At 41.2% G+C, this 57,671-nt stretch carries 53 protein-coding genes and 4 pseudogenes; 12 read left to right on the top strand and 45 right to left on the bottom strand.

Annotation, left to right across the window (positions count from 1 at the left end; translation table 11 throughout):
* Nucleotides 1–40: 40 nt before the first annotated feature.
* The 3 genes from ACQSGY_RS06940 to ACQSGY_RS06930 form a co-directional block, all read right to left on the bottom strand.
* The gene (locus ACQSGY_RS06940; RefSeq protein ID WP_427051261.1) at nt 41–583 is read right to left on the bottom strand and encodes a hypothetical protein; all 543 of its coding nucleotides are present in this window, start codon (nt 581–583) and stop codon (nt 41–43) included.
* Nucleotides 584–829: 246 nt separating this feature from the next.
* Nucleotides 830–991 carry a beta-L-arabinofuranosidase domain-containing protein gene (locus ACQSGY_RS06935; RefSeq protein WP_427051260.1) on the bottom strand — a complete coding sequence of 54 codons (162 nt, stop codon included), beginning with the start codon at nt 989–991 and terminating at the stop codon, nt 830–832.
* Nucleotides 992–1,988: 997 nt separating this feature from the next.
* Nucleotides 1,989–2,114 (bottom strand): YjcZ family sporulation protein, encoded by a 126-nt coding sequence (locus tag ACQSGY_RS06930; RefSeq protein WP_427051258.1) that lies wholly within the window; start codon nt 2,112–2,114, stop codon nt 1,989–1,991.
* Nucleotides 2,115–2,837: 723 nt separating this feature from the next.
* Between ACQSGY_RS06930 and ACQSGY_RS06925 the strand changes: the two are divergent.
* A pseudogene (locus ACQSGY_RS06925) lies at nt 2,838–3,139 on the top strand (transposase); the annotation flags it as partial.
* Between the two features lie 159 nt (nt 3,140–3,298).
* Here ACQSGY_RS06925 and ACQSGY_RS06920 read toward each other — a convergent pair.
* Nucleotides 3,299–3,892 carry a TetR/AcrR family transcriptional regulator gene (locus tag ACQSGY_RS06920; RefSeq protein ID WP_427051257.1) on the bottom strand — a complete coding sequence of 198 codons (594 nt, stop codon included), beginning with the start codon at nt 3,890–3,892 and terminating at the stop codon, nt 3,299–3,301.
* Between the two features lie 120 nt (nt 3,893–4,012).
* On the opposite strand from ACQSGY_RS06920, the gene ACQSGY_RS06915 reads away from it, so the two are divergent.
* Nucleotides 4,013–4,687: an SDR family NAD(P)-dependent oxidoreductase gene (locus ACQSGY_RS06915; protein ID WP_427051256.1), complete on the top strand. Its 675-nt coding sequence runs from the start codon at nt 4,013–4,015 to the stop codon at nt 4,685–4,687.
* 1,290 nt (nt 4,688–5,977) lie between these two features.
* On the opposite strand, the pseudogene ACQSGY_RS06910 reads toward ACQSGY_RS06915, so the two are convergent.
* Nucleotides 5,978–6,604, bottom strand: a pseudogene (locus ACQSGY_RS06910) (pirin family protein); the annotation flags it as partial.
* Between the two features lie 527 nt (nt 6,605–7,131).
* On the opposite strand from ACQSGY_RS06910, the gene ACQSGY_RS06905 reads away from it, so the two are divergent.
* Together ACQSGY_RS06905 and ACQSGY_RS06900 are read left to right on the top strand one after the other, a co-directional pair.
* On the top strand, nt 7,132–7,572 hold the full coding sequence (locus tag ACQSGY_RS06905) for a GNAT family N-acetyltransferase (protein ID WP_427051255.1): 441 nt from the start codon (nt 7,132–7,134) through the stop codon (nt 7,570–7,572).
* Nucleotides 7,569–8,204, top strand: a complete 636-nt coding sequence (locus ACQSGY_RS06900) for a YczE/YyaS/YitT family protein (protein ID WP_427051254.1) — start codon at nt 7,569–7,571, stop codon at nt 8,202–8,204. Before ACQSGY_RS06905 ends, ACQSGY_RS06900 begins: the two co-directional genes overlap by 4 nt.
* A gap of 557 nt (nt 8,205–8,761) precedes the next feature.
* On the opposite strand, the gene ACQSGY_RS06895 is transcribed toward ACQSGY_RS06900, so the two are convergent.
* The 11 genes from ACQSGY_RS06895 to ACQSGY_RS06845 form a co-directional block, all read right to left on the bottom strand.
* Nucleotides 8,762–8,998, bottom strand: coding sequence for a hypothetical protein (locus ACQSGY_RS06895; protein WP_427051253.1), 237 nt, complete (start codon nt 8,996–8,998; stop codon nt 8,762–8,764).
* A gap of 260 nt (nt 8,999–9,258) precedes the next feature.
* The gene (locus ACQSGY_RS06890; protein WP_427051252.1) at nt 9,259–10,071 is read right to left on the bottom strand and encodes an Rpn family recombination-promoting nuclease/putative transposase; all 813 of its coding nucleotides are present in this window, start codon (nt 10,069–10,071) and stop codon (nt 9,259–9,261) included.
* Nucleotides 10,072–10,240: 169 nt separating this feature from the next.
* Nucleotides 10,241–10,351, bottom strand: coding sequence for a PD-(D/E)XK nuclease family transposase (locus ACQSGY_RS06885; protein ID WP_427051251.1), 111 nt, complete (start codon nt 10,349–10,351; stop codon nt 10,241–10,243).
* A gap of 122 nt (nt 10,352–10,473) precedes the next feature.
* Nucleotides 10,474–10,599: a hypothetical protein gene (locus ACQSGY_RS06880; protein WP_427051250.1), complete on the bottom strand. Its 126-nt coding sequence runs from the start codon at nt 10,597–10,599 to the stop codon at nt 10,474–10,476.
* Between the two features lie 1,166 nt (nt 10,600–11,765).
* Nucleotides 11,766–12,068, bottom strand: coding sequence for an immunity 53 family protein (locus tag ACQSGY_RS06875; RefSeq protein ID WP_427051249.1), 303 nt, complete (start codon nt 12,066–12,068; stop codon nt 11,766–11,768).
* A 327-nt stretch (nt 12,069–12,395) separates the two neighbouring features.
* Nucleotides 12,396–13,127, bottom strand: a complete 732-nt coding sequence (locus tag ACQSGY_RS06870) for a hypothetical protein (protein ID WP_427051248.1) — start codon at nt 13,125–13,127, stop codon at nt 12,396–12,398.
* A gap of 17 nt (nt 13,128–13,144) precedes the next feature.
* Nucleotides 13,145–18,076 carry a DNRLRE domain-containing protein gene (locus ACQSGY_RS06865; protein WP_427051247.1) on the bottom strand — a complete coding sequence of 1,644 codons (4,932 nt, stop codon included), beginning with the start codon at nt 18,074–18,076 and terminating at the stop codon, nt 13,145–13,147.
* A gap of 907 nt (nt 18,077–18,983) precedes the next feature.
* The gene (locus ACQSGY_RS06860; protein WP_427051246.1) at nt 18,984–19,208 is read right to left on the bottom strand and encodes a hypothetical protein; all 225 of its coding nucleotides are present in this window, start codon (nt 19,206–19,208) and stop codon (nt 18,984–18,986) included.
* Between the two features lie 28 nt (nt 19,209–19,236).
* Nucleotides 19,237–20,040, bottom strand: a complete 804-nt coding sequence (locus ACQSGY_RS06855; protein ID WP_427051497.1) for a carbohydrate ABC transporter permease — start codon at nt 20,038–20,040, stop codon at nt 19,237–19,239.
* A gap of 46 nt (nt 20,041–20,086) precedes the next feature.
* Complete coding sequence (locus ACQSGY_RS06850) at nt 20,087–20,983, bottom strand: carbohydrate ABC transporter permease (protein ID WP_427051245.1); 897 nt, start codon at nt 20,981–20,983, stop codon at nt 20,087–20,089.
* A gap of 84 nt (nt 20,984–21,067) precedes the next feature.
* Nucleotides 21,068–22,405: an ABC transporter substrate-binding protein gene (locus tag ACQSGY_RS06845; protein WP_427051244.1), complete on the bottom strand. Its 1,338-nt coding sequence runs from the start codon at nt 22,403–22,405 to the stop codon at nt 21,068–21,070.
* 243 nt (nt 22,406–22,648) lie between these two features.
* On the opposite strand from ACQSGY_RS06845, the gene ACQSGY_RS06840 reads away from it, so the two are divergent.
* Nucleotides 22,649–22,816: a GntR family transcriptional regulator gene (locus tag ACQSGY_RS06840; protein ID WP_427051243.1), complete on the top strand. Its 168-nt coding sequence runs from the start codon at nt 22,649–22,651 to the stop codon at nt 22,814–22,816.
* A 156-nt stretch (nt 22,817–22,972) separates the two neighbouring features.
* Entirely contained in the window at nt 22,973–23,128 is a 156-nt protein-coding gene (locus ACQSGY_RS06835; protein WP_427051241.1) for a hypothetical protein, read from the top strand.
* Nucleotides 23,129–23,178: 50 nt separating this feature from the next.
* Here the strand turns inward: ACQSGY_RS06835 and ACQSGY_RS06830 are convergent, their stop codons facing one another.
* The 15 genes and pseudogenes from ACQSGY_RS06830 to ACQSGY_RS06760 all read right to left on the bottom strand — a co-directional run.
* Nucleotides 23,179–23,322 carry a hypothetical protein gene (locus tag ACQSGY_RS06830; protein WP_427051240.1) on the bottom strand — a complete coding sequence of 48 codons (144 nt, stop codon included), beginning with the start codon at nt 23,320–23,322 and terminating at the stop codon, nt 23,179–23,181.
* 175 nt (nt 23,323–23,497) lie between these two features.
* Complete coding sequence (locus ACQSGY_RS06825; protein ID WP_427051239.1) at nt 23,498–23,776, bottom strand: hypothetical protein; 279 nt, start codon at nt 23,774–23,776, stop codon at nt 23,498–23,500.
* Between the two features lie 52 nt (nt 23,777–23,828).
* Complete coding sequence (locus tag ACQSGY_RS06820; RefSeq protein ID WP_427051238.1) at nt 23,829–25,001, bottom strand: MFS transporter; 1,173 nt, start codon at nt 24,999–25,001, stop codon at nt 23,829–23,831.
* Nucleotides 24,994–25,818, bottom strand: coding sequence for an aldo/keto reductase (locus ACQSGY_RS06815; RefSeq protein ID WP_427051237.1), 825 nt, complete (start codon nt 25,816–25,818; stop codon nt 24,994–24,996). Before ACQSGY_RS06815 ends, ACQSGY_RS06820 begins: the two co-directional genes overlap by 8 nt.
* Nucleotides 25,819–25,843: 25 nt before the next feature.
* On the bottom strand, nt 25,844–26,782 hold the full coding sequence (locus tag ACQSGY_RS06810; RefSeq protein ID WP_427051236.1) for an aldo/keto reductase: 939 nt from the start codon (nt 26,780–26,782) through the stop codon (nt 25,844–25,846).
* Nucleotides 26,783–26,889: 107 nt separating this feature from the next.
* The gene (locus ACQSGY_RS06805) at nt 26,890–27,645 is read right to left on the bottom strand and encodes an IclR family transcriptional regulator (RefSeq protein ID WP_427051235.1); all 756 of its coding nucleotides are present in this window, start codon (nt 27,643–27,645) and stop codon (nt 26,890–26,892) included.
* Between the two features lie 333 nt (nt 27,646–27,978).
* Nucleotides 27,979–29,391 (bottom strand): 6-phospho-beta-glucosidase, encoded by a 1,413-nt coding sequence (gene ascB / locus ACQSGY_RS06800; protein ID WP_427051233.1) that lies wholly within the window; start codon nt 29,389–29,391, stop codon nt 27,979–27,981.
* A gap of 23 nt (nt 29,392–29,414) precedes the next feature.
* Nucleotides 29,415–31,310, bottom strand: a complete 1,896-nt coding sequence (locus ACQSGY_RS06795) for a beta-glucoside-specific PTS transporter subunit IIABC (RefSeq protein ID WP_427051232.1) — start codon at nt 31,308–31,310, stop codon at nt 29,415–29,417.
* 146 nt (nt 31,311–31,456) lie between these two features.
* A complete protein-coding gene (gene licT / locus ACQSGY_RS06790; protein ID WP_427051231.1) occupies nt 31,457–32,293 on the bottom strand; it encodes a BglG family transcription antiterminator LicT in 837 nt (278 codons plus the stop codon).
* A 389-nt stretch (nt 32,294–32,682) separates the two neighbouring features.
* Nucleotides 32,683–33,519 (bottom strand): class I SAM-dependent methyltransferase, encoded by an 837-nt coding sequence (locus tag ACQSGY_RS06785; RefSeq protein ID WP_427051230.1) that lies wholly within the window; start codon nt 33,517–33,519, stop codon nt 32,683–32,685.
* A gap of 86 nt (nt 33,520–33,605) precedes the next feature.
* Nucleotides 33,606–33,743: a paeninodin family lasso peptide gene (locus ACQSGY_RS06780; RefSeq protein WP_216514335.1), complete on the bottom strand. Its 138-nt coding sequence runs from the start codon at nt 33,741–33,743 to the stop codon at nt 33,606–33,608.
* A 334-nt stretch (nt 33,744–34,077) separates the two neighbouring features.
* Nucleotides 34,078–35,043 carry a quinone oxidoreductase family protein gene (locus ACQSGY_RS06775; RefSeq protein ID WP_427051229.1) on the bottom strand — a complete coding sequence of 322 codons (966 nt, stop codon included), beginning with the start codon at nt 35,041–35,043 and terminating at the stop codon, nt 34,078–34,080.
* A gap of 18 nt (nt 35,044–35,061) precedes the next feature.
* Nucleotides 35,062–35,483 (bottom strand): annotated as a pseudogene (gene pyrH, locus ACQSGY_RS06770) (UMP kinase); the annotation flags it as partial.
* A 122-nt stretch (nt 35,484–35,605) separates the two neighbouring features.
* Nucleotides 35,606–36,274: a Type 1 glutamine amidotransferase-like domain-containing protein gene (locus ACQSGY_RS06765; protein ID WP_427051228.1), complete on the bottom strand. Its 669-nt coding sequence runs from the start codon at nt 36,272–36,274 to the stop codon at nt 35,606–35,608.
* An 86-nt stretch (nt 36,275–36,360) separates the two neighbouring features.
* Nucleotides 36,361–36,498: pseudogene (locus tag ACQSGY_RS06760) on the bottom strand (EamA/RhaT family transporter); the annotation flags it as partial.
* A 456-nt stretch (nt 36,499–36,954) separates the two neighbouring features.
* Between ACQSGY_RS06760 and ACQSGY_RS06755 the strand changes: the two are divergent.
* Complete coding sequence (locus tag ACQSGY_RS06755; RefSeq protein ID WP_427051227.1) at nt 36,955–37,584, top strand: hypothetical protein; 630 nt, start codon at nt 36,955–36,957, stop codon at nt 37,582–37,584.
* A 345-nt stretch (nt 37,585–37,929) separates the two neighbouring features.
* Nucleotides 37,930–38,109, top strand: coding sequence for an H-type small acid-soluble spore protein (locus ACQSGY_RS06750; RefSeq protein WP_427051226.1), 180 nt, complete (start codon nt 37,930–37,932; stop codon nt 38,107–38,109).
* A 982-nt stretch (nt 38,110–39,091) separates the two neighbouring features.
* On the opposite strand, the gene ACQSGY_RS06745 is transcribed toward ACQSGY_RS06750, so the two are convergent.
* The 3 genes from ACQSGY_RS06745 to ACQSGY_RS06735 all read right to left on the bottom strand — a co-directional run bounded on the left by ACQSGY_RS06745 (nt 39,092) and on the right by ACQSGY_RS06735 (nt 42,641).
* Complete coding sequence (locus ACQSGY_RS06745) at nt 39,092–39,949, bottom strand: alpha/beta fold hydrolase (protein ID WP_427051225.1); 858 nt, start codon at nt 39,947–39,949, stop codon at nt 39,092–39,094.
* A 13-nt stretch (nt 39,950–39,962) separates the two neighbouring features.
* The gene (locus ACQSGY_RS06740) at nt 39,963–40,883 is read right to left on the bottom strand and encodes a DUF4180 domain-containing protein (RefSeq protein ID WP_427051224.1); all 921 of its coding nucleotides are present in this window, start codon (nt 40,881–40,883) and stop codon (nt 39,963–39,965) included.
* Nucleotides 40,884–41,789: 906 nt separating this feature from the next.
* Nucleotides 41,790–42,641 carry a helix-turn-helix domain-containing protein gene (locus ACQSGY_RS06735; RefSeq protein ID WP_427051223.1) on the bottom strand — a complete coding sequence of 284 codons (852 nt, stop codon included), beginning with the start codon at nt 42,639–42,641 and terminating at the stop codon, nt 41,790–41,792.
* A gap of 118 nt (nt 42,642–42,759) precedes the next feature.
* Between ACQSGY_RS06735 and ACQSGY_RS06730 the strand changes: the two genes are divergently transcribed.
* Complete coding sequence (locus ACQSGY_RS06730; RefSeq protein ID WP_427051222.1) at nt 42,760–43,929, top strand: epoxide hydrolase family protein; 1,170 nt, start codon at nt 42,760–42,762, stop codon at nt 43,927–43,929.
* 344 nt (nt 43,930–44,273) lie between these two features.
* Here the strand turns inward: ACQSGY_RS06730 and ACQSGY_RS06725 are convergent, their stop codons facing one another.
* Nucleotides 44,274–46,550, bottom strand: coding sequence for an ATP-binding cassette domain-containing protein (locus ACQSGY_RS06725; RefSeq protein ID WP_427051221.1), 2,277 nt, complete (start codon nt 46,548–46,550; stop codon nt 44,274–44,276).
* Complete coding sequence (locus tag ACQSGY_RS06720) at nt 46,537–47,106, bottom strand: dihydrofolate reductase family protein (RefSeq protein WP_427051219.1); 570 nt, start codon at nt 47,104–47,106, stop codon at nt 46,537–46,539. The genes ACQSGY_RS06725 and ACQSGY_RS06720 overlap by 14 nt, the downstream gene beginning before the upstream one ends.
* A gap of 772 nt (nt 47,107–47,878) precedes the next feature.
* Between ACQSGY_RS06720 and ACQSGY_RS06715 the strand changes: the two genes are divergently transcribed.
* The 3 genes from ACQSGY_RS06715 to ACQSGY_RS06705 all read left to right on the top strand — a co-directional run bounded on the left by ACQSGY_RS06715 (nt 47,879) and on the right by ACQSGY_RS06705 (nt 49,367).
* A complete protein-coding gene (locus ACQSGY_RS06715) occupies nt 47,879–48,127 on the top strand; it encodes a hypothetical protein (protein ID WP_427051218.1) in 249 nt (82 codons plus the stop codon).
* A complete protein-coding gene (locus ACQSGY_RS06710; protein WP_427051217.1) occupies nt 48,124–48,303 on the top strand; it encodes a hypothetical protein in 180 nt (59 codons plus the stop codon). The genes ACQSGY_RS06715 and ACQSGY_RS06710 overlap by 4 nt, the downstream gene beginning before the upstream one ends.
* Nucleotides 48,304–48,650: 347 nt before the next feature.
* The gene (locus ACQSGY_RS06705) at nt 48,651–49,367 is read left to right on the top strand and encodes a collagen-like protein (protein ID WP_427051216.1); all 717 of its coding nucleotides are present in this window, start codon (nt 48,651–48,653) and stop codon (nt 49,365–49,367) included.
* A gap of 424 nt (nt 49,368–49,791) precedes the next feature.
* On the opposite strand, the gene ACQSGY_RS06700 is transcribed toward ACQSGY_RS06705, so the two are convergent.
* The 9 genes from ACQSGY_RS06700 to ACQSGY_RS06660 all read right to left on the bottom strand — a co-directional run.
* On the bottom strand, nt 49,792–50,166 hold the full coding sequence (locus ACQSGY_RS06700) for a YkyA family protein (protein ID WP_427051215.1): 375 nt from the start codon (nt 50,164–50,166) through the stop codon (nt 49,792–49,794).
* 109 nt (nt 50,167–50,275) lie between these two features.
* Complete coding sequence (locus ACQSGY_RS06695; RefSeq protein WP_427051214.1) at nt 50,276–51,169, bottom strand: polysaccharide deacetylase family protein; 894 nt, start codon at nt 51,167–51,169, stop codon at nt 50,276–50,278.
* Nucleotides 51,170–51,550: 381 nt separating this feature from the next.
* Nucleotides 51,551–52,669, bottom strand: a complete 1,119-nt coding sequence (locus ACQSGY_RS06690) for a stalk domain-containing protein (RefSeq protein ID WP_427051213.1) — start codon at nt 52,667–52,669, stop codon at nt 51,551–51,553.
* Between the two features lie 109 nt (nt 52,670–52,778).
* Entirely contained in the window at nt 52,779–53,663 is an 885-nt protein-coding gene (locus ACQSGY_RS06685; RefSeq protein WP_427051211.1) for a DUF3298 domain-containing protein, read from the bottom strand.
* Entirely contained in the window at nt 53,663–54,175 is a 513-nt protein-coding gene (locus ACQSGY_RS06680; RefSeq protein ID WP_427051209.1) for an RNA polymerase sigma factor, read from the bottom strand. Before ACQSGY_RS06680 ends, ACQSGY_RS06685 begins: the two co-directional genes overlap by 1 nt.
* Nucleotides 54,176–54,622: 447 nt before the next feature.
* A complete protein-coding gene (locus ACQSGY_RS06675) occupies nt 54,623–54,961 on the bottom strand; it encodes a putative quinol monooxygenase (RefSeq protein ID WP_427051208.1) in 339 nt (112 codons plus the stop codon).
* Between the two features lie 141 nt (nt 54,962–55,102).
* Complete coding sequence (locus ACQSGY_RS06670) at nt 55,103–55,450, bottom strand: winged helix-turn-helix transcriptional regulator (protein WP_145402105.1); 348 nt, start codon at nt 55,448–55,450, stop codon at nt 55,103–55,105.
* Nucleotides 55,451–55,782: 332 nt separating this feature from the next.
* A complete protein-coding gene (locus tag ACQSGY_RS06665; RefSeq protein ID WP_427051207.1) occupies nt 55,783–56,784 on the bottom strand; it encodes a glycoside hydrolase family 43 protein in 1,002 nt (333 codons plus the stop codon).
* A gap of 545 nt (nt 56,785–57,329) precedes the next feature.
* Nucleotides 57,330–57,671: SufD family Fe-S cluster assembly protein (locus ACQSGY_RS06660; protein WP_427051206.1), on the bottom strand; the 342-nt coding region annotated here is incomplete at its 5' end.

Below are 57,671 nucleotides of genomic sequence, written 5' to 3'. Positions count from 1 at the left end.
TTCGCAGATTATCTCCCCACTTCAGGTAATACCCCATATTCTACCAGCTATGATTGCGCTCTCGATCCGGTTTCAGTGAGCTTTCCGGTTCCGCTGTTCTTTCCCGAAGAACGCAATCTTCGCTCACAAGTCCTGCCAATACGACAGGGCCATTCAGAAAAGCGTATGTTCCTGATTCCCCTGGAAGTTCCTCCATAGTCAACGATTTTGGAAGGATAACCGAAATGATGTCACCATCTGTCCATATTCGCTCGAGTTCTGCATAAGATGCCGCTGTCCAATCCCCTTCACAATTAACGCCGTTTATTGCAATCTCTGCCCGGCGTAATAACAGGCGAAACGCCGTATCTTGAGAAGACGAAATCTGAATTTCATAGACCACACTTTTCAGTCGGTGAGCGGGAAGCGGGGGAACGTGCACTTCTGTAACGGCTCTCATGCCTTTCACATTCCAGCCATGCAGGGGGTAGACGCCTTGTTGTCCATCCTGACGGATCGTCATACGAACCGTGCTGTCGTCAAGCGTGGTCGTCACGGATGCAGGTAACCACTGTAACACAGCGATGCCCTGATTATCTTTCATAAAAACCTCTTCGGTGTACGAGGTATTCGCTTGAACCAATGTCCCATGACAGCGCAGAAATGTTGCGTTGGCGCACCCCGATTTTTGGAAATTAAATCACTGATACCTATAAAATAGGAAATCATGCCAGTTGTATCGTGCTGGTGTGCCAGAACGCCATTGAATAATCTCCTCTCCCAATAATCAGCTTAAGCCACATCTCCTGTCCATCGAAGCAGCGTATGACTTAATCGCATCATATTGTAATTAACACACTGCTCCTGTGGCGACATAGCCTCGATCTGTAACGACGCATGTCCAGAACGCTTCGACAAGTTTACGATAACGTACCTCTCCTGTAACTTCCCACGCTCTGGCTGCACCGAGAATCTCCGGAATTTGGGTATTCGCATGTTTGTTTGTGAACACATCCTGACAAAGTTGTATAAAGAAAGAACTGAACTATTTCAAAATATTGTAAATTCATTACTGCCCGCAAGTTAATCTGCTATGTGATTTTGGAAGGATCGATCCAACTTTTACTTTCAGAGTCCTTTACTTACTTACAAACTCAATTCTCTATTGCCCTAGCTATCTGGATCTAACCGAATAGTAACTATACCAATTAATTGTTGTGCATTTATTATGAAGCACGGACGCTGTTTTATTCAAAATACTTTCAAGCACATCCTCTTTCCCACAACCATCGAGAAAATCCCATAGGATTTATCGAATACCTCTTAGCCAAGTTACAGTTTCAATGAAGAGATTCATCAAGATTGAAGGTAACTGTGATAAGCTTTACGTATTTCAATCCCATTAAGAATTGAACTATTACTCATAATCAAAAACCTCCATTGATACAAAAGTGATTTTTTTCGTCCTAATTTGATTATAACTGAAGCTAACCTGCCGTTAGTTTAATGGATTAACGAGCAGAACAATTAATTAGATATAACCTAATCGTAATTGAGAACATGTTCTTGTCTATTTCGGAAATCGGTTCAAGTTCTTGTCCTCAACAGTTAGTTTCGGTCCGATATTTCGCTTTACTAATAATTGCTTCCAGTGTCAGACCTATCACCGTTTCAGTTGTGCCGAAAAATTGAAAATTTTCTTGTTTTAAGGTACTTGATGGAGGGCAGCGAATATTCGTTTTATTGGTACAAGTTCTTATCCCGATGTCGAGGGACAAGAACTTGTACCAATAAAATAGAGAAGCCGCTAAAATAGCGACTTCAATGGGAATATGTTATTGTCTCTCGACACCTACCAAAAATAATTATTTTCCTCTCTCAATAACTTTCATGGAATTGAATTGTGCTCTGTTATCTTTACTTATAATTTTCTATTTTTTATCATCGTTCAACTAACATAAACAAACAAAAAACCGCCAGCAAAGCTGGCGGGCACAAGAAGTGAACTTTTAAACTAAGAGAGCCTTTGAGATAATGACCAATAAAATAAAGAGTACGAGCATTGCACCAATGGACGTAAAACCACCATATCCTCCACTCACTGCTCCTACATAACCATACCCAACTTCACTCATGCTTCATTCCTTCTCTTTGTAATATGAGATAGATTATTCAGGTACATCCATTTTGACAAGGCTATTACAAAAAACAGGCCACCAACTGGGGCCAGAAAGTTTAAATGCAACGATGTATTCAAATGACTAAGGTTCCTTGTAGCTGCCTACTTCACGGTTTGTTTTTTTCCTTTCTTAAGTGTTCATAGAGGTACAAGCTCACGTGCTAAAAAAGCTGGAACATATCGATTAATTTCACAGAGTATGTACAGTGCAAAAATCCTTTTCTAATACCCGTGACATTGATAGGACATCGTTTACAACATAAGGTAGCATTTTTCTATTAAGTGCCCCACTCACCGTCAATAAAGAAAAGCGCGGTTTGTGGATTGGGGCAAAATCTCTCAGCACTCATAGAGAAATATAAATCCAAAATGTTGGACGAAAGATTATATGAGCTATAGTTTCCCACTAGCTTAATGAATTGTCATACGGTTCACGATGCTGTCTCAAACAGAAGTTTTAAGGCCATCCTTTTGTGAGGGATAGCCTTTGTTCAATCTTTTATATTACGCCGTGTGCAGATAACCTTACAAACGGCATCTATAGTCACTCGACCACGGCACTCCAATTCTGAAACAGGCCCTGAAGCTTCCTAGCTAATAGGCCAACAGCCATCTGGAAATTGTTGTTTTGTAATAACTTCAAGATGATGGTCGATCTGACTTTGGGTAAACACAGCATTGCAAGAGATGCCCGTTATTAAACCAATGCACACGATCTTGCAACCAGCGAAAAGTGGTGACCCGTCATGTCTGGGAGGACAGCAAAGAATGGGTGCGAGGCAACCGGCTCAGTCGATCCTGGAAATATCTCTACCGAAAACGAAAAGAGACAATTGAGCGAAGCTGCGCAGATGCCAAAGAGCTTCATGGGTTCACTATTGCCGTTTGCGCGAGCTGCAAAACGTCAGAGAACATGTGCAGAACATGAAGAAGATCGCGAAGATGGCGATCCACTTGGGTCACCTGGAAAAAGGAAGGTGATCTCCCCTATTCCCGTTTTAAACGACACTTAAAATATGAGAAACCCCGTACTTTGAAAAAAGTACAGGGTTTCTCGACAATCCATGACTCTATAGAACCAAGCTTTCAAAAGATTATTACTCAAGTGCTAACAATGTATGAACGATAAATATCCTCTTCTTAATGTTCCTGTCCAATTAACGGAGTCTGTGAGTCCACAATGAATGGTCGACTAGATCCAATCAGGTGAACCATTTTATCAGCAATTTCCGCTTCGGATAAAGACGTTTGCTCGGTTAACCGTAGGTTGACTGCATCATAAATCATTGTGGAATACATTTGAGAATAAAATGTAAAATCATCGACACACATATGATGAAGACAAGAATTAAAATAACTTTGCAGGGCTTGTATCATTTGTTTCCGAAGTAACGGAGTAATGCTTTTATAGCTGCGGTGGCAATTTGTTTTTACCTGCTGGTGATATTTAAAAACAACATGCACCAATTTTCGTATCTTCTCCTCTGTAAATACACATATTCCACCGGTCTGTCCGTGTATTAATTCAATAGCAGAGTCCATTGTACTTTTTTCCAAGAATTCGTATTTATCCTGAAAATGAGAATAAAACGTAGCCCGATTAATTCTGGCTTGTACCGTCACATTTTGTATCGTAATCTTTTCAAAATCTTTCTCATTTACAAGCTCCACAAAAGCTTCGAATATCAAATCTTTTGTTCGGGTATTTCGCATATGTTTGACCTTAAGTCCCATTAGCAGACACTCCTTTGACCTAAGCCAACAAATCTCGCATATTGTTGGTTGTTTGTGAAATGTAAGAAAGATAAACTTTATCTAGTAAAGCAATTATATGAAATAAAGGTGGTAGAGTCCATGAAAACAATAGCAATTGTAGGCGCCGGCCCAGGTTTGGGTTTATCTCTGGCAAAAAAATTCGGTGCAAATCAGTTTGCAGTAGCTTTAATCTCACGCAATGCCTCTAAGTTAGACGCTATGGTCCAGGAACTGACAGAATTAAAGATTCAAGCGAGGTCTTACGTAGCTGATCTGAACGATCCGTCCCAACTTAAAAAGGCGTTGCGATCCATTAAAGAAAACTTTGGAAGTATTGATGTACTTGAGTTCAGTCCCTTCTCACCTTCTCAAACGTTCACTTCCGTTTTGGAGACAACTCCTGAAAGTGTAATGGCCCAAGTGAATGGATATTTGCTTCCTGCTATCCTGTCTGTCAATGAAGCTTTGCCACAAATGCAGCAAAATAGAGATGGGGCTATCCTTTTTACTACCGGTATTTCATCTATAACTCCTATTCCTTTTTTGGGGAATGTCGGAATAGTGATGTCAGGAACACGAAATTACGCTACTAATCTTCACACTGCATTAAAAGATCAAGGCATTTATATTGGTCATTTGTCCATAGGTGTACCAATTCAGACTGGAACTGAGAGTGACCCGGATTTAATTGCAGATGCATGGTATGAATTACTTCAACAAAAAGAATTTGAGTCAACTTTTCCAAAAGAACTTAAGGAACTCAAAGCATTCTAATCAAAAATTGCATAATATCTGTTTCGTTAACAGCTTTTTTGCCACCATTTATCTCATTTCACTTTAAATAAATGCATATAACATGCAGTTTTAAAAATACCTGCTCTATATCTTCTTCATTAGCTCCTTTTGACTTACTAGATATATATCCCTTAAAAAATGAAACTATTTTTAATATTATTGTTTTATATTCTATTAAAAATTTTTTTTGACAGTTAATAAGTGGGAATAATCTAAAATTGGAGAGAATTTTTTTGTAGTAGCCGCATTAACGTCGGTGTCGTCCGATTCAGCCTTTGCAGCTGAAGCTCCATCACGATTTGCAATTATCATAGACTCATCTCTTCTTGAAATCACACCATTTACCAAGTACTTACCTATAACTGACGTTAAACTCACTGGTTCAGGAAAATATTGGAATCAGAAGACTGGACTGGATACGATTATACCAGAGTGTATATTACTAATACACAATCCCAAACTCTATATGTCTATATCCCATACAATTTAAATGGGAATAAGCAAAATATATGGATCGGAACAGTTAATGCGAATGACTATAAGGCTATTCTTAATACTCACGCAAGTGGAGGCATTGAGGTACGTGTGTCTGACGTGATTGAAAAATATAGTCATCCTGCATACCGAGCTGCTGGAATTCTTCATAGTTGGTTGATATGCTGCGTAGCTAACAAATGGTTTGTCTGAATTCAAATTCTGTATGCTCCTCCAGATATTGAATAGCTGACTGGGTCTGATTCAATTTTCTATCCTGGATATCTAGTCATGATTACTCTGGAACATTTTTTGATATGGTGTTTAATTAAAGCGGATTTGTGCCTGTAATTGCCAGAGTTTCTTCGTCAGAAGATGGAGTTTCGTTCAGCTCAGTTAGTCCGAGCGCTACAAAGATTGTCAAAATTAATTTTCTCAAATGCCATGTTCTTAAACTTTTCATTATTGGTACTAAGTTCTTGCCTTAGGTTCGAAAAACCTATTCTTGATACAAAAAATCGTTATTTAAGCGAAGTCTTAATGTTCATATGCTACCATCATGATACTATTTAGATAATTACCTAATCCGAAATGACACAATGTTCTTGTCCTTTTCGGCAAATGAACCAAGTTCTTGTCCTCAGCTTGGGACAAGAACTTGGTTCATTAAAACAAAAAAAGCGCTATAATAGCGACTTAGAATGGAACAATGTTCTTGTCCCTTGACAAATAATGATTGATATCACGTTAACCTCTCCTATCAATTATTTTACAGCGGGTGGTCCAAATCTACCTATTGTGCCCGAACTCCATTTCTCCTGCCAACATGTACAAGAACGAATTATGATTCTCAGGTAAAAGATGAGTATATTCAGCACCTTCACTCAGTGAAATCTCTGACATTGTAATGGGAACCAAACTATCGATCGGGCCTTCTACTCCGGCGATATCTCCAGAATACACCCGAACTGAACCACCTTCGAATTTCACAATAGGAGCATCTTCAACTCGAACGTTCTGGTAGGATGTTTCAGTGTGCTTTAAACTTCTCGGAAGATTCAACCATACTTGTAAAGTATGAATAAGATCATCATCAAAAGCTTGTTCGGCATGTCTGGCTGCCCAACCGGCATTCATGTATTGGACATCACCAGCATCCATAATACTGTAACCGCCTGCGTTATCAATATGTTCCAGCCTTCCATCAACCACATATGTTACCGTTTGAAAACCGCGGTGAGGATGATCAGCAAAAACCCCACGCTTATACCAGTCTTCGGCCATTAAAATAAATGGGTCAAACTCTTTGTTTCGTTCAGGATTAAGAATGATACCTTGTTGCAAATGGGGATATCCATTTTTATTGTATTTTGGATACCAATAATCTTTAATCTCTCTTTGAAAGGGTTTATGTGCTGCCACTTGGATCACTCCTTCTATTATAATGTTAATTTAATTTACGAAGTAATGGTTAAGTGCTGCAACGGAATGCTCTTCCAAATGTTCTCGAGATGGAAAAATCAATCGCTTCAACCTTCACGCCTTACCCTTCTAATTGTTCTCCGATATGAATAAACGCCGGTAAAACTAAAAATACTTTAGATTTTCTTTGAAAGCGCTTAATATAATGAAATGAATTAATAAATAACCATTCCTTTCTTTTTGAGCCTGAACATCTCAATTCTATATCCCTCCACCCGCGATAGCGTTCTTGTCCTTGGCTTAGGACAAGAACTTGTACCGATTAAATAAAAAAGCCGCTAAAATAGCGACTTCAATGGGAATATGTTCTTGTCCCTCGACACCTCCTGAGGTGATTTTAATATTATGTCCTTGTTACTTCATTTTTGTTGTATTTACAACAAAAATAATATCATTTATAATCATCCTAAAAAGTATGATTAATTTGTTTTTAATTACAAAATGAATTTCTGAGAGGATTATAAGAAATGAAATCAAAAAAAATAGACTCCATTGAGGAGCTCAACATCGCTTTTCAAATAAGAGAAGAAGTGTTTGTGAAAGAACAAAATGTACCACTTGAAGATGAGTTTGATGATTATGATAATTTAGATGGAAAGTGTGAGCACATCCTGGTCTATTTTAATGAACTACCCGCCGGAACAGGCAGAATTATTATTCGAGATGGCGTAGGTAAATTAGATCGAATATGTATCTTAAAGCCTTATCGCCAATATGGTCTTGGTAAATTAATCGTTACATCACTGGAAGAGATTGCAGAAAATAAAGGAATATCCAAAGTTAAATTACACGGACAGACACATGCAGAGGGATTTTATCACAAGCTAGGATACCAGACTACCTCCGATGTATTTATGGAAGATGGAATACCGCATTATCTAATGGTGAAAGATTTATTATCGAAATGATGCCGTTATCACGCGTAAATCAATATTTAATTTATGCAATAGGTATCTTGATTCTAACTCTTGGCATTACGTTGACCATACAATCAGAGCTTGGAAGCTCTCCATTCGATGCTCTTCTGGTCGGATTGTCCCTAAACGTAGGTTTAACTGTTGGCAGCTGGGAGATTATCCTTGCTCTAGTTATGATATTTTTCAATTCGTTGCTACAAAAACAGAAACCTGAATATTTGGGATTAGTAACTGCCCTTATAACAGGCTTTTGTATTGACTTCTGGCTGTTATTGTTACGGACTTGGGTGGCACCTGATCTATTGTTTTTCAAATTTTTGTGTTTCGGTTGCGGTTTGATTGTTGCAGGAATAGGAACGGCCTTGTATCTACAGACCAATTTTGCACCGATTCCGATCGATCGATTAACACTCTCACTCAAAAAAATAACTCGAACGAATATATTTTTTGCGAGAACTCTGATTAACATTGTATTCCTGTTCATGGCATTCATTTTTAATGGACCCATAGGTATAGGAACTGCACTGTCTGTCTGCTTCAGTGGGGCCATTTTAAATGTCTTTATGCCATGTATTGGTAAAATGATAGAAAAATTGAGTTCAACAGAACTAAGGAATTTATGAATTGAATGGAAACCATTCATCGATGTGAATATCTTATGTATATAATTCCTTATTTCGGTCTCTTCCTAATCGGAAATGGGAACAAGTTCGTGTCCATTTCGGGAATCGGAACAAGTTCTTGTCCCTCCTCAGCTTTTTCCAGTTACTAAATTCCGTTTTTTTGAGTAACTATTAGCTGCTGGTTACCTCTCCTTGAGCAGTGGTTCCATTAAGACGAAAAAATGTCCTGTATTATTGCATTTATCTGCACAAACTTACATGCGCTCCGTATTTAGATATTCACCTAATCGGCAATCGGATCAAGTTCTTGTCCATTTCGGTAATCGGTACAAGTTCTTGTCCTTAGCTTGGGACAAGAACTTGTACCGATAAAATAAAAAAGCCGCTAAATTAGCGACTTCAATGGGAATATGTTCTTGTCCCTCGACATCATGTGACCTTCCTTTCTTTTGAGCCTGAACATCTCAATTTTATTGGAATGGTCATGGTGGTCAAACCCTCAATAGCCGCTAAAAAAAGCGGCTTTCAACGGAATATGTTGTTTCTCTAGAAAATTATCAAAATACACTAGTCACGATAATATGGTTCCATAACTCCTTTATTGTTTTGCCCTCAATTTTGGAATTTGATATTAACTGTTCCACAGAGTCATATCTAAGTTGAACTTCTTCATTTTGTTTAACGCAATACCATCCATCTTCATTATAACTGATTAAAAAGTGGAAATCGTTTAAGTCAAACTCCACTTCATGTCCAAGATTTAAATCCTCAATAAACTCTTCATAACTGTACATACTGTTTCTCCTTTCAAATTATCTCCAAGGGCTTCTAGGTTTCTGTTTATTCCAATCCACTCTCTACGTAACTGAAACCATAGCAATCCAACTCCTACATGTAAATAAATACTTCGTAAAATGATCTCCTCAGAGAGAAGATTGAACAAAACTGGTGATGAAATCATATCATATGCAGTTTGTTTTTTGTTCACTTGCTAACTCAAGTCTCTACTTCACAAAACAAAAAGCCGCTAAGATAGCGGCTTATAAAAAAGAGCTTATCTTTTCAATTGAATAATTTCTTGTTCAGTCATCCCAGTTGCCTTAGCGATCGTTGATATATCCAAATTCAAATCCAACATATTTTTGGCCACTTCTGTGATACCCGCTTTTCGAGCTCCTTCTAGCATCGACGCTTCATCATGCAAATATTTCTGACGCGCTTCATACAAGCGACGCGCTTCGGAGTCCTGGCTCAAAAATTGCAAGGTATCCATAGCCTTCTCTAATCCTGGTTCATTCATCTTCAGCACCTCCCAATGTGTAGTATCGACACCCTTCAGAAATAACAACCAGTTCTCAAGACCACCTTGTGATGGAATAACGTCATCTAATTTAGTTAATTCCAGAAAATGAATCTCGATATCATCAATTAGGGTTAAACCTGTCCGGTCTTCTCGAAGATGAAAAGTACTATGGTAATTATCATTGGCTAAAAAGGCATAGTTCAGAATATTAATTGTGACACATTTTTTCAACTCCTGATACTTCTCTCCCTCATGAAGTTGACTGGAATATCGTTTACTCCAGTAAAATAACGTTCTTTTCTCAATGTCGTACTTATTAAATAGCTGCATTTCAATATCAATAAGTTTTCCCTCTGAGGTTTTAGCATAAACATCAAAGATCGATTGCTTATCGAGCGGATCATCTTTGTCCGTGTATGGATTCATGAGGATGATCTCTGTAAGTGGTGGATCTCCCGCTTCAGTAAGGACTCGATTCAGAAATGCCAGTAATACGTCTTTATTGTTTTCACTGCCAAAGATACGTTTGAAGACAAAATCTACTCTGGGATCAAGTAATTCCATAACAGCAACTCCATTCTATATCCATTTCCATTATACCAAAAATCTGAGCGTTCAAAACAAGTTTCATACAGGCATCAACCTATTTATGCCTGTCCAGCATAAGGGTTCTATTCGCCAATGGTGTTCAAGGGAACAATAAAATCTTTGGCTTATCTGTTGTGGCTTTGCTTTAATTCAGTTTAAGGACTCGATTCAGAAATGCCAGTAATACGTCTTTATTATTTTCACTGCCAAAGATACGTTTGAAGACAAAATCTACTCTGGGATCATGCAAATCCATAACAGCAACTCCACTCTATATACACTTCCATTACACCAAAAATCAAAGTGTTCAAAGCAAATTTCATGCAAACATCAACCTATTTATGCCTTACCAGCATAAGCTTTGTATTCACGAAACATTTACGGTTGCCATAGCTCTGTTCTTCTTTTCATCCTTAACGTGCGTATAATCATAGTTGTTTCAATCGAAGAATGCCCCATAAGTTCCTTCACATCGCGTATATCTACATCATTTTTCAGTAACATGGTAGCAAAAGAGTTCCTTAATTTATGGCATGAAAGTTTCATATCATTAACATTTGGATTGCCTGAAGTCTGTAAGGAGAAATCCTTTCCTTTTCTACCTCAAGTAGATAGTTCAGTAATACGTCTGGTACAGGTATCTCATTCCACTTTCGACCTTGCCCGAACACTTCAATTGTTCCTCTAGTTATTTTTCAAATCAGTTATGCATTTAGATCAAAGATGGGAAAAATCAACTTGACCGAATAAAAATAAAAAGCCGCTAAAGAAGTAGCGACTTCAATGGGAATAGGTTTTAGTCCCTCTACAGCATTTTTCTAATTACCTATTGTAATTCATATCATAAAAGGATAAGTACGGATTGATTTTGAATAATGTCACAATACTCTCATTATATCTACCGTCTTGTTTTGTCGAGCAGTGATTGTAACTGAACTATTCTTTGGCTCTTACTTAGGAGAGAGTTTATTTGAGATAGCTCATTAATAAAATTTTTCGTCTTATTAACTACCTCTGTGATAAACTTCTCACTATTGACCTGGATATCTCTCCATTCGGGATAAACTCGATTTGCTAAAGGATTGGTAATGAGATATTCACTAATGAGGCAGTCAGACTAAACCACACTCACTAGTAAGTCATTATCAGCATAAGTAAACTCAATCCATGTATTATAGGATTCCGTATCCTTTATCGCTACATACTTAGTATCATCTATTAACAGACATACTTCTAATAAATTTGATAACCAAGTTGAAATAATGTCAAAACCTTCTTCACCCTCGCCCAGTTCCCTATTATGGTAATAGCGGAATGCAGGTTTAGTTGAAAGAAACCTTCAATTCCCCCTTCTTTTTCAAATTGCTCTAGGTTCATCGTTTTCCAGTAACTCTTATCAATAATAATACGGTAATTTATCTCAAACAATTTTGACTACCTCCGAAATCACCCAGAGTTAACTTAGGTTGGCCAAACGCAGTATCAAATTTGACATCTTTGAATAGTCTCGCTCTTATAAGAGTAACTATAATAGCCAGCCGCTCTTTCAAATATTAAGGAATACCAAAACACCTAGAAAAGATTAGTCCTAGATATATCTCAATAAAGGATAAAAAAGTCCTTATAAGGCATTTAACAAATCAAGGTCTCTTCCTCAGGTACTACAATAATTAACTTCTCTCTACACTCGAAACCCAATTTTTGAAGCAGTCGAGTACTTCTTCCAAATTTGTTGCTCCACCTGCACCGTGAAACACTCTATCCCTCACAATACAATAGAACCAATCTTCTTCATTTCTCTCTTCTTCGATCATATCAAACGGAACATCCTCTAAAAAAGTATCTGTCAAATCGATTCTGACAGACCAACCGGGATTATCCACAGTATCAATTTTAACACCGTATGAATGCTCCCAATCACCATTACAGTTTTCAAGATACCAGTTTTGAAGCCATTTTAATGTGTTCATCATCTCTACCTCTTCTGCGGAATTTCATCTTTTCCTTTCGGTCTAACTCCCCCAGGCATTGATTTGTCTTTAACACGAGGTGTTGGTACATCTTGTTTTGTTAAATTGTTGATATGTCCCTTCCCTTTTCCATTAAGTGGGCATGGTTATCTGTATTTCTGCTCTATATAGCCGAAACCAAATCCTTAAAAAGCTAAAGGACCATTCCCCGGTGGTATGCCGAGAAACGGTCGCAGTTTAAATTTCGTGTTTTTTGTCTACTTGAACAGGGTTATTAACATAAATAGCGACATTCACTGAACTAATTATATTGTCCTTATACAATTATAATTAGTGTTCTATGGCTACCAAATACTTTTCATTTCCTTTTTTATTGATCAAAGCAACTTCAAAATCAGATTCCCATTTAAGTTCGCCTAAATGCTTAGCATAAGCAAATTCATCTGGTTGTTCTGATATGACCTTTTCTAAAAGCACTTGCGTACCATCACGTTTTAAAACAGATATGAATATATCCATGCTTTCTACATTATGATGGCATATAACTTCAGCATTGTACTTCTTATTAGGACTCTTTACTGTTTTTTTCCAAGTCCATTCATTTACATAACCTAACTCTTCTATTTGTAATGCTATTTCTCTAAATGGATCAATCTTCCAACCATTACGTAGAGCAAGTTTTTCGATCCCGTCCATGAGTAGTCGAAGCGTAACCTTTTTTTTCTCCAACTCATTTTTTGCACGAAAGTCATCCAAATTAAATTGGATTGGCGCCGAACATACACCTGAATCATTAACAATTCTTTCGTCCGAAATGTTTTCTACACATTCTATTAGGACTTTCCAACAATCTTTCGTTTTGTATTTCCCAAATAAACGTTCAAACATCGCTGTAATACAGCGAGTTTCCAATCTAAATGAACGTCTTTTCCATTTCCAATTCAATTCATAATCTAATTTTGTTGCTTCGTTGTACTCACATTTTTGTGTTTTCATTATAGATTCAATTTTTTCATCATTCGCAATATATGGTAAGTCTAAGTCAAATTCTTTTAAAAACATCTGATTCTCTCCTAACTTTATTCCCATGGGCGTGGTCTTTGATGTTTACTCATTGAATTTCCCTTGTCCCATAGTTTTTGAGCATTCTTTTTTTCCCATTCGAGGGCTTGTTGTCTGTTACGCATTTTAGATTTAACTACTCTTGCTTCATACTTATTAGTACCAGCATTTTTATTCCATTTGTTGACTTGACTGTTTGCTCGTGGAGAAGTCCCATTTTTATTTAACTTTTGTCCACTAATCCCTGTTTTCACAACATCTCCTGTTGATTTCTCTGATATTTCATATCCATGCTGTGTTTTTTTACTTGCTTTACTATTACCATGAGTTGCTTTTTTTATCGCTTTTCCGGCAGCCTTTTTAGCAGTCTTCTTAACAGCAGCTTTGACTACTTTTTTAACGACTACCTTTACAACAAAGACGATAACAAATATTATAAATGGATTATTTCCATCATCATCCACAAATGCAACTGGATTATTTAATCCATAACTATATCCATTCCGATTCAACGGATTATCCAGATCCATATCTTGTTCTGAATCCAGAGAAATAAAGGAACCTAGTTGCGGATTGTAATTTCTGGTCATCAGATAATATAATCCAGTTTCTGTATTGTATCTATAACTAGCATAACGGTATGGATTTTCATCCGCAAGCGAGCCACTCTGATTTACAATATTCCCCCATGCATCATATTCATACTGGACTACTTCGTTACCAGTTTGATCCGTTAAACTAACGACATCTCCATGACCGTTCAAGTGGTAATAATAGGTATGCCCATCTTTAGTCATTGCTACCGGACTTCCACTATCATCCCACGTATACTCTCGAAGTGTTTTGTTATTTCCATCCGTTTCATAGATGACTTCATCGCCATCATAGAAGAAATTTATCGTTCCGGACTGACCAATGGACTGGATACGTCGCCCTTGTTCATCATAACTATAGTGTTGTATTCTCTGACCAGATTGATCTTGCACTTCAATTAATTGATCCAGTTCGTCATATATATACGTTTGTTTTCCATCGTTTAATAGGTTTCCATTATTGTCATATTGATAAGATTGTCCATTAACAGAAGTTAATTGATTGGCGTTATTATGCTCGTATACAGTGGTTTGCTCCTGCCCATTGGTGACAACGACTTTTTGTTTCCGATTACCCACGTCGTCATATTGGTATTTAATTGTTGTTCCATCGGGTAGAGTTTCTTGTTCGAGTTGGTTAAGCGTATCGTACTCATACGCTGTATCACCTAATTCTGAATGAATTGTCTTTACATTCTCATTAGAGTCATACGTGTATTCGTACTCGCGAAGTACACTTCCTGTGCTGGAGTAATCACCGTAAGTGCGCAACTGTTCCCCCGTATCGTAGTCAGCCTTGGTTACAATTCCGTTTGCTCGATCGGCTTGTTCCATTGCACCCATATCATTGTACTGATAAGAAATGAGGTTTTGATTATCTTTGGAAATACTTTTTACTTGATCTAACTCCGTGTAATCATAATTTACAGTAGACGAATGTGCACCAGTTGAATATGAGAGCTCCTGAAGTCCACTATTCGCATTATAGTCATACGACTTTTGATGTCCTCTATCTACCTCTGTTTCAGGCAATCCGTCAGACTTATACGTGAAGGAACGGGCACCATTATTTACATTGACAAGTAACCCATTCTCATCATATTCGTAAGACCACTTTTGTTGCCCATCTATACTTATAGTTTTGAGTTGATCCAAGGCCGTGAAGGTTGAAGAGATTGTGTTCCCATTAGGAGTCGTGGTCTCCATTAGGTTGCCATTTGAATCATATTTGTTATCAGTCACCTTGCCAATGGCATCGGTCTTTTTCATTAACTGATTTTGACCATTGTATTCATACTGAACTACAGCCTGTTTTGGATTAATCGTTTTAGTCAAGTTTCCGGCTGTATCATACTCATACGTTGTCTCTTTTTGCTTGGGATCAATTACTGATTTCAGGCGATTTAACTTATCATAATGGTAATCAGTACGATTGTTATTTCCGTCGGTATTTGCGGTCATATTCCCAACCGCATCTGTTGTTACTGTTGTTGTGTTCCCAGCTGCATCAATTACCGATTTGATATCGTTACCTTTATCATCGTAGCTGTACGTTTCTATTGATTGGTCTGGATACGTCGTCTTTTTTAAGTTTCCATAGGCGTCATATTCATAACGCGTAACCTTTTGCTTGGCATCCACGATGGTTTCCAGATCACCAGCTGCGGTATACGAGTAATTGGTAACATTTTGTCTAGGATCAATTTCTTTGAGAACATGATTCAAGTCGTCGTACTCATAAGTTGTAACATTTCCAACCTCATCGATTTGAGTTAGAACATTACCTTTACTATCATATGTCTGCTCAGCAACAGTTCCATCTGGATTGGTTACTTTCTTGACATTATAGTTTGCATCTAGGACAAACTGAGTGATTTCACCCTTGGCATCTTGGATTTTCTCCGCCACAAAGTTAGCGTTCAGCGTATAGTTTGTCGTATGGCCGTTTGCATTTGTTACGTCTGCTGTACGTGCAGTGGTGTCATATTTGTACTGGGTTGCCGGCCGGTCACTTGCATCTGTAACCGAAACGGTTGAAGGTTCCTGCACTTTAACCAAGTACTCTTGATCATAGGTATACGTGGTTAATCGATTATTCGGGTCAAAAATGGTTTTAATGTAATTTCCACCATAACTAAACTGAGTTCGGCTATAAGTGCCATCCTCACTATACTGATCTACAGTGACTAACTTTCCATTCTGATACGTATAATCAGTTTTCCGCCCTTCTAGCATGGCATAATCAACTAACCCATCTGAAGTATATTCAAATGCAATGGTACGTCCTGATGGGTCCTCTATACCCGTTAGTGCTCCGTCCCCATTCCGTTTATACGTAATTCGGTTTCCATGCATATCTTGTTCATAACTGAGTTTGGCTTGAGTGATGCTTACTTGATCATCGTTAGAAACCGTATCGAAATGCATCAGGTATCCATGTTTGTCCGTTAAGTCATAACCCGTCGTGGCCCCTGAGCTACTTTTCACCTTTTTTAGTGTCAGATATTCGCCCGCTGAAGGCGTATACGTATTGTTTGATGCGTTATATTTGAATTCATAAGCAGATCCAGTGTGGTCTGTAAACAATACGTCTCCGGTTTTGTAAGCATCTACGATGGTTTCACCACCCGTATAATACCATCCGTAGCCAAACGGTGAAGACTCGCTAGATTTTGAATTATATGTCCGCATGAAGTCTACGGAGGTATCTCCTCTACCTGTTACGGAATAATCATTAAACTGGATGATATTGTTCCCCGTGCCCAAATTGGTATAACTAGTTCCGTTAGCTATCGGATGACTATCATATGTCCAATAATCTTTTAGACCAAGTCGGCTAGCAGAGGTGTATGTCACGCTTAAAAGCGGCGTGTAATCTGGATTGGCCGTGTCATCACCGGATATAAACTTCTTGTAGCTGTTAGTTGTTTCTGAATTGCTTTTCAACATAAAACCTTTGTTTGTTGTAGGGTCATTTATCCACTTTTCTAACATATTCGCAGGCAAAGACCACTTATAATTTGCTGCAAGTGAGGTTAACGGTCCAACTGCAGTTGTAGCGACTTGCGAAGCATTGAAATCTCCACCCTGTTTACTCCACAAGTTCGTAGCATCTGCATACATCCAGGATGCAGAGTATTCTGTCCATGCTTTATTGACACTATTTAGTGTGATATCTACATTAGTATTATTTGAAACGGAAGCTAACCAGAGGTTCAAATCAGCCGTTAACACCTTTGCCCCCTGTGGAATGGTCGATGTATCAAACTGAATGAGAGAACGGATGACATTAGAGCTAGTAGCGTCTTTATATAGACCAACACCTAGTGTCGTATCGGTTGCTCCGGTTTGTTTGGGAAAAGCACTACGTATATTGGTATCCGCTAAGCGGTATGTCGGTTGAAATTTAACAATCGTCGGATCGATGGTGACTGGGTATACACGAGATGCATCATTAAGCCATGCGATACTTGGGATCACGTCAATGTATAACTGTCCCTTTTTCTCTTTCAATTCATAGTGAATATCGTAGGAAAGAGATTCTTCAGGGTAAGCATTAACTCCCTCTACCTGCTGATAACCTTCGGGTATAAAAGAGTCATACATTAACGGTTTATCGATGATATATTCAATATCGCCAGTAGATGGGTTAATCAAGGAAACGGAGCCATCCTGTTCCTGGCGATAATCCAAATTACCCAGAGTTAAGGAAAAGGAGTAAATCACTGACTTTTTTCCTGTCGGCTTTTTGCTGAGTTTAAGCTCTTCTTTGAGTCTATCGTTTCCCAGGGTATAAATTAAATCAGTATCGGGATAAAGCCCCTTATACGTCATTACATTATTCTTAACAATCCCTGCCGGCTTTGTGCTAGAGATGCTTTGCGTAGTTGTTAACGTATTTGTTTCCGCTATGGGGTTTAGACCAATGCGGAATTTATCCTCTTTGATCTCTATCAAATTATCAGAAACAGAATGTTTCTTGTTCATTTCTACTTTGAATTCATGATCGTTATTGTAAGCCGTTTGACTCGTCGTGTTTAAACGGTTATCAATCGGCTTCCACTCTTGATTTGAGGGATCTTGATAGTGAATGGGAGTTTCAGAAATTTGAGTTGTGTACGTTCCATTCTCATTTGCGAATGTCTTCGATTTTTCACTTCGGAGCGAAGCAATCTCTTTTGGGGTGTTGTTGGACGACAAGTTAGAATCGTCTGAAGTGTTGCTTTCTTGAAGTGTTGATCTTTCGGCTGAGGGGCTCCCCCAAGCAGTGGTATTATTTAGCGATGATGTAGAAATCAAGGAGCCAGCAATAATTAAGCTGATCACCTTATTCCAAAATTTGTGTTTCTTTCTCATGTTGTATCCCCTTGTCTATTTTTTTACAGCAAGAAGAGTTATACCATATCATTGGAATACTTACTAAATGAAAAATTTGCTAAATGTCATCCGTTCCTCAAATACTTATTGCATTTTGAGCTATACTTACTCATTATTTATAAAACATACATCTAATCGTAAGTTGGATTGTGTTCTTGTCCTCAACAGCTAGTTTCAGACCGATATTTCGCCTTTTTAATACCTAGCCAACCCGTGTTTAACCTCTCATCGTGTCAGTTGTCCATAACAATGTGAACATTTTCATGTATTACGCTTACTTAATGAGGTTTTAAGTTGCATGTGCACAACGTTTAGATATACATCTAATCGGTAATCGGACTATGTTCTTGTCCATTCTGGCAATCGGTACAAGTTCTTGTCCTTGGCTCGGGACAAGAACTTGTACCGATAAAATAAAAAAGCCGCTATAATAGCGACTTTAATGGGAATATGTTCTTGTCCCTCGACAGAACATCAACAACATCAACATCATCATTACTTAAAAACAATCATCATTACTTAAAGCCATGCTCGATAACCCCCAAAATTACCACAAGTTTTTTTCCTCACTTTTGGTTAATTCATGGTTAATTTAAGCAGGTTGATTAAATACGGATTCAGTATATTTCCAAAGGCAACGTGTGGCGGGACCTCGCTCCTTCTTTCCATAGTTAATTTAGCTCTTTTATGTAGCAAGGTTAGTCCCACTCAACTCTTCGACTTATTTGTTAAACTCCCCTGTGCCCTTACGATACGGTTCGGCGTATTATCTGTAAAGCGACATCGAAGGCACCCTACTGGGTGCCTTCGATGTTCTTACTGTCTCTCTTTGGCAAGTTGGATAAACTAACTCAAATCCATGAACCAACCTTGTTGGGACACTCGTTCATTGTAAAGAACGTGCAAGTGCTTCAACAGAGCTGCGGAAATCGGGTCTGCCGTCGGCCGTCCACAAAAGCTCTGTCACAAATGTATGGCGATTCGGATCGTACAACGGATCTCCTATTCTCCAGATCACTACAGGAGTTGATGTAACAAGCTCCTCAAGGTTCTGGGCTCTACGGATAATTAATGGTTGAATGTCGTGTAACGCTCGTTGCTGGACTTCCATCTTATCACCTGTTTCATCTTAATTTTTACTATCCTTTAACAGCACCTGCAGTCATACCGTCTATGAAATATTTCTGGAAAGCAATAAACAGTATGAAAATTGGAACGATGGAGAAAAAGGAGCCCACGATCAATAGGTCATAGTTATTGCCATAAGGAGTTAACAACGTTTTCAAACCGATTGGAAGTGTATATTTACTCTGATCTCCGAGCACCATGAATGGCCACAATAGGTTATTCCAGCTATTCATACCATTCAAAATGGCCATTGCCGCAAAGGATGGCTTCATAATCGGCATAATTAGTCTGAAATAAATCGCATACTCGTTTGCTCCATCAACCCGCCCAGATTGAATAATCTCTTTGGGTATGCTTCGTAGATATTGCCTGAAGAAAAATATGGTCGCGGCATTGGCTATACCGGGCAGAATGATTGCCGAATAGCTATTCACCATTCCCAAATCATTAATTAGACTGTACAAAGGAACCAGCAGTATTTCGAAAGGCACCATCATAATGAGCAAAACACATATAAAGAGGAAGTTCTTACCTTTAAAATGATAAGCTGCAAAACCATATGCAACAAATGCGCTTACAAAAAGTGTTAAAACCACTTGAACGATTGTTAAAATCATACTATTCCAAAACCATACAAAATAATCATGTTCTCCAGTAAAAAGATAGATGAAATTCTCAAAACTCATGATTTCAAAATCCAAACTTAGGTTAAGACCATATCTAATTAATGATTCACCTGGTTTAAAGGAAGATAGGGCCACTGCGTAGAATGGGATCATGATTATAACGAATAGTATAACGAAGAAACAAATCATTACTATTCTAGAGATGAAATCACTCCTCGTCTGACTTTTGCCCACTCTATTCCTCCTCCTTTTTGAACATTCCACTAAATTTCAACTGCGTTAAATTGATAACCATAGCAATGACCAACAGAATGATACCAACTGCAGCTGCGTAACCCAGCTTATTCTGCTCAATCCCTTGTCTATACAGGTATCCAACAATGGTTAAACCAATATTTTGGGGTGATTTGTTACCGTTAAACATCATCAGGCTCTCGGTAAACATGGCTAAACCTGCATAAACACTAATTGTGGTAACATATACCGTGGTCGGCTTCAATAATGGCATTGTGATCATTCTAAACTTCTGCCAAGCAGATGCCCCGTCAATGGAAGCAGCCTCATAATATTCATTGTCGATGCTTTTCAAACCGGATAGATAGTAAAGCATATTAACGCCTGTCCATCTCCAACATGCGAGGATTAACAGTGCTGCCATACTCCAATTTCCGTCTTTCAAAAATTTAATAGGCTCTATACCAAATAGACCCAGGAAACTGTTCATTAATGAACCTTCCATTTCACCGAATGTCAGGCGGAAAATGGTCCCCGCAACTGCGACAGATGTTAATGCAGGGAGAAAGAACGAAGATTTAAAAAACTCTCTTCCCATCATTAACTTACTGTTGATCATAACGGCAAATAACATGGGAAAGGGAATTAACAGCACTAAGGTTCCTATCATGTACACAACGCTATTTTTAATAGATATCAAAAACACTTTATCAGTAAGCAATTTCGAATAGTTCGCTTCACCAATCCATTTAGGATCCTGTCCCAGCATCCGATCTTGAAAACTCATTACGAAGGAATTTACAAGCGGATACAACCAGAAGATCAAAAATATGAGTATAAATGGCAATACAAAAACATAAGGCGCAACTTTTTGAGAGTATACAAATTTCTTTATCATATTCTCAATCTCCCTTGACTATGGTTAAACCTGCCGACAACTATACCTGCCAACAGGTTTAATCGAATCATTTACTTATTATATTTATTTCAATTCTTGTTCAATGGCTGCTTGTGCTTCATCCAACGCTTCCTTCACGTCTTGGCCATCTTCAAAGATCGCATTCAAAGTAACCGTATTGAATATATTGCCGATCGTCGGTGAAGCTTTAACGGATTTAATCGCTTGAATTTCGTCTTTGATTTCATTCAAAGTATCAAATGCATTTGTTTTAAAGTATTGGACGTATTCATTTTCAGGGTTTTTCGTTACTGCATCATCTTTCCATACTTCCATGTTGATTGGGTCAAATCCAAGTGTATTCCAGATTTCAGTAGTAGCTTCTTTCGAAAGCTTAGCAAAGGCTACAAATTCTTTTGCCAGCTGAACGTCTGTACCATTCTTGGTAACAACTGTGCCAGTACCGCCTAAGCCAACGGAGCGAGGGTTACCTTCTTCAAATACAGGCAATGGAGCTATTGCATACTTACCTTTAAGGTCTTTCATTTCGTTTACAAAGCGGGACATGTACCACTCAGGCATTAATGCACTTGCGTAGTTGCCTTTGTTATATTCGCCTTTTGCTTCTTCTGTGTCGGGTTGTCCGCCAGGGATCGTATGAATAACATTGTTCTTCTGCAGATCGACTAACATTTCAAGCGCTTTAATCATTTCAGGCGAATTCACTTTTGGATTACCATTTTCATCTGTGAAATCAGCATTTTGCTGAGCTAGCAGCAGCGATGCTTGGAACGAAGCTGACGTATCAGCAGTACCTAAGTACTTGCCAGTCTTTTCGTAAACCTGGATACCTGCTTGTTTGTAATCTTCCCACGTTTTGATGGTCTTGTAGTCAACACCTGCTTGTTCGAGAATTTCAGTGTTGTAGAAAGCAAGCGTAGCACCTACGTGATAATCAAAGCCATAAACCTGATCGGCTTTGGAGTAAATCTCGACACGTGAAGGAACAACAGTGTCTTTGTATGGTGCAAATACATCATTCAAAGATTCCAGGGGAACGTTGTCACCTTCCAAAAATTTAGGGAATTTACCAAGCTCAATATCCGCGATATCAGGAGCACCTTTTCCGCTTGTAACTGCCAATAAGAGCTTGTTGTGCATATCATCGTAAGGCATAACCGTTACATTCAACTTAATCTGTTTGTCTGGGTTCTGTTGGTTCCATAACCCAAGCATTTTATCCAAATGCTTGCCGTGCAAATCTACGAATGTCCAAAATGACAATTCTGTTGCATTCTCACCGGCATTAGCCCCTAATTGCTTTGTTTCCGTTTTTGAACCAGAAGGATTACCACATGCAGTAAAGACAAGTGACATAATAAGGAGTGTAACGATGAAGATTAAAGCACTGCGTTTTTTCATTTGTTCGTCATCCTCTCTTTTTTGTTATGCAGTTGAAAAGTCGGCTGACTAGTTAATTCTGTTCATTTAAGCGGTTACAATCCATCTTGGGACCACCATCCTTAACATAATTCTAACCCTTCAAAGAAAAGACCCCTTCGCAACAATTTCTTAGATTCCATATTGTAAGCGCTATACATGCCGTACTAATATATATATGAAATAAGCTTTATATAACCAATTGATTATAAAATCATAAAGTTTATGGGGAGATCCAACTTTTTGAAAAAGCTGGCGCTCTACAAACAAATTCGAGAAGATATAATAAGGAAAATTAAACCAGGACGGCTTCGGCCAACGGACCGCATTCCTTCTGAGCAAGAACTAATGGACGAATTCAGAGTAAGTAAAATAACGTCAAGAACGCCCTAACCCTATACTAGCTGGACGAAGGAGTTATTTTACGCATACAAGGCAAAGGCTCATTCGTCTCACCTAGTCTTCCTCTATCGAATCAAACGTCATTCGTACACTATTTGTCGCTAGATAAATTCCCGTGTGTGTTCATCGACCGCTATCTGCGCAACATTGAGACGTACACCATTACATCCGACAATTACGGCGGTGCGTATAAAGCTGTATCCCATTTGTTATCCAAGAGTCAATCAGGAGATTGCGCTCATCTCACCTGAAAATGCCAATACAGCCGTCGAGGATCGCACGCTCGGCTTCGAGCAGGCGTAGCTTATTTGCAGCAGGATGAACAGGAAATGGCACGAACAGCCATAAAGCTGTTATGTGAACAAATGAATAATATCTATTCTCCTAAGTACGCCGTCATTCCCGTACAACTCATCTTCCCTTGACACGACAAACGTTGCAGCCAGGCGATAGATGAACTGGGTGTATTGTTTGGTTTTACCAGCGATGTTGTTCATGATTGTCTGCCCAGAAAAGTTTGTTCATGATACAAAAAAACTTACTCAAGCAAAATATTCAATTCTTTCAACTTTTATCTCACCACAGGATTTCATCATAATACTATTTAGATAATTACCTAATCTGAAATTACACAATGTTCTTGTTCTCAGCTTGAGACAAGAACTTGGTTCATTAAAACAAAAAAGCCGCTATAATAGCGACTTTGAATGGAACAATGTTCTTGTCCTTGTACATTTTTTTTGAAGGATCACTTTCTTTGTGATATTCTTCATCCTGGTCGCTAGTGGCATCCAATGAATCCTCCACTTCAAACGGATCGTTGTATCCGTCTCCACCTGCTGCCTCATATTCTTCTGGCGCCTGTTCAAGAACCCCCGGCGCTATGCTCATTTCGTTTTGGCCTTTTCTTTTATGATTTGAACAAACAAAAAAAGAGCGTCTAATCATCATTAATTAGCTGCTGCTTTTTGAGCTAAAGGTACTAAAACGTTTCTCCAACTTTCTAAAGCAACTTATGTTTCAATAGATTAGAAATTCCCCATACAACTAATGAAGATAGAACTAAGCAGCACCCAGCAACTGATACATAAGTCCATTGACCCACACTCCACAAATAACTACTTAATGTTGAACCGCAAGCTCCACCAAAAAATGTACTAACCATTAAAACCGTATTAAGTCTACTCTTAGCGCTTTCATCTAAGGCATAAATACGTGTTTGATTCATAACTTGGGTGCCTTGGACACCTAGATCCATAAGTATGATTCCTAAAATTAGAATCAGGACGCTGCCGTTCCAGACAAACAAAGCAAACGAAAGCAAGAGTATGACAATCATGATACCGATTACCTGCGAAGGCTTAAATTGATCAACAAGTCGTCCGATCCATGGAACACCCAGAGCTCCAACCACACCAACCAATCCAAACAAACCAGCGATCTGACTAGAATAATGGTAGGGATATTCTTCAAGCAAAAATACTAGAGAGGTCCAAAAGAGGCTGAATGCAGAAAAATTGAGTGCCCCTATAAAAATAGCTTCCCTCAAAAGACGATGTTCTCGCAGTAACGTCCACAAAGATTTTAAAAGTTGTCTATACGATGATGAAGGTCGCGGCTTATCGTCTGGTAACTGGATTCGGAGAACTATAAGCAAAATAAACATCAGAATAGCTGCCATTACATACATCCATCGCCAACCAATGGACCCACCAATAATACCCGAAACCGTTCTGGCCAATAGAATGCCAAAGAGTAGGCCACTTGTTATTGTACCTATAACCTTCCCTCGAACCTCTGATTTGGCTAATTGAGCAGAAAGAGGAATAAGAATTTGTGGAACGACTGTAGTAAGTCCAACCAATAAACTTGCAAGGTATAGCCACATGATTGTTGACGATATTGCCATACCTACAAGTGCAAAAGTGACACATAAAAGAAGAGTAGATATTAAATTTCTGCGATTCTGCACATCCCCCAATGGGACAAACAACAACAAACCCACAGCATAACCTATTTGTGTAAAAGTAGAAACATAGCCAGCTTGATCTTTTGTGATCTCGAATGTATCAGCAATATCTGCTAATAGCGGCTGATTATAATAAATATTGGCGACCGCAAGTCCAGATGCGGCCGCCATTGTTAACAATAATGATTTACTTAATTCTTTAGGCATCTCGGAACCTAGTCATATCGGGCATAGGCAGTTTTTCGTCCTTATTAAGCGATGAAATTTGTAAGACCTCTTCATCCGAGAGTACAAAATCGAAAATGTTATGATTTTCCATCATCCTGATTTTATTAAATGATTTAGGGATGGTCACAAACCCGCTTTGAATGTCCCAGCGAAGTATGACCTGAGCCACAGATTTGTTGTGTCTTTTCGCAATCTCAAGCAGTGTCGGGTGTTCATTTAGGAGCCCCTTCATCAGCGGAGACCAAGCTTCCATTTGAATTTGATGTTGCTTGCAATACGCAGTCAGCTCATTACGAGTTAGCTGAGGGTGAAACTCAACCTGATTAACCATAGGTTGAATGGTGGCAACAGTCTTTAGCTGTTCCAGGTCCGCGATTTCAAAATTACTAACTCCGATTGCTCTTACTTTCTCTTGCTTGTAAAGCTCCTCTAAGGCCTTCCAAGTTTCAAATGATTTACCTTCAACAGGCCAGTGAATCAAATATAAATCTAAATAATCCAGTTTTAGTGCTTCGAGACTTTTGTTAAATGCCGCAAGGGTAGATTCGTATCCCTGATCCCCATTAGCTACTTTGGTTGTGACAAAAATATTTTCTCGCTTTACTCCAGACTGGGTAATAGCCTGTCCAACTTGATTTTCGTTGCGATACGCGGTCGCAGTATCAATACTCAAGTACCCGTTTTGCAAGGCGTATTTAACAGGCTCTGTTGCATCTTCGCGCTCAGCTGTCCAAACGCCAAGGCCCATCCAAGGCATTTTTACACCATTCCGTAAAACAGTAAAGGTATCGTTCATTTTGTTATCCTCCTTAAATTGAGATTTAACCTTTTACAATATCTTCAATAAGATCAAGTTCATTTTGTGCAAATGTTACATCGCTGGTTAGGCTATTCAGAATTACTTGATCTTTCCGTTTTCCTCCTGGAATAACAGCATCTATACCTTCCTGAGAAAGAAGCCAGGCAAGTGATAAATTGGTTACCGTTGTTTCCTTTTCTTCCGCCATTTCTTTCAGCCTACTGACGATTTTCAAGTTCTTTTTAAATGCTTCTTGCTCAAACAACGGTTGACCCTTTCTCCAATCCCCTTCTGTTAACTTAAATTCTTCCGTGTACTTTCCACCAAGTAAACCATAGGCAAGTGGTCCGTATGGAATAAAGGAAATGTTATTTTCTCTAGTGTAAGGTAGTAATTCTTCCTCAGCAGATCGATCAAGCAAGTTGTACGGTGACTGCAAAACAGATATATCTCCATGAACATTCGCCTCTTTGAGTTGACTCAACGAAACATTCGAGATGCCGATGGCTTTAATTTTCCCTTCCTGCTTGAATTTCGTTAGTTCACCAATTGCTTCTACCAATGGAGTTTTAAGGTCAGGAAAATGAAGATAGTACAAATCTATGTAATCTGTCTTCAACCGCTGTAAACTCCTTTCGAGTGCAGTACGCATGTACTCAGGAGTATTATCTACTACAACAGATCCATCTTCAAACCAACGTCGTGCACCTTTTGTCGCAACCACTACGTCAGTTCTATTGTGTCTCTTAAGCACATCTCCTATAAGTTCTTCTGAGCGACCTTTCCCATAAATATCTGCTGTATCTATAAATGTGATACCTAACTGTAATGCTGCATCAACCATTTCAATGCCATCAGCCTCATTCAAATCAGTGAATAAATTATGACCCCCGACCGCATTTGTACCCAGTCCAATTTCGGACACCTTCAGATCAGTACCACGTAACTTCTGATATATCATATTAGAATATCGCTCCTATATTAGAGATTTTCCTTACACCTGTCATTCTAAAGGCTGGAGTTAAAACAAAAAACAAACTAAAAAAGAGTTTCTTTATTAGAAACTCTTTAACTTAAATTTAAATGTTTTAGTTCCAGAGATAGTTGTCTGCTGTAGCGCTTTACCATGTTGGACAATGAACGTATAGACCTTCTTCTAATACTATCTGTATCACCATGGATAGCCAGTGAACCGATCACAACGTCATTTACATAGATCGGAGCAGCCAAGCACCGTTTTCCAAGATTCGTCTCTTCATCATCGATGGCAAATCCTTGTTCTTTGATCACCTCTAAATGATGTTTGAACAAATCCTTATCATTGAATGTCTTACTCGTGATGTTATTTAATGAAATTTTCTTCAGAATCTGAGCTTGAATCTCAGACGGTAAATTAGCAAACACAGCTTTTCCTATTGCGCTTGAATAAATAGGTAGTCTTTTACCTGTAGCCTCTAAATCCAGCATCATGGAAGGTGTCTGAATTACACTTTTAATTACAAGCTCTTCATCTTCAAGTACACCAAGAAACACTTTTTCTCCACTTATTTGAGCCAATCGAAATGGCGTATCAAGTGAAGTCCACTGAATATCACGGATTACATGTACACGATCATCAAAGAAAATATTAGGGTTCAAGTAATAGTTTTTCTCAACTTTTTTTATGTATTCCATCTTCTCTAAGGTATATAGCATTTTATAAACAGTTGTCTTATTGAGAGATAACTCTTTCATGATTTGGCTTAATGACAAGGAATGCCGTTCGCGCAATAAATCAAGAATAAGAAGTCCTCTTTTCAACGTAGTGAGTTCATAGGATTCCATTTTAGTTTACACCTCAATTCAAAGAATGATTTTTGAAATTTAATATAAGGTAATATTAAACTTCTTTCAATAGATCGTACTTTTAGCCCTTTGCATTATTATTCCATTAATATGGAACCAGGATACAATTGCACCTCCAAAGCCTTTAATAGCTTCTGTAGCATCATCACGTTCGGGCCTCCAGACGCCAAACCCATCTGCACTCCATTCCTGAGTTGGGTATAGTAACGGTAATAGATACATCCCTCCTGAAGATTTCTAAAAACCTCCTGGATTTTAAATCCAAGAGGTTATTGTAAAGATACATATCAAAAATTCAGGTGTCTGATGATTCTAGTCCAAATCTGAACCATTGGATGCAATGACTTTCTTGTACCAGCCAAAGCTTTTCTTTCTTATTCTTCTTAACGTCCCTTTGCCGGCGTTATCTTTATCAACGTAAATATATCCGTACCGTTTTTTCATTTCCCCGGTGGATGCGCTAATCAAGTCAATGGGCCCCCAGCTAGTATATCCGATCAGATCAACGCCGTCCTGAATCGCTTTAGAAACTTGCGATAGATGCTCGCGCAGATAGTCAATCCGATAATCATCATTAATGATGTCGTTTGCTTCTACGTGATCTACTGCTCCCAGACCGTTTTCCACGATAAACAATGGTTTCTGGTAACGATCATATAAAAGATTTAGAGCAATTCTTAATCCAAGGGGATCAATTTGCCACCCCCATTCCGACGAAGGCAAATATGGATTTTTCACTCCACCGAATAGATTGCCGGCCGTCGTTTCTTTCCCATCCGGATTTGCGCTAACTGCACGGCTCATATAGTAACTGAAACCAATGTAATCCACGGGGTAACTCTTCAGAATATCATCATCCCCGGGTTCGGTTTCAAGCACCACGTTGTTCTCTTTGAAAAATTGCGCGGCATATGAAGGGTATCCCCCTCTAGCTTGTACATCTCCAAACATCAATATCTCCCGTTCTCCTTGTAACGCAGCAAAAATATCTTCAGGAGCACTCGTTAATGGATATGCAGGAATATAGGCTAACATACAACCAATTTGAGCCTCTGGCATAACTTCATGGCATGCTTTGACCGCAAGTGCACTCGCAACGAACTGATGATGGGCGGCTTGGTATTGAAGCTGTTTTTTATTTTCTCCTTCTTGAGGGATGATTCCACCGCCTGTAAAAGGATAGTGAGCAAGGATGTTAATTTCATTAAACGTCATCCAATACTTGACTTTTCCCTTGAACCTTTCGAACAGAACTTTGGCATACCGTTCATAAAATTCAATGATCTTACGGCTTCTCCATCCACCATATTTCTTAGCTAGCCCTAATGGCATTTCATAATGTGAGATGGTAATGACAGGTTCTATGTTATATTTTAGCAATTCGTTGATTAAACGTTCATAAAAATGGAGTCCTTCTTCGTTGGGAAGCAGCTCGTCTCCCTCTGGAAAAATCCGTGACCACGCAATGGATGTGCGAAAACAACGGAACCCCATCTCTGCGAACAGTGCAATATCTTCTTGGTAACGGTGGTAGAAGTCTATTGCTTCATGAGAAGGATATTGGTCTTCGGGCGATTCCAAGATTGGACCTGTAATTCCATGCGGCAATACATCTGCCGTAGACAATCCTTTTCCATCTTCCAAATAAGCCCCTTCGACCTGATTGGCGGCTACTGCGCCGCCCCACAAAAAGTTTTCAGGGAATGTGTATATGTTCATTTTCAAATATTCTCTCCTATCCCTTCCGGTTAGACAACAAGCGTCAGCAATTTATCTTGAGCTGTAACCGAAGAATGGGTTGTTTCAATAACGTCCAGGTAATCGGCAGTATTCGAAATAATAATAGGGGTAATCGGGTTGTACCCTGCTTCCTTGATTTTCTCCAAATCAAAATCAATCAATAGATCTCCCTGTTTGACTGGATCTCCTGCCTTCACTCGTGGCGTGAAATGCTGACCTTTTAGTTGAACGGTGTTGATGCCTACATGAATCAATATTTCTCCCCCATTCTCTGACATTAGAATGACGGCATGTCCTGATTTGAGGACGGTGCCTACGGTACCGTTCACTGGAGACAGTACTTGTCCAACGGTCGGAACAATAGCGATCCCTTTCCCCATAGCACCTTCCGCAAATGCTGGATCGGGAACTTCAGTCAATGATTTTACTTCTCCCGTTAATGGGCTGAGAAGCACTTCCTTTTTCAAAATCGGTTCAACAGCACTTGCAATTATTTTAGATTGTTCCATATTTTTTTCGTTTTCAGTAATGTTCACCTTGACCTGTTCATTCGCTGCAATTTCTTGTTTATCTTGATAATCAAAAAGAATCGTCAGAATTAAGCCCATTCCCATCGAAACGGTGATTCCAATCAAGTAGTAACCAACCGGTTCAAATGCACCAATGGAGAAAACATTCTGGAAAACAAAAGCTGTAGCATACGTATGGAATGCACCATTAATGGCCCCACCAATAGCTCCTGCAATAATGACATACGGGATTGTACGTTTGTAACGAAGCAATATTCCGTAGACCGTTGGCTCAGAGACACCGGCTAGCAATAAACTTAACGTAGAAGAACCGGCGATGGATCTTAGCGCCTTTTCCTTTTTAGACTTAAGGAAGACAGCGAGTGCTACGCCGGCCATGGCAAAGTTGGAGGCTGCCCACATCGCAAGAATGGGATCCGTCCCATTCGTTAGGTTCGCCAGAACGATCGGAATGATGCCCCAATGAAGACCGAAAACAACAAGGAAAAAGATTAATCCACCAATGACAGCGCCTGTTAACAATCCACTTACACCCATAAGATAATTAATGGCATCTGCTATAGCGTTTCCGATGTACACTCCAAACGGACCAAAAATCATCGCGGTGAGTGGTACAATGATGACCAGACACAACAATGGCACCAAGAACGTCTGGAGCTCTTTGTGAATGATTTTTTTAAACCATTTTTCGACATAAGAAAAAATCCAAATAGCAACAAATACCGGGAAGACCGTTGCGGAATAATCCATTAAAATAACAGGGATACCCAAAAAGGATGACGTATCTCCATTGGCCAATAACCCGGTAAAGTTCGGTTCCATCAACGATGCACCGATCACTCCACCGACGTAAGGATTAGCACCAAATTTGATGGATGCAGTGATACCTAGGAATATAGGCAAGAAATAAAAGACTGCATTCGCTGCTGCAGCCAAAATGAGATAGGTTCCACTTTCGGCAGATATCCACCCAAAAGAAATGAACAGTGTTAAAAAGGCTTTAAGAATCCCGGCCCCGGCCATTGCAGGCAACAGTGGAGACAAACTTCCGGAAATGACTGCAAAAATTCTGGACATCAACTTCTCTTTCGATGGCTCCGGATCTGCGGAGTCAGAACTCCCATGATCCAAGTTGCTGGTCTTCTTGATCTCTTGGTATACATGCGAAACGTCATTTCCGATAACCACTTGAAATTGACCGCCACTTTCAACAACGGTCAGGACACCTTCCAAACTTTTCAGCTTCTCTTTATCTGGCAATTGGTTGTCCTTAAGATTAAATCTTAACCGAGTTGCACAATGGACCAGATTAGATACATTCTCCTCCCCACCAATATTTTGCATAATATCCTTAGCTAATTTTTCGTACTTCATTACATAGCTCCTTTTAACTTATTCTGGGTATATATAAAATAAAAAACCTGAATAGGTGATGAAGCACATCAATAAAATGCACATCTCACTTATCCAGGCTTTGCCCAACGAATGGTAACAACCCTGATCTATATTGTTGGTGAAAACTAGTTCCTGCTGGTCACGCGCCTGATATGGAGCATAAAATAAACCATTTCAGCCTCGGTCGTTTCAATCTGATACTCTTTTCGTAAGTAAATTCTAACCTTCTCACTACAGGCAAAAGCTTCAGGATATTTGGAAACCACTTGTTTGTACAGTTCATCGTCTTCGCTTGGAATCGTCTCGTTACGCAAAGCGCGATACGAAAAATATCTCAAATGAGTCACAAAGCGACTGTAGTTTAACGAATTCTCATCCAATTCAATACCATAATGAAGGGTTACTATATTAAGGATACCTTGGACCATTCGGGTAACGAGCACAGTCTGTTCCATTTCCTGACCGTCCTGCTGTCCATTGACAAAATGCATGGCGATAAAACCAGCTTCGTCAATAGGAAGCGCAAACCCGGTTTTGTTTTCTATCATTTGTAGCGCATGCAACGCAGTTCGATACTCTTTCGAGTAAAATTTTTGTATCTCCCAGAGTAATGCATTTTTGAGGCCCATTCCCTGCGCAGAGCGGGTTATTGCATAACTAATATGGTCGGTAAGGGCCAAATAAATATTGTTGCTAAAGGAAGTTTGCAAATCTTTCGCTGCGTATCGAATAATCTGATCCGTTAATTCCAAATGCTCTGGAGGAATTTCACTTAACAATGTAGACAGCCGTTCCGATAACTCTTTCGTCTCCATTACAAAAGTCTTTTCAATTCTTGTCGGGTCTATATCTTCACCTGCCGTTTTTTGGTAGGCCAGTCCCTTTCCAATAACAATGACCTCGGATCGATTGGGCCCTTCTACTAGGGCAACATTATTGTTAAATATTTTCTTAATCCTCACGATTTCGCCCACTTTATCATTTTTAATAACAGAACAAAAAGCCTAAACAAACCCAAGACTAAATATCATTTAGCACGGATTGGTTTAGGCTTTGCCTGCTATACAGTAACAACCCTAATATTAATTGTAGCCTTATTATATAGGATGAGAAGAACGTTTTCAATAACAAAAATTAGATATAGGAGTTTAACTTTGTTCTACGCTGTAAGTGCGACTTTGAATGGAACAATGTTCTTGTTCCGCGACAACCTCTTACTAGCTGCCCGTTAGTTTAATGAATTGAAGATCAAGCTGTTGATCAGATACACGACTAATTGTCAGTTGTCATGTTTTTGGCTGAGCAACGGATAAATATTGAATAATGCTGCAGATTTCAAACATCAATAAATTTAGTTGTCATTGTATGCAGCCGCCCTTTTTCGCAGTACCACTACGATATCTGTCTGAGGTACAAATAAATTATAATTCGTTACATGCACTTGCCTCGTTTCGGTTACGGATTCGATCTTTAATTCAGGAGGAAGACAGCGCTCGATGTGAGTAATTAATGTTTCTTTGGTAAATCTCCAAATTACACCATCAATCGAAGAGTTCGCCATATAACCATCATCCGTTACAGAACCTGAAAGAGACTTGAGAATAACCGGGTCCGCAATAATGATAGATCCACCATCACGTAACAATCTGCAGCTCTCAATGAAGGCTTTTTTGTGATAACGAATGTGATGAAAGCTTCGTGCAAACAAAATTATATCGCAGCAATGTTCAGGTAAAGAAGTGGGCTTGTCAATGAAGGCATGGATATAGGAATTAAACCTTCCCCACTTCTTTCCAAGTTTCAGCGCATTTAAATTCGGATCCATATTGAGAAAACGAATATCCTTCTGCTTGCGAAGATACTTGTTCAGTAAGCCTGTACCACAGCCCACCTGAAGAACATCTCCCCTTAAAGGGGGTAAAACTTTGTAGACATTGCGAGGAATAGGGAAATTTTGAACGTACATGGCTAATTCGTAGAGAATCGGATAACGCTCTTGTAATCGAACTAATTTACTGGTGTAGAAAGGCTTCCGCTTTTTGTGACGTTTAAAGTCCCATTTGTTCAAATAGTAGATAGGAGTCAATAACAAGAACAGAATAATAAAGACTCCTTGGACGCCATAAATTCCAAGTTTGCTAAAGCGATCATTGGATTTATGATGCATCATTTGTTTAGAAGTATTCAAAATGATCACTCCCCTCTCACATCGAAAAAGCCGCCCACAGGCGACCTTTTGAACAAGAATACGATTTTCAATTTGAAGTATGGTTATCAGGATGTTGGATCATATAGGTCTGCATCATGTTCTTCGAGCCAATCAATTTGCCTGAATCCATAGCCAGCCATCGTTTGCTGCACATCCAGCACCTCTAATTCCGGTGCCTGCCAAGGCATTTTTTTCGTTTCCATCGGTCGCCCCCTCCTTTCTACATAAACTGAAACCAAGATACAAGCACCCTTACATTACTTGTGCGATACAAATTTTTTGAGATACAATATGTATCTTTATGAAAATTATAAGACACAATACGTATCTGAGTAAACAAATATTTCATCCCTTTGTTTTTGTCTATTCCGGCTATCGGTACAAGTTCTTGTCCTTGGCTCGGGACACGAACTTGTACCGATAAAATAAAAAAGCCGCTAATATAGCGACTTTTATGGGACCATGTTCTTTTTCCTGGACACCATTTTAGTTAAATAAGGATAGCTAGCATGAGTCTTGGTTAGATTCATACGATTTTTATGGTCTTAATAAGATTTTCCCCGTGCTTTTGCGGCTTTCCAGAAATTGATGCGCTTTTTTTCCATCTCGTAGTGCAAATACCGTAGGCTCGGATACCGTTATTTTCCCCTCTTCGATCCAGCGGAACAACTCGGCTGAACGAGTTGCCCGTTCCTCGCGGGAAGTAAGGAAATTCCAAAGGTCGCCACCGGTCAAAGTTTTTGACGTATCCATCAACATCCTTGGATCAACTGGAGCAGGGTCTCCCCCTGCCATTCCATAAAATACAACCGTCCCCCCAATGCGAGTGACTGCAAAACTATCCTCGAGCGTGGAGCCTACGGAGTCATAGACAACATCCACACCTTTTCCGTTTGTCTCCTCCATGACTTTTCTTTTCCAATCATCCGAGTACAAAAAAACCTGATTCCCTCTTGAGTTCTTAACTGCCGATGCCTTCTCCATCGAGGAGGTTAAACCAATGACCCTCCCACCGAAGAGCTTTGCCATTTGAACAAGCAACTGTCCAACGCCCCCTGCTGCGGCATGAACTAGAATTACATCATTCTCCTTAACCGCATAACTATCTTTTGTTAAATAGTGGGCAGTCAACCCTTGCAGTAAAACAGAAGCCGCCTTGTCAAATGAAATGGTCTCTGGAATAGGAATTGCCTTTTCTATAGGAACAGCTACTTTTTCTGCGTTAGCATGGGGGACATCTGCAAATGCAACAGGGTCGCCAACGCTGATTCCTTGGACATTAGCTCCCGTTTTTTCAACGACTCCTGCCCCTTCATAACCTAAAATAAACGGGGAGTTCCCAGTAAGATGATAGTTCCCTTTCCTTCTATAAATATCTGCAAAATTCAATCCGATGGCTTTCATACTTACTAATATTTCGTCAGGCCCGATAACTGGATCCGAAATTTCAAGATATTCTAGTACTTCCGGTCCTCCAAATTTATTAAATACAAGTGCTTTCAAATGAGTGGCCTCCTCTTATATATTTTTCGAATGAAGCGAGCGAAATTTCCTTGCATCCTTATCCAATTTAGGGTCTGCGTTAAGAACACCATCAACACCTTGCTTTGCAACTAATAAAGCGTCACAATGAACCTCGATGACTCTTTGTACTGAAGGGAAGTCTGTTGTAACGTAAGCTTGACCGTTTCCCCTGCAAAAATTACAATGTAGCCTTTTTCTAGATGCTGGATTGCTCTTAGACGGGCCTCTGCCCTTTCTATCCCCCCAGCTTTCCGCCATATTCCCTCTGAAAATGGTACAACTACCTATAACTAACGATACTTCAACGCCTAAGTTTACCACTCACATAATTTCATTCGCAATATGGTCCAACCTTTCTGGCTCAAAACCGAATTCGGAGTTTCCTGCTACTGCTCACCACTTAGCTTAACGAGAACCATTTTGTACCTTGACAATGATTACACCAGATGAGAGCAGGAGAAAAGCAGCCGATCACGTAGATCGGCTGCTTTTCTTGGTAATATTGGATTATTGTATCCCGATTCCTCACCAGAGAGGAATCTTAGAGCGTAAAATGCCTCCAATTCCCTTCGGAAACCACTTCTACTGCTCCATCGATCACCTTAATTGCGGTCTGATCATCGATCGCATATGCCGGTCCTTGAATCTCTGCGACCCAGCTCTCAGCTGCAGCCATAGTGTTATCTGGCAGCATGACATGATCAAGATGCGGAAAAATTGCAAAATCAACCAGTCCCAACGTTTCATCGCCACCGGTAGGTGAAGTCCACCCCACAAAGTATTTCCCGATCTTAGGTGCCATCACCATACTGCCGGCGCTCATTCCCACATAAACGGCTTTCAGTGAAGGCAAGAGTTCTGCCAGTCCGGATTGCCGCATCCAATGGTATAGGAAAAGAGCGTCGCCACCCGATACCAGCAAGACGTCTGTTTCCCGGACCAGGGGCTCCCAGTGGTCTCTACTGATGCTTGGCAGTGCGGTGAGCTCCAGCACGCCTACAGACTTCCAGCCCAGGTCGACCATGGGATTCTCGGATTTCCCGCTGATAAACTCCCAGGTTTTGACGCCAGGGCCAACCCAGGGATGTCCGTACATCGCCGTGGGAATGCACAGGGCATTGGAGTCAGCAATCGGCTTGTCCAACATGCCAACTAACGCATTCTGTATACTTTGATTATTAACGCCTGCAGATGTCAGTAATAATTTCATACCCTCACTCCTAGTCAATTGACCTTTATAAAATCCCCTTATTATCTAATGTTCGATAAAATGGTTATCCTGTCCTGCCTGTTATCCATTGAAGAAGTAGCTTCCCCACTTAACAAAGCAAACCCTGCCACCAAACCACTGCTTAAAGCTGATAGTACCCAAAAAATTGGCCGAGGACGTTCTCCGTCTCGTAAAACTCCAAAAATAGCTGTGGAGAGAGGCAGGAATATACCAGTCTAAATCTCAGCAAATGTTGCAAGCGAAACGATGAGAAATATAGGATCAAAGTCCATAATGGCTAACGTGTTGCTGGTAGAGAACCACTGAAGCTGGTCTCTTGATCATAATCCATCCTGTAGTCTGTTAAAAGAAACTAGCTTCTACGCTTAGATATTAATCTTATCACAAGTGGGAACATGTTCTTGTCCATTCCGGCAATCGGTACAAGTTCTTGTCCCTCGACATGTGCTATGTCTTCTTCCCTACACTTTCATTGTTGTTATTCTATTAAGCCTAATATTCTGTTAAATTAATTAGTGATGGAGAGAACGTATCACTTTTTTAAAAAAAGGTTTGCTTTGCTAATCATGGTACACTTCTATTTTTTAGTGTTATATGTGTTATATCATATATTTACTTCCAAGAGTATCAAAATTCTAGTCAGTCGTCTGAGGTGAACAATGAACAGAACATTAGATCAATTGCGATACATCGAAAAATATGAAAGCTGGGAAGGGTCATTGGAGGTTAAAGCTTCGGTAGATTTGTTTAATACGGAGATATATTCGCTTACTACGTTTATCGATACTAATCATGCACTAACCACGGAAGATCTAAATACAATTCATTTTGTTAAAAAGCATTTTCACGAGATATATACGATCTTCTTAGAAAGTTTGTTGGAATGGCAATTATACGGGATAGCTTATGAGATATATGATGAACAAAATCACTCGTTTGAATCGATTTATCCTAAAGAGATAGAGGATCTCCATTCATATGTAGGTCTTCCTATACTTCAGATTCTACATAACCATGCTAAAGATGGGCATTCATACTATTCCCTTAATTTTAACAAACACTGCAGAATTTCTATTGAACATGGCTTTACAGCCCTATTTCATAAAAAAGAACTCATCGATCTCTCCCCTTCTGATATTGATTCTGTAATTAGCGGACTTCAATATATTGAACCCGATTGTTCACAGTGGCAAAAAGGTTTTTGGAGGTTAAAACCAAAACTTGAGAATAGTCACTACGATGAGCCTGAAGTGATTAGAAACAGGTGGATCAGCGGCCTTTTTGATTAACGAGCAATATTAATCATTAAAATAAATTCTAAATACCAACTGCTTCATTATCTTCAAACTATTTTACACACTCAATTCGAAGGGTAATTTTAACAAGTCAGTATCTTCTAAACGCTTTAATCACTGGATAAATCACTTTTATCCTCTCCCGTATTGCTCTGCATTTAAATACTTTCTCTGTTTTTTTCAAAGCCTCATATCCCACCCGTTCGTTCAACAGAAAAGGCAGCCGATTCATTGATCGACAAATATTTTGCATAAGATGGGAGATCATAAAAGTGTAAGACAGCGATGAAGGAGCGTTATCAGCTAAAGTAAAGAAATCAAAAATGAGGAGGTATTTTGTTGAACAAACAAAGAGCGATTGAAATTTCGGAATCGACCATTATGAGAAATGTAACTTATCAGGGTGCACCGATCTTTATCCAGCATGTTAATGAGGATGAAACTGCTCGAATCTATCCGATCGGAAACTCGGAGCAGGAAATGACAGTACCTTTGTCCAGTTTAACTGAGCATTCCTAGTTTGTAAGCTCGCTTCATTGCAGTCCTGGTTCAAAAGTGGTAATAAATCAAACGCCGTATCTCGACATGATTCCAGCTTCCGGCCGACTCTCATCTAATCAGACACTCCTTTGGGGCGTGCGGGTAACCATCAATTGCAATTGCCTTACGGAATTTACTACCCTTATCTAAGACTCGAACAAAAGCAGCCGATCACGTTGATCAGCTGCTTTTTGGTGTTTTCATATGCTCAAGCTAGCGCAGACTCCCCTGGAATTTTTTTCTCCTGGTCTCTCATAATAACCTTACTTCAATAGCGAGTACGATGCTCTACCAGAAGATACCACAAATTATTCATTGCTCTTAGATGTTTTACTAATTGATTTTTGAGATACTGAGAACTTAACTCAAGCGCTGAATAATCTTCGCTCAAAGAGCAAAGCTTATTTTTAAAGTCACTTTCATTAGCCTACACATGAACAATAAACTGATCCCTTTCGTGCTCATTTTTGAATAAAAGTATGACTTTTAAAAAAACTTTTACGTGAGAAATCCCTTCTTTATCCTTATTCTCAATGTAAAAAAATCGCTCAGTCTATGAGTCGTACTACCTTCAATGAAATATCCAAAGTCATAATCCTCTAAAAACTGAGCCCTTCTCTTTTCAGGAATAACCGTTGGGTATCGACCACTATCAAGAACAACGATTTGTCCCCTAAATGTACACCTTGATATTGAATATCAAACTGTCGATACAAGGTTTCTGGGTCGTTCATCGCATAGGCGTAAAAATCAGGGTATTGCTCAAGTCAAGCATTTTCGTCCTCATAAAGTACAATTTTAAATTCAGGCTTATTATACTGTTTGAAGCTTCAAACAAAAAAGATTGGATATTTTCAACATTTGAATCAGCGGTACTAACCGCACTGACCACTGCTACATCCACTGTTCTGATCGAAGCTGTATTCACCCAATTAAAGTCCAATGATAAAGACCTAATCGATCAATATCCATTAAACAGAAACGGCAATATATGTTTAGTTTGATTTATAATAACATGACCATGATCAGGAAGAAGTTTGACATTTGCATCAGGCAGTAACCTGGAAAGTCTATCTATTGTTTTTCTGGAATCAAGCATCACATCTTTTTCGCCAGCAATTAACAAAATAGGCATCGTCAAACTACTAAGTTCGCTATCCGTAAAGATGGGTACAGACTCAGTGCGAAAGTGAAAGTGGCGCGCAATAATCTTGACATTATCAGCTGCCTCTTTCGGAATTGTCTGATTGCTATATACGATACGAGAAACCTTATCTCTTCCTTTCTCACCTAAAAGCAAGAACGGCATTGCCTTAAACAGGAATGAAATCTTCTGAGGACCAATGCCAGAGGCGGAGATTAGAACGATTTTCTCAACCTTCTTAGGGTGTTTTACTGCAAAATTGATAGCCATCCAAGCACCGAGAGAGATGCCTATAAAAGATACCTTGTCAAGTTGTAGCGCATGAAGAACATCGTCCATCCATTCAGAATAGGCTTGGCCACTTAGAGAATATTGTTTCTCTTCACTCTTACCAGGATCACCGGGTATATCTACGGCAAATACCCTGTAATGTTTGGAGTATCGCTCTATGTCTCTAATCCACATTGACGAATTAGAACCGGAGCCATGCAATAGAATGAGCGGCGGCGATGATGGTTCTCCACTTGTGATTACATAAGTTTTACCATAATGCGTATCCAAAAACAATTCTTCATAAGGAACAGAGCATTTCGCAAGCAACTGATTATAGTTATCCATAATAGCATCTTTTCCTATTTGTGATTTGAACAATGATTTATGATTCATGATGTACATCACTACTTTCTCCTTATTCACGCAAAAGCCAGTTCTCTGCATCATCCCTGGTTTCAAACATTCTAAAATGGTTGCTTTTCTTAGATTCAAGTGCCATTTCTTTAAATCTTCCTTGATTAATCATCTCTTTTGGAATGACAGCCGCAGTTTTTACATGGTAGTTAATCCATTTTTGAATCATTTGTCCTGCTACGCCGGTTCTCAGCTTGAAAAAGTCTTCTGAAATAACTTGGCTATGCAACAAAAGAAGATTCGACTCATTTTCTTTGCACAAAGCAACGAGGTCCACAGCGTCCTCTTCGGTGCTAAAAGGGGACTCGGCAAATATAACTTCGATATATTTTTTAGTTCCGTTCTCATTGATTTTAAAGTTCATCATCGTTCTCTCCTCGATTTGTTTTCTTTCACTGAGGTCCTTCCTAATTTTTTGCACCCATTTGAGTTCGTTTTGGTAGAAGGACAGCAGGTTTTCGGAAATCTTATCCCACAAAAACGTTTCACGCTCATTTCTATGAGGGGAAGGAATGCCACGTCTGACTTTTTCTTGCTGGAATGCAAGCTGCATGTTAATCCTGCTTTCATATTGTATGAAAAGTTCATTTAGTTCCTCATTGCTGAGTTGATCCGCCCACGCCAATTGAACGAGGAATGTGTTCTTGAACTCAGGAGTTTCCGGTTCTGAAAGAACCCATTCTCTCAAACTGGCAAGCCCTTTTTCCGTAATACTGTATATTTTCTTTGATGGGGTGCTCTCTTGATGTTGAATTTCGTTGGTTACCAAACCTTCGTCCAACAGTTGCACAAGAGATTTGTATATTTGATTGTTGTTGCCGGACCAGTACATGGTTGAAGATTCTTCAATAATCTTTTTTAATTCATATCCTGTGGCGGATCTCCAGCTGAGAAGCCCAAGTAGTGCATATTGGATAGACATAACAACACCTCGATTGGATATCAATGACATAAGTTAATGATAACATAGGTTAACAGTAACATAAGTTAATAATAGCATATGTAATTATAGAAGTAAACATGGGAAGTAAAGTTTCGAAGTACCTCCATTGCCTTTGTGAGAAGTTGCTGGGGACAAGACAAGAACTTGACTGATAAAATAAAAATAAAAAGCCGCTATAATAGCGACTACAATGGGACTATGTCCTTGTCCTCCGACAGTACGGTAGCGGTTAATTCAGCCTCGCTAATCCATTCCGCAGCAAAGTCTTCAATTTTTGTAAACATTTCTTGTTCCTCCAGTCCATTATGGGCTTACACACGACAAATCATACAAAAAAACACTGACAGTTACGGTCAGTGTTTTGGACTCAACCTGAAAAAAAATTTGAAGTAACTAATATACAACAGTTTGCCGTGTCCATATCCGTCTCTACTATCCTCGATAATAACTTGCCGCTATTTGTGGTACGGTTCAGCGTATCATCTATAGAACGAAATCGAATAGCACTCCGTCTTTTCCGCGAACTTCCACTCCAACGCATCCAACACATACCCACATAACGCAAATCGAACATTAACCATTGCCAATCAACCCGAATAACAACAGACGGTTCATCTCAGCCATCTTTTCTATACATTAGTTTCTGGAGCTCCTACTGACACAATTTGGCTCTGCCACAACTAATTCGAGAAATACAACCTCAATACTTCTATGATTCGATAAAGGCTGCTCCTTAACGCTTTTCCATGGCTTACTGATTTCAGCGCACCTCAAAGCGTAGATTCTACTTTAGGTGGGTAGAGTAACCCTAGAATCGAACAGCAGCAGACACGGTCGAAAAAAATAGAGCTATGTCTGGGCACCGGGAATCCTAAGGGCATTCGTCTATAAAGCCCCTGCCAGCTTGCGGGAGGTCAGCCGATAGGTGGTCGGAGACATCCCCAGCTTGGCCGTAAACTGTTTGATGAAATAAGTATCATACTCAAACCCCGTGGCACGCGCAATTTCTATCAGGCTCATATCGGTATGGGTCAGAAGGTCACGCGAAACCTTTAACCGATAGGCAATCAGGTAACCCATCGCTGTATTTCCGCACCTTTCCTGAAACCGTTTATTCAGCGATACACGGTTCAGATGGGCGCAATCCGTTAGTTCCTGCAAGGCAATCTTCCGCGAGTAATGCGTATGGATGTAATCCAGCACGGCATCGACAGGCGAGTGCTCCCTCTGCTGATTCAATTCCTCGAGCAGACCTAAAATCTGGATCAGGTATCTTTTGATCCTGCACACCCAAAGGGAGTCGCTTTGAGCTTGAACCTCCATGCCCAGCACAAAAAACCATTCAAATAGCAGCGGATAAGCCGTTTCGGTTATACGGGGTACACCATAACATCCCTTCTCTCGTTGAAATAGGGAAAGGCCTGTATGAATCCTTGGCACTGCCGGAAACGCCTTTGTTTCAGAAAGAACAGTCGAGTTCAAAAACTCCAGATGAAAGCTGAAAGATTGGGCAGCAATGCTGCATTTTCCCGTTACCTCCACCTGGTCCCCGTCTGCTAGACAAAGAATGCCGGGGGCGCTTATCGATAAAGGTCTCTCGTTGAGAGTACCTTTAAGGCTTCCAGACGTAATAAAAATAAGCGTAAGCCGCTCAGGATAAGGCAGTTCCGTAAAATTCTCCACCGGAGCAAATTCTATGTTTACGGTCCGGTTTTTGTATCGGTCTATTTGAGGCATCTTCGTCATCCACCTATCAAATCGTATAGTTAAATGCTTCATTTATAACAGTGTAGCACGCTAGCCCGAAGGATATAATAGCGTTGTGGATCCACTGAATAAAAGGAGGAGCAGCGCTATGGCTGTTGAACGATTTCACATTCATGTCTCTGATCAAGTCCTTGATGACCTGCAAGACAGGCTGCACCGTGTCCGCTATCCCGATCAGCTGGAGAACGCCAATTCCAATTGGGAACGGGGGACGAATCTGCAGGCTTTAAAATCGCTCATCTCGTATTGGAAAGACCATTATGACTGGCGCGCCCAGGAATCGGTCCTGAACCAGTTGTCCCAGTACCGCTGTCAAATCGACGGAATCGATGTACATTTCGTTCATGAACGCGGGAAAGGTTTCGCACCTTTACCTTTAATTCTCACCCACGGGTGGCCGGACAGCTATCTGCGTTATCAAAAAATCATCCCACTGCTGACCGATCCGGCCAGCTATGGAGGAGACCCGGCGGATGCTTTTGATGTCATCGTCCCTTCGTTACCCGGCTTCGGTTTCTCCGGCCGTCCCCGGCATGCCGGCGTAAACAATTTTCGCGTCGCCGAAATGTGGGCTAAACTCATGACGGAGGAATTAGGTTATGGCCAGTTTGGTGCCGCCGGCGGCGATATCGGCTCCGGCGTAACCCGCTACCTGGCTTCCAGCCACCCCGGACAGTTAGTTGGCATACACCTGACGGATATCGGCATCATCCGGGATCTTATGGCTGCGCCGGAGCCGGACAAACTTTCCGAAGAAGAACGCCAATACAGGAAAAACGCCGCAGAATGGATAGCCAAAGAAGGCGGTTATATGTCGCTGCAGACGACACGTTCGCAGACGCTCGCTTACGGCCTTTCCGATTCTCCGGCAGGCTTAGCTGCTTGGCTAATGGAGAAATTCCGGGCCTGGAGCGATTGCGGGGGCGACCTCCTGAGCACGTATAGTTCGGATGAACTCATTACCCATATTATGATTTATTGGGTTACCAACACGGCAGGTTCATCAGCCCGGATGTATTATGAAAATGCAAATACATTGCCGCCGCTGGCCAGTATAGAAGTCCCGACGGGTCTGGCCTTGTTCCCGGCAGATATTCTGCTGCCTCCCAAGGCTTGGGCTTCCCGCAGCCTGAATATTACTCGCTGGACTCCGATGCCCCGCGGAGGCCATTTTACCGCCTTGGAAGAACCCGAGGCGTTGGCAGAGGATATCCGCGCCTTTTTCCGGCCGCTAAGGAACAAGAAGATTCGTCCGTAACAACATGTATCATTGTTAGATATCGAAGAACGGTAATGGTACGCGTCTCCCCGCCGTCTGTAACGGCAAGTTTAGGGCCATCCTTCGCGGATGGCCCTTTTTTAACTTGATTTATTATTCATCGTGCCCGTGAGCTTAAAACGTAATCGAACTAAATGCAAACATTAATTCAGTTTCACAAACCAGTTCATTGTTTACCATTGCCGCCATTTAATAACTGGATAGTATCCTCCGCAGAAAGTGGAACCCATTAACAACGAACTCTAACTATCCAAAATGAACACAAAAATGACCGGCCCTCCTCCGGTCATTTACGCTGAATAATGAGACAATTCGCTGAAACCTCAGGAAAATCCTTCATGGTTGCCTTCTGCCTCTCGCAGAAACATCCCCGTAATCGAATGCTTTGAAGTTGCAAGTTGGGCTGGCGTACCTTCGAATACAATTTGTCCACCATGGTGCCCGCCCTCTGGACCCATGTCAATGATCCAGTCAGCGCGCTTGATCACATCCAAATTGTGTTCGATGACTACAACCGTGTTGCCTCCATCAACCAAGCGGTTCATGATGTCCATCAGACGAGAGATATCGGACATATGTAGCCCGGTTGTCGGCTCGTCCATGACATAGAGACTGCCCTCCTTATGTAGTTCCTCAGCCAGTTTGATGCGTTGGCATTCCCCGCCCGATAAAGTGCTTAGAGGCTGGCCCAATGTTACGTACCCAAGTCCCACATCCTCCAGCGTTCGCAATTGATTAAGCAGCTCCTTCTTGCTGAAGAAATCCGAAGCCTCCCGTACCGTCATGTCGAGGACGTCGCTGATGGATTTTCCGTTCAGCTTGTACGTTAACACTTCATCGCTGAATCGTCTGCCCGCGCATACTTCACAAGTCGTTCTGATCGGTTCGAGGAACGCCAAATCTGTATAGATCATGCCGAGACCCTGACAGTTGGCACAGGCCCCCTTGGAGTTAAAGCTGAACAGAGAGGCACTCACCTTGTTGGCGGCTGCGAACAGCCGGCGAATCTCGTCCATCATCCCCGTGTAGGTAGCCGGAGTGGAGCGGACGGATGTGCCTACAGCCGATTGATCAATGACAATCGCTTCCGGGTGTAAGGGCAGGAAGGCTCCGTTAATCAAGGTGCTTTTGCCTGAACCGGCAACTCCTGTTACTACAGTCAGTACACCGACGGGGATATCGACGGTTACATTCTTCAGATTGTGCAGACTGGTCCCGGCCACAGTCATCCGACCCTTGGGCACTCGCGATGAAGTTTTCAAAGGCAGACTTTGCTTCAAGTAACGCCCTGTTAAGGTATCCGCGCGGAGCAAGCCCGCAAAGTCGCCTTCGTAGACGATTTCACCGCCGCATGTACCTGCATGAGGTCCTACATCAATGATGTAATCGGCGATCTCCATCACTGCGCGGTCATGTTCGACGACAAGTACGGTATTCCCTTTATCCCGGAGCTGGCGAAGCATGCCGTTCAGACGATGGACATCCCGCGGATGCAGCCCGACGCTCGGCTCGTCGAAAATGTAGATCATATCGGTAAGACTGCTGCTCAGATGACGAACCATCTTGATGCGCTGCGATTCCCCGCCCGACAAAGTTGAAGTCTGTCGATCCAGACTCAGATACTCTAGTCCAATCGAGACCAGATGGCTCAACCGGATTAGAATCCCGTCGATCACAGGTCCCGCGACGGGATCCTGAATGACTTCGATTATACGAATAAGCTCGCCAATTTCCATTGCCGCACATTGCGCGATATTGTATCCGTTAATCCGGCAGCATAAGGCCTTTTGATTAAGCCGGCTTCCATTACACAGGCTGCATTCGCTGTAGGACAAGAACTGGTCAATCGATTCGCGTTTAGCTTCGGACATCTTGCTGCTGTCCCGCTTCAGATACAGACGTGTGAATTTGGACAGCAGACCTTCGTAATCCGATTCAATGGCGCCGCCTTTCGTATTGTATACGATCTTGCTTTCTTTGCCGTGCAAGAGGGTATCCCACTCTTCCTCTGTGTAGTCAGCGAGCCGCTTGTCGTTGTCGAACAGTCCGGAAAGGGCATATGTATTCCATAACCACCCTCCCACTTTAAAGGCAGGGAACAGAATCGCTCCTTCATTTAGTGACTTGGACCTGTCAAGCAGCTTCTCCACATCGAACTGCACCACCTGGCCAACTCCGGAGCAATTCGGGCACATACCTGCCGGGTCGTTAAAGGAGAAGACATTCGAATTACCGGCGAACGGTTTACCGATTCGGGAGAAAAGCAGCCGGAGCATTGCATAGATATCCGTGATCGTGCCCACCGTCGAACGAGAGTTGCCGCCGAACCTTTTCTGATCGATGACAACTGCCGTAGACAAGTTCTCAATGAGTTCGGCGTCTGGCTGACTAAACCGGGGCAGCCGATTGCGGATGAATGCGGAGAACGTCTCGTTTAGCTGCCGCTGAGCTTCGACACTGATGGTGTCGAAGACCAGGGAAGATTTGCCTGAACCCGAGACGCCAGTGAAGATCGTGATCTTCCGCTTCGGGATGCGGACATTCACATTTTTCAGGTTATTCTCGCGTGCACCTTTAATGATGATATTATTGGCGTCCATTGGCCCCACCGTCCCAACGATAAATGAGCTGTACAAGGCCAGAGGAGAACGCTCTTGTATGAGCCAACTGTAAGTTCAACCGTTGTTTGATATCGGTAAACAGTGGTTTTCCTTCTCCGAGAACTATAGGGTGAACGGATAATCTAAATTCATCCACAAGTCCTAATTGAATGAACGTTGTAATCAGGCTTGCTCCACCATATAGCCAGATGTCTTTGCCAGGTCTCTGCTTTATTTTGTTTACTTCTTCAAGGATATGATTGTTTATAAATACTGCTTTATGATCCGTTCCCTGCTGCGACCTGGAAAACACATATTTCTCTTTACTATGAATCAATGCCCAAAATTCTTTGTCAACATCCGAATCTTCATCATTCGGAGTGTATAGCCCCCATTGATCATAGCTTTTTCTTCCATACATAATGGTATCCACTTGATTTAAAAATTGATTAAACTCCAGTTCAGGATCCATAATGCACCAATCGACTTCACCATTTTTTCCTTCAATGAAACCATCCAACGTAACTGCCAAATCTAAAATGATTTTTCGGCTCATGATTTATTGCTCCTCTCGTTGATCTAATATCTTTTGTCCATCTAGAATGATGCTGCAGTCCTGGCTGTTTCCTTCAAACCGTTATCAATAATCTCTTCTGCACGGTCAAAATATTGCGCGTGACCTTCGATGACGACAACCTGAGGATCATGGATTCCCCAAAAGTTAAAAGATCGCTTTCATATAATTCAGGGCCATTTCGCTCGATTGCATCTCTTCAGATGAATAATCGCCACGCGAGCGGTTAACCATTCATAAACTAATTGGTTGTATCCTCGCCTGCTTTCTGTATAGATTCGTAGAAGGACTTGCAATGTTTGTATCCATAGGTTTTAATGTCTCCTTTTAAATTGTGAATCTAATCTAATTCGACTTCTTTTACTTTGCCTGTTCCTGTTCCACGTGTACCGCTTGTTATCTAACCTGCTTTTTTATTAGAAAGCTACATGTATGGATTCTCCTTTCGTTGATTGATAATCTAAGTATAGACATCATTTATGACAAGATTTGTCGTAAATGACGATAATTTTATTGGTTACTCGTTCTCGATATGTACCTTGGAATCCTTTTAAACTGGGGTATCCTCCCCATGCAGCTATCACTCGATCTCCATCCTTTAATTCAGCAATAATGTTGGCGATCACAGCATCATTTTTCACAAGACTGTCGTTATCCGTTAACTTGTACACAATGTTTACTTGGCTACTCTTAAGTTTAACCTCGTCATCTTTTAAAACTAAAGCGTAGTTAGCAAATAAGTTTAGAATGATTAATGACTAAAAAATCTCCGGATTTTGCCGGATTGCATTATTGGCTCGTTCCCCTAATGCTTAATGAACTGATGACCAACAGATTCTCCGTGATCATTCCTGCAATGTTTGTTGCATTTACTGCTCGGTCGGGGGCTGCACTGGCTGCAGGTCTGCGCAGCAGACAGCCCGTGCTCAGAAAGCTCGCATTCTGGCGACAGGAACGGCTTTATTGGCCGCTCCGGAGCCTGCGATCTATGCCGTCAACATGAGAAGAATGGCTTCTTTTGGTGCAGCACTAATTGGTGGAGCTATAGGCGGACTCTATTTCGGCATCGTGTCCGTAAAATCCTTTGCTTTAAGTGAATCAGCAATCCTGCTGGAAATCCCGTCATTCATGGAAGATGGCACGCTGAACTTACTGCATACCTGCATTGGTCTACTCTAAGCCTTCGCCGTGTCAGGTGCACTCACATACTGGCTTGCGGGTAGAGCATCACATACCAAACATGTGTAACGTATAGAAATTTAATATGCTTTGCGTTGTATTCTTGGCTGTTTGGTAAGAGGCTTTTCAATATGTAAAAGAAGCTTAACGTCTAAATATTGCTCCATGAGATAGACAACTTTCCTCATAATGGGCCCTGTAATTTTCTGAATTATAGTTAGTTGTCTACGCCCCCAGTGATTACTGCACATAGTATGTGGAGAAATATCACGGAGGTGAGTTCATTGATCAATCATCATGGGAAACGGATTTGTAGACGTAAGTTCAAAAAACATGTACATTGCGGTGTGAAGGTTAAGGTAGTAAAGGTTAAACCTAAGGTTATAGTTAATGCACCCCAAGGCGTACCAGGGATTCCTGGTCCGATAGGACCGATAGGTCCCAAAGGGGCCACTGGTGCTCAAGGGATACCGGGGCCAGTCGGATTGCAAGGAATTCCTGGTATACAAGGACCCGTGGGTCCAGCTGGTGCGGTCGGAGCAGTAGGCCCAGCAGGCCCGGTTGGGCTAGCGGGTGCAACTGGAGGAACAGGTCCAGCAGGCCCGGTTGGGCCAGCAGGTGCAACTGGAGCAACCGGGCCTGCCGGGCCAACGGGGGCTGGAATCTCCGATTTCCTGAGTGTTTTCCGAGCTGATCCCGGCACAGGTACGGACACCGTTCCAGGAAACTCGCCAATTACGTTGACTGGTGTTTTGGCTAACGTGGGTGGTGCCTTTACCTTCGTGCCGCCATCTTCAACGATAACCATCAATGAAACAGGAAGTTACTTTATCTCTTTCTCCATTCATAATCAGGGCAATGCCGATTTCAACCTTACAGTGAATGGGACGCCCATCACACCTGTGCCTTTCACAGGTAATGGCGGAGGCCCCATATCTGCTGAAGTTATTATTACGGTCACAACAGTTCCGACAACGATTCAACTGGTCAATGCGAATGCAACTCCTGCACAGTTGCATAACAATCTGAATACCACGGTGACTATTCTGAAACTGACTCCTTAATGTCGATCCACGATATAGTCTATGTCAGTATAAAAATTAAAGTATATGCTTTTTGTCCAGTCCATAAGTCTATTTATTGAAAAGATAGTATGGATGGCTAGGGATTCAGGAGCGGCGGGATGCTGTTGTTAAATAGACATGACCGCTGCTCTTTTCCTTTTCGTAAAATAAACCTCAGATCCTGTAATTGGTGTATGAGAGACAAGCTTAATGGGTTAGAGCAGCTGATACAAAAGACATCCATTGGTCAGCCTTCGGATAACAGTGATTAGGCTCGAACAAATCTTGTTGTAAGATAACATAGTATATGGTGCAGAGTTTGGAATGTTACGGTATATATGGGATTTCGAACACTCCAGGAACTCAAACCCTTCTGATCATCGCTTCATTATCTAGCATGGGAGGCTGTCGATCTTAATTTCGTTTATCTTTCTTGGCCCAGCTTAATAAGTTGCTCTTTAGAACTGTTAAAGTCCTGAGTCAATAAGTTGAATCTCTTTTGGTATTCAGCCAATTTGGCATATAAAATATTCCTTTTCTGAATAGCAAGTTTGATTTCTTTAAGATCCGTTTTACTACGTCCTCTCATGGAACCGTACACTTGCTCTTCGGCATCCAAACCCAGTTCATAAGCTTCAATAAACATCTGAAGTATCTGGCTTCTTGCTTCAAATTGTTCGAGAGCTTTTCCAGCGAGAGAAAGTGTTTCTTCTTTTTCGAACGAATGTTTTAGCAGTGATTGTTGAAGTGATTTCGTTTGTTCATCAGCCTTCTGCCCAGCTTTTTCTATCTGTCCCACATCCGTTAAGTAGGAGGAGCAATACAGCAATGAGAACAGCAAGTGTCAGTTTTTTACCTATAATGTTCACGGGTCTTCCCTCTTTTACTGTTAGTTTATCTAAGTTGAATTACAAGCGAGGATCGTGGCTGAAATTAACGACCACATGCTCATTCGGATTGTAAACCTCAAACTCATAGCCTTTTGCTTTCAGCAGCTTTAGAATCTGTGGCAGAACTTCTACAGTTTGTTTCCGTTCATGCATCAGAATAACTTCTATATCTCGGTGTACGCCTCTTTGTATCCGGGATATAATTTTATTGGGCTGGCCGGGAAGGTTCCAGTCAAGTGAGTCCGTTGTCCAGTCCCACATTTTAAACTCTGCTGCCGCGATATCCCCTCTAAAAGCCTCACCAATTTGCGGGCTGCTTCCATAAGGCGCACGTATCAGATATGGCTTATATCCAATCAATGCCTCTACCTTATTTTGCACTTCTTTAAACTCATTCAAAAAGTTGTCTGGGCTTCCGCTCTTATATAACTTTTTATAACTATGTGTCATGCTATGCAGCCCGGGATAACTGCCTTCTTTCACCAAACGCTTCACCGCTTCCGGATAGTGATCCAGATTCTCTCCAACCATAAAAAAAGTAGCTCTAGCTTCATACTGGTTCATAATGTCCAGCAACTGCCCCGTATATTTGCTAGGGCCATCATCAAAGGTAATATAAGCTACTTTGCTAACTTGGCCCAAAAATCTCGTCGGTTGTTCTTTTGAGTCCGGCGAACTCTGAATGAGCCCTAATTGAACAGGCTGTTTAATGATGGCAATGGGCGGAGGTGCAACCATCATCTTTATCCAATGTGTTATACCGCTGAATGTATACGTAATCCCCATGACAAGGAGAATCAAACCCATAAGTACCAAACTTAACTTTCCATAAAGAATTTTTCTTCTTCGTTTGCGACTTTCACCGCGAAATACATTTCCGTACACTTTTGTTGATTCATGATGTGATTTCAAGACCTGTCCACGTCCTATCATCTCGTTATTTATGCTAACTAGTAATCTCTGAACTTGTTCTTACATAGGATTAATAGAAAAGTTCGCCGGGAGGCGATCGTTCTGTTCACCATCCCATTTAATTCATCGGAAATCAGACAATCCTTTGAGCCCGCGCGGGTAACCCCAATTCCAACAGGCTTACGGAAGCAAGACGCGGGAGTTGTTCGAAAAGTTTGATTTTGCAGTAGGAAATTCCAGCCACTGTGATCATATCTGTGATTTGGCGGGTCAATCAAGCCGCGCAACAAGAAAAAAAGACCGCTGGCGCAAATGCTAGCCGGCGGTCTTTTGCTGTAATCGAATATGAGGGCGTGCAGAAAAGGAGGAAAGAGCGTTTTTTTAATTTCCTGTGTGGGAGATCGTGATCTGACCGCGCTTGTCTTGGATGACCTTCAAATTCAGAATATCGGACAGAAACTCAAGCGGCACGTACACGTATCCATTTTTCATTTCCGGTGCCGCCCCGAGCTTGCGGGGAGCATTTTTTCCAAGAAAATAGCTGTCCTTGTTCAAGATGATGGAGCTCCAGAGGGCGCCTTTGGAAATGTCGGCGGTTTTCCGTTTACCATTCCAGGTAACGTCAAAATTCAGCTGGCGCAGCACGCTGGCTAAAGGCACCATTAGCTTGCCGTCTTTGCCGATGTAATGCTGACTGGAAGGAATGATCGATTGGACTGCTCCGTGTACGTCTTTCTGGTCCGGGAGCTTCACGGCAAATTCCGGCGTGCCAGTCGATCCCGGAGCGATGCTGTATTCTTGGAACACGATGTATGCATGCCCGTCCTTCACGTAAAAGCTCTGCTCAGGATGTACGCCCTTAAACCCGTTCTCCCCTTTAAAATAAAGCTCTTGGTCTGCAGCGATCGCGGATTTAATATGCGCATCCAGAATAGATGTGTACTTACTACCGAACAGGTCTTCAAGCGTTACGCGCTTCGCCTCGGCTTCATTCGTAAAGTTGTACGTGTCGACAAGTGTCTCCGGATTGTTCAATCCGGCCCCCTCCGTGGTGATTTTAAGGGAGACCAGGCCGTTGTCCCAGCCGTCCGATGTCAGCTCATATTGGATCGACAGCTGGTAGGGATGCATGGTGTAGCCATTCTTTTTGGCCAAGTTGGCTGCTTTAGCTGCCTCCTTTTCCCATTTTGCGAGATCCTTGGAGGCATGGGATTCAATGATATCGTTCAGCTGATCCTGATATTTGGTGTCGGCGAGTCCTTGGAATACGGGAATGGTGATATCCGTCTTCAGCCATTTCTCAGAAGATTGGAGTTTCTTGGTTGTCACTAACTTCGCGGCAAGAGCGGGAGCCATAATCTGTCCGCTGCCGGAAGCGGCCTGGACCTGTGCATGGACATGTGCGGAAGAAAGCCCTGAAGCGGACACCATCAGAATGCCTGCCATGCCCGCGACGGCCAAGGTTTTGGTCCATTTTGTTGTATATTGCATCGTTTTCATTGTAATTACCTCCTAGTGATTAAATAAGATTTAGTCGTATGTGGTTGATTTCCGAAATGCTTCCCCGCATAGTGCGCGGAGGAGCGAATTGCGCGGTGCAAAATGGCTCTTATTGGACATACTCGTTGCTGACGAGCAAGTCCTGGATCGCCTCCGTCGGAATTGTAAACTGGACAACGCCCATGTAGCCAGGCGCTACGTCATATTCATTGAAGCTGATGACCAGCTTGCCGTCCTGATTAATGTAGAAATTCTGGTCCTTCGCGATGCTGCGGAACAGGTCCTCCTTCGGTATATCCGGCTCGATCCCCGGCTGCTGAACCCAGTAAACCTTGCTCGGGTCGTCCTTCATCTGCTGACGCATTTGCTCTTTAATATTGTCGCTGATCCCTTGAATATAGCGGTCATCGCTGAAGAGGCTCGGCAGCGTGATGACGATATGGTTGACTTTATCGAGCGTATCGTATTTGCGGGACTCGGCGGAGGATCCGGCTGATTCGACGACATAACGAGAGAGGGTCAGCAGCCGATCCGTATCGGTGACGATTTCATAGCCGCTTTCCAGCCCGAGATGCCCTCCCCCGCTTTTTTCCAGCTGGTTCATTTCATCCTTGAAGCCCTCGTACAGTTTCTTGTTTTCCTCCAAATATTTGGTGTTTAGGGACTGTTCCAGTTCAGGATCGCCGGTGTCGGCAATGCCTGGCGTTTTAAGATGCACATCGGTGTTTTCGTTCTGTTCGGTATATTCCCGGAGGGTGATTACCTTGACAATCTGCCCGAGCACCGGCACTTCAGACAGCGCCTTGGCGAAGGCAGGGCTGGTATTTACGCCGACAGACAGTAGGATACAAGCAGCCGCAGCGCTTACGAGCCAGGGCATGGCCTTTATTTTTGTTCGCCGGGAGGCGATCGTTCTGTTCACCATCTCATTTAATTCATCGGGAATAGGAATGGACTCATACTCCCGCCTCATCCTTTTCAGCTTGTCATTCATTATCGTTTCTCCTCCTCTTGATCTTCCTCGCTCATGTACACCCGAAGCTTCTGCAGTCCTTGATATAGCCTTGTTTTCACGGTATTCAGATTCTCGTTAAGCACCTCGGCAATTTCTTCAAACTTCATATCTTCAAAAAAGCGGAGGATTATCAAGATCCGGTATTTGTCCGGCAGCTCATTCAGTGATCTTGCCAGATCCAGATCAGTATAATGGTCTTGGCTGTTTGGAAGCACAACCTCCAGTTTTTCTTCGTCCATGAGCTGGACTTTTTTCTGTTTTCGTATGAAATCCAGTGACGTTGTCACGATGATGCGAAAAAACCAGCTTTTTAATGAACCCGTATTCTTCAGGTTTTCGATGGACATGAACGCTTTGTGGATGGCATCCTGTACGATGTCGAGAGCATCCTCTTTGTTGCGGACATAGCTGTAAGCTAGTCGATACGCCCTTTCCTGGTTTTCGGTGATGCATTGGATGAGAAGCTTTTCCAGCTTCCGGCCGACTTTCATTTAATGAGACACTCCTTTGGGCCCGCGCGGGTAACCATCAATTGCAATTGCCTTACGGAAGCAAGACGGGCGAGTTGTTCAAAAAGTTTGATTTACGATAAAAAAATTCAGCCGTTGTGATCTAGCTGCGATTTGGCGGTTCAATCAAGCCACGCAGGAAATAAAAGACCCCAGCTTCACCGGGGTCCTAAGCGGATCTTTCTATTTACTGTCATATTTTCGGATATGTAAAGCGGAATTATGCTCGCCAAAGTCAAACGAACTTTTGTAGTCAAAAAACATTAACCCGTTGGGACTAAATCACCTAAGTACCAATAAGAAATCCATCTAATCAGTAATGGGAACAAGTTCTTGTCTTAGCTTGGGACAAGAACTTTACTGAAAAATAATAAAAAGCAGCTGATCATATTAATCAGCCGCCTTTGTGTATTATTGCGCTATCGTTAGTTAAGTTAGTAATGTCAGTCTACTACCCCATTCACCGACTGGTTCAAGCCAGCTTACGATTCGATCATCAATAAGTTTGGTAAGTGAACCTTCATACTCAGCACGATAAGGTTTGTTTAGTTCGTGTTGAATCCAGCTTTCTTTTGTACCCCGCCAGATCTCATAGATGACAAGATCATCCGGATGATCAAGATCATCGGAGACAATAGCACTGACAAAGGAAGGTTCACTTTTGAAGTTGCTAATCATTGAAAATAGGCTTTCGCGGAATGATTCTTTCTTACCAGGCTTTATTTTAAAACGAATATTAAGAATTATTTGATTGTTGTTTGTTGACATCACTAAACACTCCTTTTATTAATTTTCTTCCTAGTCACAAGTTTATTATGTACTATGTATTAATATTGAACTAGTACGTACTTTTAAGTTATATAGTAACTAAAAAGTAATAATTGTGATTAAATATAGAATAAAATAATTTTATTCTATATTTAATCTCCGATATTTATCCTTGTTTAATGTCTTCTCTGCATAATCCTGACCCCAATCGCAAAGAGCTCGCAAAGTGGGTTCAAGTGACAAACCTATTTCTGTTATTGCATATTCCACTTTTGGTGGTACCTGATTATACATTTTTCTTTTAATCAAATTATTACTCTCCAACTCCCTCAACGACTGTACTAACATTTTCTGTGAAATTGATGGTATGAGCCTTTTCAATTCACCGGTCCGTTTAGGTCCTTTTATTAAGTAATACAGAATAAGAGGTCTCCACTTTCCGCCAATGACATCTAACGTAATTTCCAGATCACAATAAACCGTTTTCAATTGAGAAACACCATCTCTCATTTAATTTCCATTATTATAGTACACTTCTGGTGGACAAGCATGGTTATTCTCGTTTTGCAAGAAATTCCTTATAAAGGATGCTGCGTAATGAAGTTTTAACTACATATATTGCATTTATCGATAATGAATAAACCCTCCAATAACATCGAATGAATTCGAATCCTTAATTTGTAAGACAGTATTCGTTATGTTGATCTGATTTATGTTTGAGTGGCGTATCTGATTCTCCTATCAAAAAAGCAGCCCCGTCAGGAGCTGCCTCATGTTATGCCTTATCTTGTAATCTTTATCTGTTCCGCTAATCCGACAGCCTACTCGGCATCCGGATAAGGATTGATTTTCTGGATTGTTCCGTCTTCGTTGTATTTCAGCTCGGAATATTTAACGCAGCGCTTGTGGTTGACACCTTCAGACAGGGAGCTGTCGTGATAGAACAGATACCACTTGTCTTCAACTTGTACAATGGAGTGGTGGGTTGTCCAGCCGATAACCGGAGAGAGAATCTCTCCCTTGAACGTGAATGGTCCCATCGGGCTCTTGCCGATCGCATATACGAGCTTATGCGTGGTTCCTGTAGAGTAGGACAGGTAGTAATAGCCGTTATATTTATGCATCCATGGGCCTTCAAAATATCTCCGGTCTTCATCGCCGGCCAGAATCGGATTCCCGTCTTCATCGACAATTGATATCTCTACAGGCTTACCTTGGAAGGACAGCATGTCGTCGCTAAGCAGCGCAACTTGCGGTCCAAGCGCCGGCTGGTCAGGAGCCGGTCCTTCTGCATCTGGCACAAAGCTGCCGGTCTGCCATTTCTCCAGCTGGCCGCCCCAGAGTCCGCCGAAATAGATGTATGTCTGATTGTCGTCATCCACCAGTACGGCCGGATCGATACTGAAGCTGCCTTCCATATAATTCGGCTGCGGCGTGAACGGGCCTGCCGGAGACTCTGATGTCGCCACTCCCAAACGGAAGATATCGTCATGGTCCCGTGCCGGGAAGAAGAGGTAATAGGTATTGTTCTTATAAGCGGCATCCGGTGCCCAGAGCTGCTTGGAGGCCCATGGAATATCTCTCAGATGCAGCGCTTCGCCGTGATCGACCACCGGGGAATCGAAGTTGTCCATCGAGAGGACATGATAGTCTTCCATTTTATACTGGTCGCCGTTATCGTTGCTCGGCTCGTCATGATCGAGGTCATGGGAAGGATAGATGTAGATTTTGCCCTCGTAGACATGGACGGACGGGTCCGCGGTGAAGATGTGGGTTACGAGCGGCTGGTGGGGCTTAGGTAGTTGTTGTTGTTGTTGATTCATAAGGCATCTCCTTTGGTATTGGAATAATAAAATCCTTCATGAATAGCGCTCAAATATCCGGCAATTACAGTATAATCATTGAATGCATCGTACCCTTCCTCTGCAATCAAAGCAAGCGCTTACAATATCTGTTGTAATTCTACACCCCCCGCTAGTTTTTTCCAATACACATACTAAAGGTCTTCCCCGAAAAAATGTACAATTTTCACCTATCCGATTACTGGAAATATACACTGATTGCTCGCATTTGGCTTATCCAATAGATATTTTTGTGAGTACTATTACAGGCTGCAAACTTTTTAGCAGACCTTTCCCCCAGACAATCTGGATCGGTCTAACAACAATACTACAAGCAGGACTAGTAGCTATAAATTACAGCAATCGGAAAAAGAGCTTGTACCGAAAAAATAAAAAAGCCGCTAAAATAGCGGCTTTAATGGGAACATGTTCTTGTCCCTCGACAGTGCAACTTGTTGGGCGTAAGCTCGGTATTATACAGGGCTCATGCCTTTTGATTTTAACTTTATTCGTTTGTGATGGCTTATTTAACCGATGCTGCCTTCCATCTCGAATTTGATCAATCTGTTCATCTCTACCGCATATTCCATCGGTAATTCTTTTGTGAACGGCTCAATGAAGCCCATGATAATCATTTGAGTTGCTTCGGCTTCGGTCAATCCGCGGCTCATCAAGTAAAAGAGTTGATCCTCGGATACTTTAGAAACCGTTGCTTCGTGCTCTAGTACAATGTTATCGTTCATGATTTCGTTATATGGAATCGTATCGGAGGTGGACTCATTGTCGAGAATTAGTGTGTCACATTTGATGTTGGATTTCGCGCCCTCTGCCTGGCGTCCGAAGGAAGCCAAACCACGGTACGTTACTTT

The organism is Paenibacillus sp. TC-CSREp1 (genome assembly GCF_050171015.1).
Lineage (GTDB): Bacteria > Bacillota > Bacilli > Paenibacillales > Paenibacillaceae > Paenibacillus > Paenibacillus silvae.
Note: the sequence above shows the minus strand (reverse complement) of the source record. Positions and strands in the feature narration are given on the sequence as shown.

Bases quoted from the DNA above. Each gene is read 5' to 3' on its own strand.
- ACQSGY_RS06895 (WP_427051253.1), bottom strand. From the start codon at position 8,998: ATGTACAGTTATGAAGAGTTTATTGAGGATTTAAATCTTGGACATGAA.
- ACQSGY_RS06680 (WP_427051209.1), bottom strand. From the start codon at position 54,175: ATGAAAGTCGGCCGGAAGCTGGAAAAGCTTCTCATCCAATGCATCACC.
- ACQSGY_RS06905 (WP_427051255.1), top strand. From the start codon at position 7,132: ATGAAATCAAAAAAAATAGACTCCATTGAGGAGCTCAACATCGCTTTT.
- ACQSGY_RS06875 (WP_427051249.1), bottom strand. From the start codon at position 12,068: ATGATGAACACATTAAAATGGCTTCAAAACTGGTATCTTGAAAACTGT.
- ACQSGY_RS06885 (WP_427051251.1), bottom strand. From the start codon at position 10,351: ATGGATTTGCATGATCCCAGAGTAGATTTTGTCTTCAAACGTATCTTT.
- ACQSGY_RS06900 (WP_427051254.1), top strand. From the start codon at position 7,569: ATGATGCCGTTATCACGCGTAAATCAATATTTAATTTATGCAATAGGT.
- ACQSGY_RS06920 (WP_427051257.1), bottom strand. From the start codon at position 3,892: ATGGGACTTAAGGTCAAACATATGCGAAATACCCGAACAAAAGATTTG.
- ACQSGY_RS06855 (WP_427051497.1), bottom strand. From the start codon at position 20,040: ATGATTTGTTTCTTCGTTATACTATTCGTTATAATCATGATCCCATTC.
- ACQSGY_RS06720 (WP_427051219.1), bottom strand. From the start codon at position 47,106: ATGAGCCGAAAAATCATTTTAGATTTGGCAGTTACGTTGGATGGTTTC.
- ACQSGY_RS06675 (WP_427051208.1), bottom strand. From the start codon at position 54,961: ATGTCAACAAACAACAATCAAATAATTCTTAATATTCGTTTTAAAATA.
- ACQSGY_RS06665 (WP_427051207.1), bottom strand. From the start codon at position 56,784: ATGAATCAACAACAACAACAACTACCTAAGCCCCACCAGCCGCTCGTA.
- ACQSGY_RS06845 (WP_427051244.1), bottom strand. From the start codon at position 22,405: ATGAAAAAACGCAGTGCTTTAATCTTCATCGTTACACTCCTTATTATG.
- ACQSGY_RS06890 (WP_427051252.1), bottom strand. From the start codon at position 10,071: ATGGAATTACTTGATCCCAGAGTAGATTTTGTCTTCAAACGTATCTTT.
- ACQSGY_RS06930 (WP_427051258.1), bottom strand. From the start codon at position 2,114: ATGAGTGAAGTTGGGTATGGTTATGTAGGAGCAGTGAGTGGAGGATAT.
- ACQSGY_RS06780 (WP_216514335.1), bottom strand. From the start codon at position 33,743: ATGGAAACGAAAAAAATGCCTTGGCAGGCACCGGAATTAGAGGTGCTG.
- ACQSGY_RS06690 (WP_427051213.1), bottom strand. From the start codon at position 52,669: ATGAAAACGATGCAATATACAACAAAATGGACCAAAACCTTGGCCGTC.
- ACQSGY_RS06710 (WP_427051217.1), top strand. From the start codon at position 48,124: ATGAGAAGAATGGCTTCTTTTGGTGCAGCACTAATTGGTGGAGCTATA.
- ACQSGY_RS06850 (WP_427051245.1), bottom strand. From the start codon at position 20,983: ATGATAAAGAAATTTGTATACTCTCAAAAAGTTGCGCCTTATGTTTTT.
- ACQSGY_RS06740 (WP_427051224.1), bottom strand. From the start codon at position 40,883: ATGTCTATCCAATATGCACTACTTGGGCTTCTCAGCTGGAGATCCGCC.
- ACQSGY_RS06860 (WP_427051246.1), bottom strand. From the start codon at position 19,208: ATGGAAGTCCAGCAACGAGCGTTACACGACATTCAACCATTAATTATC.
- ACQSGY_RS06795 (WP_427051232.1), bottom strand. From the start codon at position 31,310: ATGAAGTACGAAAAATTAGCTAAGGATATTATGCAAAATATTGGTGGG.
- ACQSGY_RS06685 (WP_427051211.1), bottom strand. From the start codon at position 53,663: ATGAATGACAAGCTGAAAAGGATGAGGCGGGAGTATGAGTCCATTCCT.
- ACQSGY_RS06940 (WP_427051261.1), bottom strand. From the start codon at position 583: ATGAAAGATAATCAGGGCATCGCTGTGTTACAGTGGTTACCTGCATCC.
- ACQSGY_RS06870 (WP_427051248.1), bottom strand. From the start codon at position 13,127: ATGTTTTTAAAAGAATTTGACTTAGACTTACCATATATTGCGAATGAT.
- ACQSGY_RS06865 (WP_427051247.1), bottom strand. From the start codon at position 18,076: ATGAGAAAGAAACACAAATTTTGGAATAAGGTGATCAGCTTAATTATT.
- ACQSGY_RS06815 (WP_427051237.1), bottom strand. From the start codon at position 25,818: ATGAACGATACCTTTACTGTTTTACGGAATGGTGTAAAAATGCCTTGG.
- ACQSGY_RS06765 (WP_427051228.1), bottom strand. From the start codon at position 36,274: ATGAAATTATTACTGACATCTGCAGGCGTTAATAATCAAAGTATACAG.
- ACQSGY_RS06805 (WP_427051235.1), bottom strand. From the start codon at position 27,645: ATGGAATCCTATGAACTCACTACGTTGAAAAGAGGACTTCTTATTCTT.
- ACQSGY_RS06825 (WP_427051239.1), bottom strand. From the start codon at position 23,776: ATGATGATTAGACGCTCTTTTTTTGTTTGTTCAAATCATAAAAGAAAA.
- ACQSGY_RS06730 (WP_427051222.1), top strand. From the start codon at position 42,760: ATGGCTGTTGAACGATTTCACATTCATGTCTCTGATCAAGTCCTTGAT.
- ACQSGY_RS06915 (WP_427051256.1), top strand. From the start codon at position 4,013: ATGAAAACAATAGCAATTGTAGGCGCCGGCCCAGGTTTGGGTTTATCT.
- ACQSGY_RS06820 (WP_427051238.1), bottom strand. From the start codon at position 25,001: ATGCCTAAAGAATTAAGTAAATCATTATTGTTAACAATGGCGGCCGCA.
- ACQSGY_RS06755 (WP_427051227.1), top strand. From the start codon at position 36,955: ATGAACAGAACATTAGATCAATTGCGATACATCGAAAAATATGAAAGC.
- ACQSGY_RS06745 (WP_427051225.1), bottom strand. From the start codon at position 39,949: ATGTACATCATGAATCATAAATCATTGTTCAAATCACAAATAGGAAAA.
- ACQSGY_RS06810 (WP_427051236.1), bottom strand. From the start codon at position 26,782: ATGATATATCAGAAGTTACGTGGTACTGATCTGAAGGTGTCCGAAATT.
- ACQSGY_RS06840 (WP_427051243.1), top strand. From the start codon at position 22,649: ATGGGGAGATCCAACTTTTTGAAAAAGCTGGCGCTCTACAAACAAATT.
- ACQSGY_RS06735 (WP_427051223.1), bottom strand. From the start codon at position 42,641: ATGCCTCAAATAGACCGATACAAAAACCGGACCGTAAACATAGAATTT.
- ACQSGY_RS06725 (WP_427051221.1), bottom strand. From the start codon at position 46,550: ATGGACGCCAATAATATCATCATTAAAGGTGCACGCGAGAATAACCTG.
- ACQSGY_RS06880 (WP_427051250.1), bottom strand. From the start codon at position 10,599: ATGTTACTGAAAAATGATGTAGATATACGCGATGTGAAGGAACTTATG.
- ACQSGY_RS06830 (WP_427051240.1), bottom strand. From the start codon at position 23,322: ATGAACAACATCGCTGGTAAAACCAAACAATACACCCAGTTCATCTAT.
- ACQSGY_RS06715 (WP_427051218.1), top strand. From the start codon at position 47,879: ATGACTAAAAAATCTCCGGATTTTGCCGGATTGCATTATTGGCTCGTT.